This window comes from Actinomadura sp. HBU206391, from assembly GCF_014323665.1.
Taxonomy (GTDB): Bacteria; Actinomycetota; Actinomycetes; order Streptosporangiales; family Streptosporangiaceae; genus Actinomadura_C.
In genome coordinates, this window is the sequence record NZ_JABVEB010000001.1 from 337,428 (window position 1) to 394,110 (window position 56,683).

At 69.9% G+C, this 56,683-nt stretch carries 51 protein-coding genes and 2 pseudogenes (2 of these 53 only partly in view); 34 read left to right on the forward strand and 19 right to left on the reverse strand.

What is annotated here, in order from left to right:
* Both HKK72_RS01685 and HKK72_RS01690 read left to right on the forward strand, forming a co-directional pair.
* On the forward strand, positions 1 to 1,266 hold the 3' portion of the coding sequence (locus HKK72_RS01685) for a serine/threonine-protein kinase (RefSeq protein WP_187232386.1). Its footprint begins 261 nt before the window's first position; only the last 1,266 of its 1,527 coding nucleotides appear in the window; its start codon lies off the left edge, out of view; its stop codon occupies positions 1,264 to 1,266.
* Positions 1,263 to 2,864 (forward strand): protein kinase domain-containing protein, encoded by a 1,602-nt coding sequence (locus tag HKK72_RS01690; protein ID WP_187232387.1) that lies wholly within the window; start codon positions 1,263 to 1,265, stop codon positions 2,862 to 2,864. The genes HKK72_RS01685 and HKK72_RS01690 overlap by 4 nt, the downstream gene beginning before the upstream one ends.
* A gap of 110 nt (positions 2,865 to 2,974) precedes the next feature.
* Here HKK72_RS01690 and HKK72_RS01695 read toward each other — a convergent pair whose 3' ends face one another.
* Entirely contained in the window at positions 2,975 to 3,895 is a 921-nt protein-coding gene (locus HKK72_RS01695; RefSeq protein ID WP_187232388.1) for a LysR family transcriptional regulator, read from the reverse strand.
* 197 nt (positions 3,896 to 4,092) lie between these two features.
* Between HKK72_RS01695 and HKK72_RS01700 the strand changes: the two genes are divergently transcribed.
* The 10 genes and pseudogenes from HKK72_RS01700 to HKK72_RS01740 all read left to right on the forward strand — a co-directional run bounded on the left by HKK72_RS01700 (position 4,093) and on the right by HKK72_RS01740 (position 12,352).
* Entirely contained in the window at positions 4,093 to 4,989 is an 897-nt protein-coding gene (locus tag HKK72_RS01700) for an SDR family oxidoreductase (protein WP_187232389.1), read from the forward strand.
* Between the two features lie 82 nt (positions 4,990 to 5,071).
* Positions 5,072 to 5,440: a hypothetical protein gene (locus HKK72_RS01705; RefSeq protein WP_187232390.1), complete on the forward strand. Its 369-nt coding sequence runs from the start codon at positions 5,072 to 5,074 to the stop codon at positions 5,438 to 5,440.
* A gap of 65 nt (positions 5,441 to 5,505) precedes the next feature.
* Positions 5,506 to 5,646 (forward strand): annotated as a pseudogene (locus tag HKK72_RS40500) (hypothetical protein); the annotation flags it as partial.
* An 82-nt stretch (positions 5,647 to 5,728) separates the two neighbouring features.
* The gene (locus HKK72_RS01715) at positions 5,729 to 6,328 is read left to right on the forward strand and encodes a tetratricopeptide repeat protein (protein ID WP_261986471.1); all 600 of its coding nucleotides are present in this window, start codon (positions 5,729 to 5,731) and stop codon (positions 6,326 to 6,328) included.
* A gap of 212 nt (positions 6,329 to 6,540) precedes the next feature.
* A complete protein-coding gene (gene dnaK, locus HKK72_RS01720) occupies positions 6,541 to 8,409 on the forward strand; it encodes a molecular chaperone DnaK (RefSeq protein ID WP_187232393.1) in 1,869 nt (622 codons plus the stop codon).
* A gap of 149 nt (positions 8,410 to 8,558) precedes the next feature.
* Positions 8,559 to 9,035, forward strand: a complete 477-nt coding sequence (grpE, locus tag HKK72_RS01725; RefSeq protein WP_315987012.1) for a nucleotide exchange factor GrpE — start codon at positions 8,559 to 8,561, stop codon at positions 9,033 to 9,035.
* 22 nt (positions 9,036 to 9,057) lie between these two features.
* Positions 9,058 to 9,894, forward strand: coding sequence for an alpha/beta fold hydrolase (locus HKK72_RS01730; RefSeq protein ID WP_222720178.1), 837 nt, complete (start codon positions 9,058 to 9,060; stop codon positions 9,892 to 9,894).
* Between the two features lie 103 nt (positions 9,895 to 9,997).
* On the forward strand, positions 9,998 to 10,126 hold the full coding sequence (locus HKK72_RS40505; protein WP_261986420.1) for a hypothetical protein: 129 nt from the start codon (positions 9,998 to 10,000) through the stop codon (positions 10,124 to 10,126).
* A 367-nt stretch (positions 10,127 to 10,493) separates the two neighbouring features.
* A complete protein-coding gene (locus HKK72_RS01735; RefSeq protein ID WP_187232396.1) occupies positions 10,494 to 11,087 on the forward strand; it encodes a hypothetical protein in 594 nt (197 codons plus the stop codon).
* Positions 11,048 to 12,352 carry an amidase gene (locus HKK72_RS01740; RefSeq protein WP_315987013.1) on the forward strand — a complete coding sequence of 435 codons (1,305 nt, stop codon included), beginning with the start codon at positions 11,048 to 11,050 and terminating at the stop codon, positions 12,350 to 12,352. Before HKK72_RS01735 ends, HKK72_RS01740 begins: the two co-directional genes overlap by 40 nt.
* 140 nt (positions 12,353 to 12,492) lie before the next feature.
* Here HKK72_RS01740 and HKK72_RS01745 read toward each other — a convergent pair whose 3' ends face one another.
* Positions 12,493 to 13,908: an MFS transporter gene (locus HKK72_RS01745; RefSeq protein WP_187232398.1), complete on the reverse strand. Its 1,416-nt coding sequence runs from the start codon at positions 13,906 to 13,908 to the stop codon at positions 12,493 to 12,495.
* Between the two features lie 134 nt (positions 13,909 to 14,042).
* On the opposite strand from HKK72_RS01745, the gene HKK72_RS01750 reads away from it, so the two are divergent.
* From HKK72_RS01750 to HKK72_RS01760, 3 genes and pseudogenes are all read left to right on the forward strand, one after another.
* Positions 14,043 to 14,924 (forward strand): LysR family transcriptional regulator, encoded by an 882-nt coding sequence (locus tag HKK72_RS01750; protein WP_187232399.1) that lies wholly within the window; start codon positions 14,043 to 14,045, stop codon positions 14,922 to 14,924.
* Between the two features lie 45 nt (positions 14,925 to 14,969).
* Positions 14,970 to 15,248 (forward strand): annotated as a pseudogene (locus HKK72_RS01755) (nucleotidyltransferase domain-containing protein); the annotation flags it as partial.
* Positions 15,249 to 15,386: 138 nt separating this feature from the next.
* Positions 15,387 to 16,580 (forward strand): serine hydrolase domain-containing protein, encoded by a 1,194-nt coding sequence (locus HKK72_RS01760; protein WP_222720181.1) that lies wholly within the window; start codon positions 15,387 to 15,389, stop codon positions 16,578 to 16,580.
* A gap of 192 nt (positions 16,581 to 16,772) precedes the next feature.
* Here HKK72_RS01760 and HKK72_RS01765 read toward each other — a convergent pair whose 3' ends face one another.
* Positions 16,773 to 17,480, reverse strand: coding sequence for a hypothetical protein (locus HKK72_RS01765; protein ID WP_187232400.1), 708 nt, complete (start codon positions 17,478 to 17,480; stop codon positions 16,773 to 16,775).
* A gap of 422 nt (positions 17,481 to 17,902) precedes the next feature.
* Between HKK72_RS01765 and HKK72_RS01770 the strand changes: the two genes are divergently transcribed.
* The gene (locus HKK72_RS01770) at positions 17,903 to 19,042 is read left to right on the forward strand and encodes a serine hydrolase domain-containing protein (protein WP_315987014.1); all 1,140 of its coding nucleotides are present in this window, start codon (positions 17,903 to 17,905) and stop codon (positions 19,040 to 19,042) included.
* A 186-nt stretch (positions 19,043 to 19,228) separates the two neighbouring features.
* Here the strand turns inward: HKK72_RS01770 and HKK72_RS01775 are convergent, their stop codons facing one another.
* From HKK72_RS01775 to HKK72_RS01795, 5 genes are all read right to left on the reverse strand, one after another.
* Positions 19,229 to 20,068, reverse strand: coding sequence for an alpha/beta fold hydrolase (locus HKK72_RS01775; protein WP_187232402.1), 840 nt, complete (start codon positions 20,066 to 20,068; stop codon positions 19,229 to 19,231).
* 5 nt (positions 20,069 to 20,073) lie between these two features.
* The gene (locus HKK72_RS01780) at positions 20,074 to 20,616 is read right to left on the reverse strand and encodes a TetR/AcrR family transcriptional regulator (RefSeq protein ID WP_187232403.1); all 543 of its coding nucleotides are present in this window, start codon (positions 20,614 to 20,616) and stop codon (positions 20,074 to 20,076) included.
* Positions 20,617 to 20,729: 113 nt separating this feature from the next.
* A complete protein-coding gene (locus HKK72_RS01785) occupies positions 20,730 to 23,255 on the reverse strand; it encodes an FtsX-like permease family protein (RefSeq protein ID WP_187232404.1) in 2,526 nt (841 codons plus the stop codon).
* Positions 23,256 to 23,257: 2 nt separating this feature from the next.
* Positions 23,258 to 24,016: an ABC transporter ATP-binding protein gene (locus HKK72_RS01790; RefSeq protein ID WP_187232405.1), complete on the reverse strand. Its 759-nt coding sequence runs from the start codon at positions 24,014 to 24,016 to the stop codon at positions 23,258 to 23,260.
* Positions 24,013 to 24,252 (reverse strand): hypothetical protein, encoded by a 240-nt coding sequence (locus HKK72_RS01795; protein ID WP_187232406.1) that lies wholly within the window; start codon positions 24,250 to 24,252, stop codon positions 24,013 to 24,015. The genes HKK72_RS01790 and HKK72_RS01795 overlap by 4 nt, the downstream gene beginning before the upstream one ends.
* Before the next feature lie 219 nt (positions 24,253 to 24,471).
* Here HKK72_RS01795 and HKK72_RS01800 point away from each other — a divergent pair, with 219 nt between their 5' ends.
* The 5 genes from HKK72_RS01800 (at position 24,472) to dxs (ending at position 29,869) form a co-directional block, all read left to right on the forward strand.
* Positions 24,472 to 25,743 carry a sensor histidine kinase gene (locus HKK72_RS01800; protein WP_187232407.1) on the forward strand — a complete coding sequence of 424 codons (1,272 nt, stop codon included), beginning with the start codon at positions 24,472 to 24,474 and terminating at the stop codon, positions 25,741 to 25,743.
* On the forward strand, positions 25,731 to 26,390 hold the full coding sequence (locus tag HKK72_RS01805) for a response regulator transcription factor (protein WP_187232408.1): 660 nt from the start codon (positions 25,731 to 25,733) through the stop codon (positions 26,388 to 26,390). The genes HKK72_RS01800 and HKK72_RS01805 overlap by 13 nt, the downstream gene beginning before the upstream one ends.
* A 237-nt stretch (positions 26,391 to 26,627) precedes the next feature.
* The gene (locus tag HKK72_RS01810; protein ID WP_187232409.1) at positions 26,628 to 27,164 is read left to right on the forward strand and encodes a hypothetical protein; all 537 of its coding nucleotides are present in this window, start codon (positions 26,628 to 26,630) and stop codon (positions 27,162 to 27,164) included.
* A 123-nt stretch (positions 27,165 to 27,287) separates the two neighbouring features.
* Entirely contained in the window at positions 27,288 to 27,947 is a 660-nt protein-coding gene (locus HKK72_RS01815) for a GntR family transcriptional regulator (protein WP_187232410.1), read from the forward strand.
* A gap of 32 nt (positions 27,948 to 27,979) precedes the next feature.
* On the forward strand, positions 27,980 to 29,869 hold the full coding sequence (gene dxs / locus HKK72_RS01820) for a 1-deoxy-D-xylulose-5-phosphate synthase (RefSeq protein ID WP_187232411.1): 1,890 nt from the start codon (positions 27,980 to 27,982) through the stop codon (positions 29,867 to 29,869).
* An 82-nt stretch (positions 29,870 to 29,951) separates the two neighbouring features.
* Here dxs and HKK72_RS01825 read toward each other — a convergent pair whose 3' ends face one another.
* Positions 29,952 to 30,644, reverse strand: a complete 693-nt coding sequence (locus HKK72_RS01825) for a response regulator (RefSeq protein ID WP_187232412.1) — start codon at positions 30,642 to 30,644, stop codon at positions 29,952 to 29,954.
* Entirely contained in the window at positions 30,641 to 31,876 is a 1,236-nt protein-coding gene (locus tag HKK72_RS01830; RefSeq protein WP_187232413.1) for a sensor histidine kinase, read from the reverse strand. The genes HKK72_RS01825 and HKK72_RS01830 overlap by 4 nt, the downstream gene beginning before the upstream one ends.
* Before the next feature lie 202 nt (positions 31,877 to 32,078).
* Here HKK72_RS01830 and HKK72_RS01835 point away from each other — a divergent pair, with 202 nt between their 5' ends.
* From HKK72_RS01835 to HKK72_RS01860, 6 genes are all read left to right on the forward strand, one after another.
* Positions 32,079 to 32,627, forward strand: coding sequence for a hypothetical protein (locus HKK72_RS01835; RefSeq protein WP_187232414.1), 549 nt, complete (start codon positions 32,079 to 32,081; stop codon positions 32,625 to 32,627).
* 128 nt (positions 32,628 to 32,755) lie between these two features.
* Positions 32,756 to 33,349 carry a hypothetical protein gene (locus HKK72_RS01840; protein WP_187232415.1) on the forward strand — a complete coding sequence of 198 codons (594 nt, stop codon included), beginning with the start codon at positions 32,756 to 32,758 and terminating at the stop codon, positions 33,347 to 33,349.
* A gap of 136 nt (positions 33,350 to 33,485) precedes the next feature.
* On the forward strand, positions 33,486 to 33,917 hold the full coding sequence (locus HKK72_RS01845; RefSeq protein WP_187232416.1) for a PPOX class F420-dependent oxidoreductase: 432 nt from the start codon (positions 33,486 to 33,488) through the stop codon (positions 33,915 to 33,917).
* The gene (locus tag HKK72_RS01850) at positions 33,917 to 34,906 is read left to right on the forward strand and encodes an aldo/keto reductase (RefSeq protein ID WP_187232499.1); all 990 of its coding nucleotides are present in this window, start codon (positions 33,917 to 33,919) and stop codon (positions 34,904 to 34,906) included. The genes HKK72_RS01845 and HKK72_RS01850 overlap by 1 nt, the downstream gene beginning before the upstream one ends.
* A 135-nt stretch (positions 34,907 to 35,041) precedes the next feature.
* Positions 35,042 to 35,773, forward strand: coding sequence for a hypothetical protein (locus tag HKK72_RS01855; protein ID WP_187232417.1), 732 nt, complete (start codon positions 35,042 to 35,044; stop codon positions 35,771 to 35,773).
* Positions 35,770 to 36,354 (forward strand): hypothetical protein, encoded by a 585-nt coding sequence (locus HKK72_RS01860; RefSeq protein ID WP_187232418.1) that lies wholly within the window; start codon positions 35,770 to 35,772, stop codon positions 36,352 to 36,354. The genes HKK72_RS01855 and HKK72_RS01860 overlap by 4 nt, the downstream gene beginning before the upstream one ends.
* A 24-nt stretch (positions 36,355 to 36,378) precedes the next feature.
* On the opposite strand, the gene HKK72_RS01865 is transcribed toward HKK72_RS01860, so the two are convergent.
* From HKK72_RS01865 to HKK72_RS41970, 3 genes are all read right to left on the reverse strand, one after another.
* Entirely contained in the window at positions 36,379 to 36,726 is a 348-nt protein-coding gene (locus HKK72_RS01865) for a type II toxin-antitoxin system PemK/MazF family toxin (RefSeq protein ID WP_187232419.1), read from the reverse strand.
* A complete protein-coding gene (locus HKK72_RS01870; protein ID WP_187232420.1) occupies positions 36,713 to 36,943 on the reverse strand; it encodes a ribbon-helix-helix domain-containing protein in 231 nt (76 codons plus the stop codon). Before HKK72_RS01870 ends, HKK72_RS01865 begins: the two co-directional genes overlap by 14 nt.
* 72 nt (positions 36,944 to 37,015) lie before the next feature.
* Positions 37,016 to 38,458, reverse strand: coding sequence for a TerD family protein (locus HKK72_RS41970; RefSeq protein ID WP_222720183.1), 1,443 nt, complete (start codon positions 38,456 to 38,458; stop codon positions 37,016 to 37,018).
* A gap of 420 nt (positions 38,459 to 38,878) precedes the next feature.
* Here HKK72_RS41970 and HKK72_RS01880 point away from each other — a divergent pair, with 420 nt between their 5' ends.
* Positions 38,879 to 42,205, forward strand: coding sequence for a hypothetical protein (locus HKK72_RS01880; protein WP_187232421.1), 3,327 nt, complete (start codon positions 38,879 to 38,881; stop codon positions 42,203 to 42,205).
* Between the two features lie 469 nt (positions 42,206 to 42,674).
* On the opposite strand, the gene HKK72_RS01885 is transcribed toward HKK72_RS01880, so the two are convergent.
* The gene (locus HKK72_RS01885) at positions 42,675 to 43,967 is read right to left on the reverse strand and encodes an amidohydrolase family protein (protein ID WP_187232422.1); all 1,293 of its coding nucleotides are present in this window, start codon (positions 43,965 to 43,967) and stop codon (positions 42,675 to 42,677) included.
* 59 nt (positions 43,968 to 44,026) lie between these two features.
* Here HKK72_RS01885 and HKK72_RS01890 point away from each other — a divergent pair, with 59 nt between their 5' ends.
* Complete coding sequence (locus HKK72_RS01890) at positions 44,027 to 44,578, forward strand: MarR family winged helix-turn-helix transcriptional regulator (protein ID WP_222720184.1); 552 nt, start codon at positions 44,027 to 44,029, stop codon at positions 44,576 to 44,578.
* 9 nt (positions 44,579 to 44,587) lie between these two features.
* Here HKK72_RS01890 and HKK72_RS01895 read toward each other — a convergent pair whose 3' ends face one another.
* The gene (locus HKK72_RS01895; RefSeq protein WP_187232423.1) at positions 44,588 to 45,274 is read right to left on the reverse strand and encodes a hypothetical protein; all 687 of its coding nucleotides are present in this window, start codon (positions 45,272 to 45,274) and stop codon (positions 44,588 to 44,590) included.
* A gap of 63 nt (positions 45,275 to 45,337) precedes the next feature.
* Between HKK72_RS01895 and HKK72_RS01900 the strand changes: the two genes are divergently transcribed.
* Complete coding sequence (locus tag HKK72_RS01900; protein WP_222720185.1) at positions 45,338 to 47,143, forward strand: alkaline phosphatase D family protein; 1,806 nt, start codon at positions 45,338 to 45,340, stop codon at positions 47,141 to 47,143.
* Here the strand turns inward: HKK72_RS01900 and HKK72_RS01905 are convergent.
* Both HKK72_RS01905 and HKK72_RS01910 read right to left on the reverse strand, forming a co-directional pair.
* Positions 47,133 to 48,383 (reverse strand): sugar efflux transporter, encoded by a 1,251-nt coding sequence (locus HKK72_RS01905; protein WP_187232424.1) that lies wholly within the window; start codon positions 48,381 to 48,383, stop codon positions 47,133 to 47,135. The two genes, HKK72_RS01900 and HKK72_RS01905, sit on opposite strands and share 11 nt — an antisense overlap.
* Before the next feature lie 20 nt (positions 48,384 to 48,403).
* On the reverse strand, positions 48,404 to 48,841 hold the full coding sequence (locus tag HKK72_RS01910; protein WP_187232425.1) for a nuclear transport factor 2 family protein: 438 nt from the start codon (positions 48,839 to 48,841) through the stop codon (positions 48,404 to 48,406).
* Positions 48,842 to 48,979: 138 nt separating this feature from the next.
* On the opposite strand from HKK72_RS01910, the gene HKK72_RS01915 reads away from it, so the two are divergent.
* Positions 48,980 to 50,215, forward strand: coding sequence for a HEAT repeat domain-containing protein (locus HKK72_RS01915; RefSeq protein ID WP_187232426.1), 1,236 nt, complete (start codon positions 48,980 to 48,982; stop codon positions 50,213 to 50,215).
* A gap of 129 nt (positions 50,216 to 50,344) precedes the next feature.
* Here HKK72_RS01915 and HKK72_RS01920 read toward each other — a convergent pair whose 3' ends face one another.
* Positions 50,345 to 52,495: a DUF6351 family protein gene (locus tag HKK72_RS01920; RefSeq protein WP_315987015.1), complete on the reverse strand. Its 2,151-nt coding sequence runs from the start codon at positions 52,493 to 52,495 to the stop codon at positions 50,345 to 50,347.
* Between the two features lie 131 nt (positions 52,496 to 52,626).
* Here HKK72_RS01920 and HKK72_RS01925 point away from each other — a divergent pair, with 131 nt between their 5' ends.
* Positions 52,627 to 53,139 (forward strand): hypothetical protein, encoded by a 513-nt coding sequence (locus HKK72_RS01925; RefSeq protein ID WP_222720186.1) that lies wholly within the window; start codon positions 52,627 to 52,629, stop codon positions 53,137 to 53,139.
* Positions 53,140 to 53,155: 16 nt separating this feature from the next.
* On the opposite strand, the gene HKK72_RS01930 is transcribed toward HKK72_RS01925, so the two are convergent.
* A complete protein-coding gene (locus HKK72_RS01930) occupies positions 53,156 to 53,668 on the reverse strand; it encodes a DUF6879 family protein (protein WP_187232428.1) in 513 nt (170 codons plus the stop codon).
* Between the two features lie 315 nt (positions 53,669 to 53,983).
* Here HKK72_RS01930 and HKK72_RS01935 point away from each other — a divergent pair, with 315 nt between their 5' ends.
* Together HKK72_RS01935 and HKK72_RS01940 are read left to right on the forward strand one after the other, a co-directional pair.
* Positions 53,984 to 56,077, forward strand: coding sequence for an ATP-binding protein (locus HKK72_RS01935; protein WP_187232429.1), 2,094 nt, complete (start codon positions 53,984 to 53,986; stop codon positions 56,075 to 56,077).
* A gap of 55 nt (positions 56,078 to 56,132) precedes the next feature.
* Positions 56,133 to 56,683, forward strand: partial view of a hypothetical protein gene (locus tag HKK72_RS01940; RefSeq protein ID WP_187232430.1) — the 5' portion only. Its footprint extends 376 nt past the window's final position; 551 of the gene's 927 nt are visible here — the first part of the coding sequence; its start codon is at positions 56,133 to 56,135; the stop codon falls past the right edge of the window.

Consider the following 56,683-nt stretch of genomic DNA (forward strand, 5'->3'; position numbering starts at 1 on the left):
TGGATCGTCATGGAGTTGGTCGAAGGCCGGTCGCTCCACCAGGCGATCGAGGCGGAGGGGCCGCTGGCACCCGAGCGCGTGGCGCGGATCGGCCTGCACCTGCTGAACGCGCTGGCCGTCGCGCATGGCCGGGGGTTGTTGCACCGGGACGTCACGCCCGCGAACGTGTTGCTGGCGGCGAACGGCCGGGTGGTCCTCACGGATTTCGGAATCGCGGCGATCGCAGGCGATCCGGCGCTCACTCGCACAGGGACGCTGCTCGGCACGCCGGGCTTCGTCGCACCTGAGCGGCTGCGCGATATGCCGTACGGGCCGGCGTCGGATCTGTGGTCGCTCGGCGCGACGCTGTACACGGCGGCAGAAGGACGGGCGCCGTTCGCGCGGGACGCTCCGCTGGCCGCGCTCGGCGCGGTACTCGCCGAGGACCCACCGGAACCCCGCCGGTCCGGGCCGCTGGCGCCCGTGCTGGAACATCTGCTCGCCAAGGATCCGGCCGTACGGATCACGGCGGAGCAGGCGCGGGCCGCGCTGCGCCGCGTCACGGAGGGCGAGGACGCAGGACTCCCGCGCCTGTCGCGGCCGCGCCGTACAGCCCGCATGCCTCGGCGGCGCGTGGTGTGGATCGTGACGGCGGTGGTCGTCGCGGCGGCCGTGGCCACCACGATCGTCGGCGTTGGCGGTTGGCCGCGCGGCGACGAGCCCGGATCGCATGAAACGCCCGGAGCGCCCGCGTCGCCGCGACCGATCAGGGCGGGCGAGGTGCGGCCCTGTTCCATCCTGACCGACGAGCAAGTGCGCGGGATCATCTCCGACGCCGTACGCCATGTCACGGACACCGGCGGATGCGACTGGTGGGACGCCAATGGCACCGGGTTCCTGAGCGCCCTCACCATTGAGGTTCTGGCGTCACCGACGGAGGCTCACGACCGGATGGCGATCCATTGGAACAACACGGGGTCGGTACCAGGGCTCGCGCGGAAGGGGGCCGCCACGGAATGGTCCGGCCCGAAGCCCCTCGGTGAGGTGAAGGGGACCGTGGTGCCGCCTGCGATGGTGTCCGGCGTCGGCGATGAGGCGTACTCCTACGGGATGCACGGCTCTTCCGCACCTGTGGACTGCATGACTTTGCTCGTCCGTGCGGGGAACGTCATCGCCGGCGTCCGCTACTGCGGTCGGCGGGACGCCCGGTTTCCGGCGCCGGAGGCCGCGCGGCGTGGCGCCGCGGCGATGGTGGAGACGCTCGTCCGGCTCCAGGGGCGCGGGTGAGCGGGCGCGGCGAGGTTCTCGCCGGGCGGTATCGGCTGGAGGAGGAGCTCGGCCGGGGCGGCATGGGCACGGTGTGGCGTGCGTACGACACGGAGTTGCGCCGCGATGTCGCGGTCAAGGAGCTGACGCTGCCGCGCGATTCGAGTCCAGGGCGGCGGGTGGCCGCGGTGCGGCGGGCCATGCGGGAGGCGCGTGCCGCGGCGAGGCTGGATCATCCCGGCATCGTCACCGTGCATGACGTCGTGGAGTCCGCGGGGCATCCGTGGATCGTGATGGAGATGCTGACCGGCCGTTCACTGGACAAGGTCGTCACGCGCGAGGGTCCGCTGGAGCCGCGGCGGGCCGCTGCGATCGGGGTAGAGGTGCTGGACGCGTTGCGGCACGCGTACACGCGGGGCGTTCTGCACCGGGACGTGAAGCCGGCGAACATCTTCCTGCGCGACGACGGCCGGGCCGTGCTGACCGACTTCGGCATCGCCGCGCTCGCCGGTGACGCCCCGCTCACCCGGCCCGGCGCACTGATCGGCTCCCCTTCCTACATGGCGCCCGAACGCGTGCGCGGCGAGCCGGCCGGGCCCGAATCAGACCTGTGGTCGCTCGGGGTGACGCTCTACGTACTGGTGGAGCAGTACCTGCCGTTCGCAGGTGAGACGCCCATGGGCGTGCTCGGCGCCGTGCTCGCAGACGAGCCCGCCCCATTCCGGCGTGCCGGACCTCTTGCCCCCGTACTCCTCGCGCTGCTCACCAAGGATCCCGCCGCGCGCCCGGACGCCGAGTCGACGCAACGGTTCCTGCAGCGCGTCGCGGACGGCGAGCAGGCCCCGACGCCGCCGTCCGGCGAGCAGGCCCCGACGCCGCCGTCCGGCGGCTTCGCAGGGCCAGGGCGAGGCATCGCCGGACCGTGGCCGACGCGGCACCGGCTTGCGGCGGCTCTCGCGGTCGCCGTCGCGGTCGTGCTGCTCATCGCCATAGGGGTGATCGTGCTCGACTTCCCGCGCGACGGGCGCCCGGCGCCCGGGGCGCGCCCATCAACGCGGGCGGCCGGGGGACCGACACCGATCAACGAGCTCCCCGGCAGCTGCGGGTTGATCAGCCGCGAGCAGTTGGAACCGTACGTTCCGGTCGCCGCGTCCCAGACCTACACCGGCGACGCGATGGGTCCGTTCGGCGACTATTTCTCCCCGACCGAGGGCTGCGAATGGCAGGAGAACAGCGGCTCGCCCCACTATCTGGTGCGCATCATTTCCCGCGTCGTTCGGGACCGGCCGCCTCTGGACGTGATCGCGACGGCGCACGAGGACTTCGCCACGCTACGGCGCGACATCGAAGCAGGTGCCCATGCGAGCGCCAGGGCCGTACGAGCCGTCCCCGGAGCCGGCGATGAGGCATTCGCCTACGACACCGGCGACACCGGCGACGTCTTCTACACCGACCTGGTCGCCCGCAGCTCCAACCTGCTGGTCAAGGTTCAGTACATGCGAACCGGCCCGGGTCGTACGACCGACGCGGACCGCCGGCGCGTGCGTGAGGGCACGGCACGGATCGCCCAGCTGATGATCGACTCCTACCGTGCCGGCCGTCCCCTCTCCACATCGTGACTCAGCCTCCGCCGCGCGGCACCGGCGACGCCCGGTGGGGACGTTCAGCCCGGGATGCTGCCGTCGTCCATTGACGCCCAGGTTCGGCCTGCGGAACGAGGTGTCGGTCTTCAGCGCTCTCGATCCGTGGGCACTGGACCGCTACCGCTGAGGTGGGCCTGGGCGGCCTTGCGGAAGGCCGCCACGAGGCGGCTGCGGTCGTCGGCGCGGGTCGCCAGGACGACATGGCTCGGCTCGACGCCCTCCAAGGGCACCGTGGTGAGGTCGGGACGCAGCCCCTTGCCGTGAATGTCGGCCGAGATGGCCACGGCGTGGCCGGCGGCGATGGCTTCGAACTTGTCCTCGAGGGCGTCCACGGTCGGGCCGTCGGGTGCCGGCCGACCGCCCGGTCGCGGTTCGAGGCGCCAGAAGGCGCTCCAAGCCGCGTCGGATCCCGGTATCCGGGGCATCGGTTCGTCGGCGATGTCGTCGAGTGTGACGGACTCCTTGCCGGCTAGGCGGTGGTCGAGGGGCACTATGACCACTCGGGGCTCGTCGTACAGGACCGTCACGTGCAGTCGGTCGGTCGGGAACGGCAGCCGGGTCACGACCGCGTCCACTCGGTGATCGAGCAGGGCGGCGCGTGGTTCGTTCCAGTCCAGATGCAGGGCCTGTACGTCGGCGTCCGGATGCCGGCGCCGAAGTTCGCGCACTGCGGGGGTGACGATGATGCCCCTCGTGTAGCCGACGGTGATGTGATTGGGCTGTGCGGCGGCACGGGTGGCGGCCGCGGCCTGGGCGGCTGACCGCAGCATCGCCTTGGCCCGAGGCATGAAGACCTCCCCGGCCTCGGTCAGCCGGGTGCCCTGCGGGGTGCGGTCGAGCAGGCGCGCGCCGAGCTGTTGCTCGAGGCGGCGGATCTGACGGCTCAGGGACGGCTGGGTGATGTGGAGCGCCTCGGCGGCGCGGCCGAAATGCCGGTGCTCGGCGACGATCGTGAAGTACCGCACCAGCCGCAGATCGAGGTCCGGTACGGAAGCTGAGTCCGTCATGCCTGGAGTGTAATCCGTACGACTACCTGTCCTGCTGTCGAAAGATATCTGAGCTGCGGTGATGCCTGAATCGCATTGCCCTATACGGAAGAGGCTTTGGACACGGACCGCTTCCCGCTCCGACGATGGGACCACCGCTCCCGGCGCTTCGAGACCGCGCCGGGCCGGACCACCTCATCTCACCGAAGGAGTGCAGCATGCGCGTTTTCGTCACCGGAGCGACCGGATTCATCGGTTCCGCGGTCGTAGGAGAACTCCTCGACAACGGGCATCAGGTCGTCGGCCTCGCCCGTTCTGACCCGGCCGCCGCATCGCTGGCCGCCGCCGGGGCCGAGGTGCACAGGGGCACTCTCGAGGACCTCGACAGCCTGCGGAGCGGAGCGGCCGGGTCGGACGGCGTCATCCACACCGCGTTCATCCACGACTTCTCCGACTTCGCGGCCGCCGCCCGGACGGATCGGCGCGCCATCGAGGCGATCGGTGAGGCGCTCGCGGGATCCGATCGGCCGTTCGTCATCAGCTCCGGGACCGCCCTTCTGGCTCCGGGCCGCGTCGTGACGGAAGAGGACGTGCCTGATCCCGGGGTGCCCACTGCGCTTCGGATCGCCTCCGAGGAGGCGGCGCTGTCGCTGGCCACGCGCGGCGTACGGGTCTCGGTGGTGCGGCTGCCGCCCTCTGTGCATGGCGAGGGTGATCACGGCTTCGTCCCGATGCTCATCGGCATCGCCCGCGCGAAGGGCGTCTCTGCCTACGTGGGCGAGGGGACCAATCGCTGGTGCGCCGTGCACCGGCTCGACGCCGCGCGGTTGTTCCGGCTGGCCGTGGAAGCGGCGCCTGCGGGCGCCTGCCTGCACGGGGTCGGCGAGGAGGGTGTGCCGGTACGGGACATCGCCGAGGTCATCGGCCGGCATCTGGACGTGCCGGTGACCTCCATCCCCCGCGAGGAGGCGGACGGCCATTTCGGCTTCCTCGGCGCATTCTTCTCGCTGGACGTCCCGGCCTCGAGCACCCTGACCCAGAAGCGGCTGGGATGGCACCCCGGGCGGACCGAGCTGATCCCCGACCTGGCGGCAGGCCATTACTTCAAGGACTAACGCGACTACTTCAAGGACTAACGCGACGGGCGCTGAAGAGATTGGTTGTTCCCGATTGGGCCGACCCCTACGATCCCGTGTCATGCACGGCGTGGTCCGGAAGGTGTGGGTCGACTCGGGCGAGCAGGTGATCGTGACGTTCTCCGGCAACGGGTACGTCGTCGAGCCGGCGAAGACGAGAGCGAGGCTCGCGGCGCTCGTCCCACGAGCGCTGGAAGGGCGGGCGCCGGCCGAATCGCGGCCAGGATGGATTTCGGCCGACGCTGTCCACGAGGCCTGGATCCGTACCGGGCCGAATCGATCGGTGACGGTGACCGTGCGGCTCGATACCGACGGTCGACACCGTCGGTATCGAGCGCGCGGATGGACTCAGGGCCGCAGCCTGGGTGAGGGCTTCCGCGCGCTGCTCGGCTCGAAGGCCAACACTGGATCACCCGTCCCCGAGATCTGATCCGGTCGACCTGGCACCGGACGGGCGGCCGGATGGGTCATGGCCCGTTCGTCGATGCCCGGCAAATGGCCAAAGTCCTGCGTGGGGCGGGATATGGCAGCCGTCCCGTGGGAGACCTCAGCGGCGTGTCAGTAGGGTCACGGATCGCCCCGCTCGTGATCGCCGCGTCGCCGGACGAGCCGCAGTACGAGGCCCGCAGCGACAAGTCCGGGAAGAGGGCCGTGCACAAGCCCGGGGCGCTGAAGTGGCGGTCGAGATCGGTTCCGACGGTGCGGCATGATGCTCGCCATGGCGGCACTGTGGCGGCGTTCCAAAGGCGAGGACGGGGCCGAGTTGAGGCACCTACGGGCCCTGGCCGAGGCCGGGGATCCGTCCGCGATGGTACGGCTTGCGGAGTCGCTGGACGCTCAGGGGCGGCCTGACGACGCGGTTCGGTGGCTGCGACGGGCGGCCGAGGGCGGTGATGTCGGGGCGATGGTCGACTACGCCGCCCACCTGCTGCTACGCCGATCCGATGCCGCGGCGGCCGAGGCCTGGTGGCGCCGCGCGGCGGAGGCCGGGCACACCAGTGGGATGGTGGGTCTCGGGGCCGTACTTCTGGAGCGTGGTGACCTAACGGGGGCCGTGATGTGGACGCGCCGGGCGGCCGAGGCCGGCTTCGCGGTGGGGATGTACAACCTCGGCGTGCTCTTGGCAGAGGATGATGATCGCGCCGAGGCGGAGTGTTGGTGGTTGCGTGCCGCCGAGGCCGGGCTGGTCCCAGCGATGGAGCGCCTGATCGGCCTGCTGCGCGACCGCGGCGACGAGGCGGCCGCGCGAAGCTGGGAGATCCGGGCGGTGCAGTACGGAGGGGACCCGCACGCGCCCGGGGACGTGAAGAAGGCGTAGGGGAAGAGCAGGGTTCGAGAGCCGCGGCGCGGCCGACCGCCCGCTCGCAAACGGCGGATCTTGACAAGTGTTCGTCGAGTTTTTATACCGGTCATAGGGGAAGTTTCTTCCATACCTGCAGGTCACAGCCGCATCGATTCGACGAAGGATCTTTGCAGGAGGTGAGTGGGGTGGCGGCGCGACGGGAGTGAGGACCCGAGGGAGGCGCTGAGATGGCACGAGCGGTCGGTATCGACTTGGGCACGACGAACTCGGTGGTCTGCGTCCTGGAAGGAGGCGAGCCGACCGTCGTCGCCAACACTGAGGGATCACGCACGACTCCGTCGGTGGTGGCCTTCGCGAAGAGCGGTGAGGTGCTGGTCGGCGAGGTCGCGAAGCGCCAGGCGGTGACCAACGTGGAACGGACAGCGCGGTCGGTGAAGCGCCACATGGGCGAAACGGACTGGCGCTTCCCAGAGTCCGGCAGCGTGGACGGCAAGCGGTACACAGCGCAGGAGATCGCCGCGCGCGTGCTGCAGAAGCTGAAGCGCGATGCCGCGGCCTACCTCGGGGAGGACGTCACCGACGCCGTCATCACGGTGCCCGCCTACTTCGATGACGCGCAACGCACGGCGACCAAGGAGGCGGGGGAGATCGCCGGTCTGAAGGTACTGCGGATCATCAATGAGCCGACGGCGGCGGCGCTGGCCTACGGCCTGGACAAGGAGAACGACCAGCGCATCCTGGTCTTCGACCTGGGCGGCGGCACGTTCGACGTGTCGCTGCTGGACATCGGCGAGGGCGTGGTCGAGGTGAAGGCCACCGCCGGGGACACCCATTTGGGCGGGGACGACTGGGATCAGCGGGTCGTCGACCACCTGGTCAAGCAGTTCAAGAACGGCTACGGGGTGGATCTGTCGAAGGACAAGATGGCGGTGCAGCGGCTGCGCGAGGCGGCCGAGCGGGCCAAGATCGAGTTGTCGACCGCCACGGAGACCACGATCAACCTTCCCTACATCACCGCCTCCGCCGAGGGCCCGCTGCACCTGGACGAGAAGCTGTCGCGTGCGCAGTTCGAGCAACTGACCCACGAGCTGCTGGGCCGCTGTAAGGGCCCGTTCCAGCAGGCCGTGAAGGATGCCGGGATCAACGTGTCCGACATCGACCATGTCCTCCTGGTCGGGGGCGCCACCCGGATGCCCGCCGTGATCGACCTGGTCCGCGGGCTCACCGGCGGCCAGGAGCCGCACAAGGGCGTCAACCCCGACGAGGTCGTCGCGGTCGGCGCGTCCCTGCAGGCCGGGGTGCTCAAGGGCGAGGTCAAGGACGTCCTGCTGCTGGATGTCACCCCGCTGTCGCTCGGCATCGAGACCAAGGGCGGCATCATGACCCGGCTCATCGAGCGCAACACGACGATCCCGACCAAGCGCTCGGAGGTCTTCACCACGGCCGATGACAACCAGTCGTCGGTGAACATCCAGGTCTACCAGGGCGAGCGCGACATCGCGGCGTACAACAAGAAGCTCGGCATGTTCGACCTGACCGGTCTGCCGCCCGCCCCGCGCGGCGTCCCCCAGATCGACGTCGCCTTCGACATCGACGCGAACGGCATCATGCACGTCTCGGCCAAGGATCTCGGCACCGGCCGTGAGCAGTCGATCGCCATCACCGGTGGATCCGCGCTGCCGAAGGAGGACATTGACCAGATGGTGCGCGATGCGGAGCAGCACGCCGAGGAGGACCGCCGCAGGCGCGAGGCCGCCGAGACCCGCAACAGAGCCGAGACACTCGTCTACACCACAGAGAAGGTGCTGCGCGACAATCCCGACAAGGTGCCGGGCGATGTGCGGGCCGAGGTGGAGGCCGCCCTCGCCGATCTCAAGGAGGAGCTCAAGGGCGAGGACGTCACGGCCATCCGCCACGCCACCGACAAGGCGGCCGCCGCCGCCCAGAAGGTGGGCCAGGCGATGTACGCACAGGCACAGGGCGGCGCCGCGGGCGCGGATGCGGGAACGGCCGGGACACGGCGAGGGGCCGATGAGGACGAGGTCGTGGACGCGGAGATCGTCGATGAGGACGAGCGGCAAGGAGACACCGGATGAGCCGCCCGCCTGATCTCCGGCGAACAGGGCGACCGCGAACCGGTCTTCCACCGCTCCCGGCCGGGGCGCGGCGTGACAAGGTGCCGGCCCTGACCGGCGCACCGCCACCTGCCCGCTCAGGATCCGCTCCGAAGGTGGCCAGGCCTCGCGTGCCGTCACGGATCGAACGGCTGGAGGCCCTGCTCGCCGAGCGCACCGCGGACCTGCAGCGGGTCAAGGCGGAGTACGACAACTACCGCAAGCGGGTCCGGCGCGATCGCCTGGCCGTCGGCGAGGCCGCTGTGGCGAACGTGCTCCGCGGTCTGCTGCCCGTGCTGGACGGTGTCGCCCGGGCCCGCGAACTGGGTGAGGTGCACGGCGGCTTCCAGCAGGTCGCCCAGGCGCTGGAAACCGAACTGGCCGCCCTCGGCCTCCATGCCTTCGGTGAACCCGGTGAGCTCTTCGACCCCGCATGCCACGAGGCGCTCTTCCACGTACGTTCCACCGAGGTCGACCACGCGACCTGCAGCACGATCCTGGCCGCCGGCTACCGCGTCGGTGACCACCTCCTGCGGCCCGCCCAGGTAACGGTCACCGAGCCACTCGCCCTCACGTCCGACCACGTGAAGAAAGATCATTTTTCGTGACCGGGCTGGGTCCGATGCGAGGATGACGGGCATGGTCAGTTTCGCTTCATACGACGGAACCGTGCTCGTCTGCCATGAGCGGGGAGGAGGGCCGGCGCTGGTCTGCTTGCCGGGCGGGCCGGGGCGGTCCTCGGGATATTTGGGGGATCTCGGCGGCCTGGCGGCTCAGCGTCGGCTCTTCTTGCTGGACAATCGAGGGACAGGCGAATCCGCGGCGCCAGTTGATCCAGACACGTATGCGATGGACCGGATGGTCGCGGATGTCGAGGCACTGCGTGTCTATCTGGGGTTCGAGCGGATGGACTTGCTCGGGCATTCGGCGGCTGGAGGGCTGGCGTTGCTGTATGCGGCCCGGTATCCCGAGCGAATAGGTCACCTGGTGTTGGTCACGCCGAGCGTGCGTCCGGTGGGGATCGAGATAACCGATGAGCAGTGGTACGCCCAGATCGAGCGCCGAGCTGATGAGAGCTGGTATGAGAGCAGGCTGCCAGACCTCAAGGCGTGGGACGCGGGCGATGAGAGCCGGCGCCTGCAGGCGCAGCCGTTCTTCTACAGTCCTTGGAACGAAACCGCCGAAGCACACGCCACACGGTTTGCCGAACGCTCGGTCGAGGCGGCGAAGCGTTTCCACACCGACCTGCCCGCGGCCGAGAAGACCCGAGCGAGCCTTGCGAAGGTCACAGCGCCGGTCTTGGTGATCGCGGGAGAGCAGGACCCGGGACCATTGCCCGCGCACGCGGCCGAGCTGGCCGGGATCTTCCCGCGCGGGACCAGCATCGTGCTGCCCGGAGCCCACTACCCCTGGGTCACCGCTCCGAACAGCTTCGCCGAGGCGGTCGGGACGTTCCTGGAGAGCTAGCCGGCCGGCAGCACACCTGAAAGCGTCGTACCTGGGCGGCACGATGCATCATGTGTGACAATCACCAACCGTTCCGCCCTATCCCATCCCGGCCGGATGGGTCATGCCCCACCGCGGCTCCAACCGGCGGCGCAACCTGTGGGTGGTGTCCCTGCTCGACGTGCAGCCCGCCGACCGGGTGCTCGAGCAGCTTCAATCCGGGCTTCTGCCTTGGAACGGATATTCCTGGTAATTGCTCGGCCCAGGCTCCGATTACGGGTGTCACAGTGATCTCGATGCCGCTGGGAGAGCGTGCGCCCATCGGTGGCCTGCGACCGGGGAGCGGCCTTCGGGACAGAGGACGTGTCAGCACGTTGGACACGGAGGAGCACCCATGAAGAGGCACACCGGCCCATGGCCACGGTGAGTGTGGTGAGTCGACCTACGGAGGCGCTCGACGATTCGAGAATCGTCGCCGCATCTCTGGAGGACCCTGAGGCGTTCGGCGAGCTGTTCCGCCGGCATTCGCCACGGCTCCACGCCTACATCAACTGGAGAAGACCCTGCTGGATCTCAAGGGCGACTGGGAGGCGTACGCCCCGAAGGCCACGAACCGGCCGATGCGCGCCCTTAGGGGCGACAAGCGCGTCCGGGCGCTGAGTGACGTGGCCGGCACCCTGCCGGCCGGCGCGCCCGCCCTTCCCGACCTGCGGGCGGCCGCGTTCCGGATGCTCGCCGGCCTGCCCGGCGTCAAGACCGAGGGCAGGGCGACCGACCCCCTGGGCCGCGCCGGAACGGTGGTGTCGCTACCGGTGGAGACGACCGTTCCCCTCGGTCTCTACACCGCGCCCAAGCAGCTCGGCACCCGGCGGCAGTGGATCATCGACCCTGACAGAGGTCGCGGAGTGGACCGGCTCGTTGCCGAACTGACCTCTCCGGGGCGTCGGCCCGGGCTCCACCCCACCGTCCTGGCGTTCGGCGGTACGATCCAGTCCGTCGTCGCCGGAGCCGTGCTCGGCGCACTTCCACTCCTCCATCGGGAACGTGGTGTCCATGGCGGTCTGCACCGCAGTCATCGTGTCGGCACTGGGCGTACTGCCCTGGTTCAATGGATAGCGCGCCCATTCGGCCTACTGAGCCGAGCCGTACCGGCGGCTACTTCACCGGTCACAGCGTGGCGGATCTCGGACGCGCCCTGCGTACGGGCACGGTGACGGCGGTCGGGCTCGTCAAGGGAGCGCTGGCGTCGATCTCAGACCTCGACGCCGACCTCGGCGCGTTCGTCACCGTCGCCGCGGAGCGGGCCCTGGCGGCCGCGCTGCAGGCGGACGCCGAACTCGCCGCCGGCGTCGACCGAGGTCCGCTGCATGGCATCCCGATGGGGATCAAGGACATCATCGAGGTCGAGGGGCTCCGGGCGACGATGGGTTCGGCCCACTACGCCGACCACGTGTCCACGGTCGACGCCGAGTGCGTCCGCCGGCTCCGGGCCGGGGGCGCGGTCATCGTCGGTAAGACCACGACGCACGAGTTCGCGTACGGGCCGACCGGTGATCGCTCGGCCAATGGCCCCTCGCGCAACCCGTACGACCCCACCCGGATGTCCGGTGGCTCCAGCGGCGGCAGCGCCGTGGCCGTCGCGGCCGGGATGGTGCCGGTCGCGCTCGGTACCGACACAGGGGGGTCGGTTCGCATTCCGGCGGCGCTGTGCGGTGTCGCGGGGTTCAAGCCGGCGCACGGTGTCATCCCGGCCGATGGGGTGTTCCCGCTCGCCCCGACGCTGGACGACGTCGGTGTGCTCGCCCGCACCGCCGACGGCTGCCGGGTCGCCTACCGCGTTCTGGCCGATCTGCCGGCCGGCCCCGGTGGCCCCGGCGTGGACGTGCGGCGCATCGGTTGGGTACGACCCGGCGCGTTGTTCGAGACCGACCACGACATCGAACGGCTGACGCGGGCGGCGCTCTCGCCCGTCGGTGCCGAGGTCGAGGAGGTCGAGCTCCCCGGGGCCGCCGGGATGAGCGAGACGTACTCCGCGATCCAGGGCAGTGAGGCGTACGAGGTGCACGCCGACCGCGTGGCAGCCGATGCCGCGCTGTTCGATCCCGAGGTGCTGGAGCGTCTCAGACTGGCGGCCGAGACCGCGGGGTGGCGATACGTGCGGGCGCTCCGCGACCGCGGCCGTCTCCAGAATGAGATGTCGGCGCTGCTGTCCCGCTACGACGTACTGGCACTGCCGACCACACCCCTGGTCGCGCCGCCCCTCGGAGCGCGGACCACTGAGATCAACGGCACGGCCGTCGGCGTCCGGCCGGCGATGCTGTCGATGACCAGCCCGTGGAACGTGTGCGGCCTACCGGCGCTCAGCGTGCCGGCCGGCATGGTCGGCTCGTTGCCGACCGGGCTGCAGCTCATCACCGGCCCAGGCCGGGAGGACCTCCTGTTCGGCGTCGCCGAAAAGGTCGGTGCAGGCGGTCACTGACCCACCTCTGTCAGACGTACGAGTGCGGTCTCCCGCTTGGTCCGGCAAAGGGCGCAGAGGGAATCCGGGTCGCGATCCGGTCGCGAGCGTGCTCGCACCAGGTGAAGGGGATCGGGCAGGCGAGCGCGTGCTCGATCAGCTCATTGATCCGTCTTCACCGACAGGTCGTGATTCCGTCTCGCGTTATCGCGCGCCGAAGCGAACACCGGCCAGGCAATGGCGCAGACTGCGGCCGACAGCAGTAGGGCCCATCCGGTGCCTGCGGCGACGGCGGCGCCCATGACGGCGACGCCGAGGGTGGCGCCGACCTGACGCACGGCGTTGAGCAGGCCGCCCACCGCACCGGCCGTTCCCGTCGGGGCGAGGCTGACAATGGCGATGACCAGGGCCGGCAGGGCAAAAGAGACACCGAAACCGGTCATCAACAGCCCCACTGCCAGCCACAGGTAGCCGGCGTCGGCGAAGACCGCGCCGCCCAGCACCACACCTCCCGCGGCCAGCAGTCCCAGCCCGGCCAGGATCGGACGGCGCGGACCCACTCGTGCCACGATCTTGCCGGTGACCGGCGGGGCGGCGGCGAAGGGAACCGTCAGCGGCAGGAACGCCAGCCCGGTCTGCAGCGGGTCCAGGTGCCGCTGCTGCTGCAACAGCAGCGGCAGCACGAACAGCCCTCCGGTCAAGGCGAAGTTCACCGCCGCAGCGGCCAACAGCCCGGCCCGCACCCGACCTGCCCGCAGCAAGGCCTGGTTCACCACCGGTGCCTGACTGCGCTGCTCCAGGCCCCAGAACGCCAGCCCCGAGGCCGCCAACCCCACCAACGAGCACACGGTGTGTGCCCATGCCTGCGCACCGGCAGCGATCAGGGCGTCGGTGAACAGGGCGAGCACCGCCGCGGCCGCCAGCTGGGCGGGCCAGTCGATCCGGCGGTCACTGCGCGGGCAGGCCACCGCCTGGCCCAGCGTCAGCGCCAGCACCCCCAGGCCCAGAGGCACGTTGATCAGGAACACCGACCGCCATCCGGCGAGGTTGACCAGGGCGCCACCGGCGATCGGACCCACCGCCACCGCCGCGCCGCTGATCGCGGCCCATGCCGAGACCGCACGCGCCCGCGCGGTGGGCTCGGAGTAGAGCTGGGTGATCATCGCCATTGAGGCGGGCACACACGCCGCCGCGCCCATCCCCAAGATCGCGCGCAGCAGCACCAGCACCCACGGCGCCGGAGCGAACGCACTGAGCAACGACGCCAGCGTGAAGACGACGATGCCGCCCCGGAACAGCCGCTCGGCCCCAAAGCGGTCCGCCGCCGCCCCCGCCGACAGCAGCAGCGCGGCGAACGTCACGGTGTAGCCGGTCGTCACCCACTGCAGCCCGGCCATCGACGCGTGCAGAGACGACGCCAGATCCGGCTCGGCGACCGACAGCACCGTCATGTCCAACAGCACCATGAAATAGCCCAGCGAGATACCCGCCAGCACGCGGGCGCGCCCCCGCACGGGGCCGGGACGCCCCGCCGTCGACGCGGCTGACTTCGCCGCGGATGGCTTCACAAGGGTCATGTCCAAGACAGCTCCCAAAGACAGAGAACGGGAATGACATGACCCACTGTGCGTTTGCGCAGGCCAGCGGCTCCACCGCCACCGCCGCACGGTCCGTTCGGAATTTCCGAACGCTCCGCATGGTTTGTGGTCGGGTGGAAGTGCGCCAACTCAGGACCTTCGAGGCCGTCATCCGGCACCGGACCGTGACCGACGCCGCCGTCGCCCTCGACCTGGCTCCCTCATCGGTCTCCCAGCAGATCCGAACCCTCGAAGGCACACTCGGCGTGGCCCTGTTCATGCGTGGCCCCAAGGGAATGGAGCTCACCCCCGCCGGACAGCGGCTACGGGGATGGGCACGCACCCTGCTCGACCAGACCGAGCAGGCCATCCGTGACGTGAGAGGCCAACAGCAGCTGCTGCGGCTCGGCGCGCTGGAAACCCTGGCCGGCTCCTACGTGCCTCAGGTCCTGGCCCGGTTCGCCGAACGCCAGCCCGGCATCGACGTCGAGATCCACTCCGAACGCGCCCGCGACGGTCTCCTCGCTGATGTGATCGAGGGACGACTAGAGGCCGCACTGCTACTGGACTCCGGTGACGACGTCGGCGGGCTCGGCTTCCCACCCCCCGCTCAACCGCTCACCTTCCTCGACCTCGACCCCGTCCCCCTCGCGCTGGTCTGCGCACCAACCCACCCGTTCGCCACCAGAACCGCGCTGACTCCCGGTGACCTCGAACACGAGCGGCTACTGGTCAACGTCCCTGAATGCTCGTTCTGGATGGCCGGGAACAAGATCCTCGGCTCCGGTCCCAAACGGATCAAGGTCGGAGGCATCCCGGTCATGCGCGCATGGGCCGAACACGGACTCGGAATCACACTGCTACCCCGGTTCGCGGTCGCCGACAATCTCCGTTCCGGAACCCTGGTCGAACTCGACCTTCCGCTCCCGGATCTCAGCCTGCGACTGGTCTGGCGAGAAGACCAGGAATCGCGGCCCGGGATGCGCGACATCCTCTACGCCGCAGCTCGTCCCTGACCACCACAGACCCGCCACCCCACTGGGGCGAACCGCTGGAGAGCGGTACGGTTCGTGGCCTCGCATCCGGCCGGCCAGGAAATCGATCTTCATCCTCTGGTCTTCGCACCGGACGGATCCGCCCTGCAGGCCTCTCTGGATCCCGAGCGTCCTTTCGCCTACCCGGCCCGCTGCTTCGTCGCGGGAACGATCGAGGGCGTGACCGTGCCCTGCCTGTCGGCCGAACAGCAGGTCTACTTCCATCAGGGCTATGAGCCGGCCGACCACGATCGTCGCGATATGGCCCAGCTTCGTCGGGCATTCGGAATCACCACGCACTTCTGAATTCGCCGCCGCCCCACAGGCGTACAGCCAGCTGTACCAAAGCACTCCAGTGCGTGGGATCGATCATGAGACCGCTCATCGACAGGCTAGGTGACGTAACAAAGCGAACTCCCAGCCACCCAGCATGGAGTGTTTCCCATGTCACGCACCCCCACCCAGCCCACTTCCCCTCGGCGTCCCCGGCGTGTGCGGGGGCGGATCCTGGCGGCGGCGGCACTGACGGCATTGACCGGAATCGTCGCGGCCGGCATGCCGGCCGCCGCCGCCAGTGCCGCGACCGGTCCCGGCCGCACCTCCGACGTAGTCAAGAAGAGTCTGGAGCGCCTGGTCACCGGCGATCACTTTCCCGCCGCGCTGGCCGCGGTGCAGGACGCCAAGGGCCGGACCCGCCACTACACCGCCGGTGTGGCGGACCTGAAGACCAGGGCGAAGGTGCCCGTTGACGGGCAGGTGCGGATCGCCAGCAACACCAAGATGTTCACCGCCGTGGTCGTGTTGCAGCTGGTCGGCGAAGGCAAGATCGACCTGGACGCGCCGATCGAGACGTACCTGCCGGGCCTGGTCCGCGGTGAGGGCATCGACGGCCGGAAGATCACGGTCCGGCAGCTCCTGAAGCACACCAGCGGCCTGCCGGACTACACCAGGTACATGCCTGACGGCTTCGAGATCCAGCACACCTACAGCACTCCGCGGGAACAGCTGGACATGGCCCTGGCGCACGAGGCGTCGTTCGCTCCGGGTGCGAGGTGGGAGTACAGCAACACCAACTATGTGCTGGCCGGTCTCATCGTGCAGAAGGTCACCGGCCGTCCCATCAGCGAGGAGATCACCAAGCGGATCATCGACCGCATCGGGCTGCGCCACACCTACTGGCCCGGTGAGGGGGATCAGACCATCCGTGAGCGCCACCCCAACGGGTATGCGGCCAAGGAGCCCGGCGGGCCGCTGCTGGACGTCACGAATCGGGACCCCTCCTGGGGAGGGGCGGCCGGACAGCTCATCGCCACTCCCAGCGACGTCAACCGCTTCATGACCGCACTGCTGGACGGCAAGCTGCTCAAGCCGCAGCAGCTCGAGCAGATGCGCGAGACGGGCAAGTCCCCGGGACTCCCGGCCGGCTGGGAGTACGGCCTCGGCCTGGTCAAGATGTCGCTGAGCTGCGGTGGTGTCGCATGGGGCCACGGCGGCGACATGGACGGTTACGAGACCCGCAGCGCCGCCACCGACGACGGCCGGGCGGTCACCCTCGCCGTGACGACTCTGCCCACCAACCAGGCCGCCCTCGAGAACGTCATCGCCGCCGCCGACGCCGCTCTGTGCGCAGCCCGGTAACACATAGGTAGACGCGGTCGAGCGCACCAGAACAAGTAGTACCCACGAGGTCGAGGACGGTCTTCCCAAGACCGTCCTCGACCTCGTTCGGGATCGCCGCTCTGGCGGGGGACTGGGCGGGCGCCGGGCTTTCGGACGGGACGGGTTCGCCGACCCGTTGATGGCCGCCGCGAACCTGTAGAGCGATCACCGTCAGGACGTGACGGGGATGAACGCGTACACGGGCAGTTCCTTGATACCGCTGATGTTGTCGCGCTTGGTGGAGTCCAGCCAGACCACGGCGATGTCACCACGTTGAAAAGCGTCCTTGTCGTACTGCAGCATGCGGGAATCCAGGATGACCCGGAACTTCTGCCCGGCCGGGACCGTGCCCGAGGCGCTCTCGATCTCGCTGGTGTTCTGGTCGAACAGCATGACGCGTGTCGCCTGGTATGTGCCTTCGCCCAGGGGGTCCGAGGCCATCAGTGAAATTCCGTACGCCGCGCTCGAGCCGATGCAGTAGTCCGGGTGGCCCTGTACCGAGATCGCGCAGTCGGAGGCGCTTGCCCTGACCCTGCCGGCGCTCACCGCGGCATGGTTATAAACCAGGAACCAGCCGTTGTTCAGACCCCCCGTGTACTGGCGGTTGCCCCAGTCGGGGCCGGTCGTGCCGGTGACGATGATCGCCCTTGAACGCAGGACGGTTTCCAGGATGCTGTCATCGATCGCGATGGGGCGGTTGCAATACCACTCGGCGACGGTGAACGTGGGCGGCTGGGAGGTGGGGGTGGTCGGAGTGGGCGTAGGCGGCGCCGCCGGCGCGGACTGGATGGCGAGAGTGCTGCGGTCAGGAGCAGTTGACGCCTTGTCGTCGGCGCCGCACGCGGTGACGGCCAGTACAGCGCAAATGGTGGGGAGCATGAGCGCTCTGGAAGGGGAAATCATGTCAGCCGTTTTGTGTCGCCCTGGGACCCTATCGGTCCCAGATTCGGGTAAAGGTTAGCGGCGCTATCCTTACGCTGAGCGTCAGCACGCCGGGCAAACGGGGAGCCACCGTCACGCGACCCGATGACATGGCGATTCGTTCACTGACATCGGCTTTGATGCGCAGGCGGACATGGATTCCGGCTTCGGCCAGCGAATCGTCGATGTATTCGCACAGTTTCTCGCGCTCAGACGTATAGCCAGCTGTACCAAAGCACTCCAGTGCGTGGGATCGATCATGCGGCCGCTCATCGACAGGCTAGGTGACGTAGCAAAGCGGACTCCCATCCACACAACATGGAGTGTTTCTCATGTCACGCACCCCCACCCAGTCCACTTCCCCTCGGCGTCCCCAGCGTGTGCGGGGGCGGATCCTGGCGGCGGCGGCACTGACGGCACTGACGGGGATCGTGGCGGCCGGCATTCCGGCCGCCGCCGCGAGTGGCCCCGGCCGCACCGCCGACGTGGTTCAGGGCACTCTGGACAGTCTGGTGAAAAACGATAAGTATCCGGGTGCGCTGGCGGCGGTTCGTGGGCCTGATGGGCGGACCCGCGATTACACCGCTGGTGTGGCGAATGTGAAGACGGGGGCGAAGGTGCCCGTTAACGGGCAGGTGCGGATCGCCAGCAACACCAAGATGTTCGTCGCGACGGTGGTGTTGCAGCTGGTGGGCGAGGGCAAGATCGGCTTGGATGAGCCGATCGAGACGTACCTGCCGGGCCTGGTCCGCGGGGAGGGCATTGATGGCCGGAAGATCACGGTCCGGCAGGTTCTGCAACACACCAGCGGTCTGGCCGATTACGACGTCGAGCTTGTCGGGGAGGACTACAGCAAGGTCCAGCACCGCTACTTCGAGGCGCGGGAGCTGCTGGACGTGGTGCTGGCCCAGAAGTCTCTGTTCGCTCCGGGCACCGGCTGGAGTTACAGCAATGGCAACTATGTGCTGGCGGGTCTGATCATTCAGAAGGTCACCGGTCGTCCCGTGGGTGAGGAGATCACCAAGCGGATCATCGACCGGATCGGGCTGCGTCACACCTACTGGCCCGCGATCGGTGACCAGAGCATCCGTGAAGCCCACCCGCAGGGGTACTTCCCGAGTGCTGATGGGTCGCTGGCTGATGTCACTCAGCTGGACCCGTCCATGGCAGGGGCGGCCGGGCAGCTCATCGGCACGCCACGCGACCTCAACCGTTTCATGACCGCACTGCTGGGCGGTGAGCTGCTCAAGCCGCAGCAGCTCAAGCAGATGAAGACCACCGTTGCGGCCGATGACTTCTCCGCCACCGGCGGCGCCCGCTACGGACTCGGTCTGGCCGCGTTCAAGCTGAGCTGCGGCGGCTGGGCCTGGACACACGGCGGCGACTCCCCCGGCTATGTCACCCGCAACGCCGTGACCAGTAAGGGACGAGCGGCCACCATCGCCGTCAACTCCAACGTCACCTCCCTCGTCGCCGCCCAGAACTTCGAGGCCGCCCTCGACACCGCACTCTGCAAGTAGACAGACGCGGTCAGGCCCTGACCACCAGGGCCGGTCACAGTACTCACGAGGGTCGAGGACAGGTTTCCCAAACCGTCCTCGACCCTCGTCGGCGTTCCCGCCGACCGGGAAACGTCTACTCGACCGGGGCGACTTTCCGGCGGCCGGAGCGATGGCTTCGGTACCTGCTCACGTGCGGTGTGGCGGTCAGCGGGATGAGGCGCCAGGGGTGTGCGGCTCGGGGCGGTCGAGGAAGGGTCGGACCGCGGCGAGGAAGGCCTGCGGATCCTCGGCGAACGGGGCGTGGCCGGTCGGCAGGGGGTGCCAGGTCGCGTGCGGTATCGACCGGCGCGCGGATCGGCCGTCCTGGCCGAGCAGCGGGTCGCGGGTGCCCCAGAGCAGCAGCGTCGGCGCGGTGATCTGAGCCGCGCGCGAACGAAGGTCATGTTCAGCGTTGGTGAAACTGCGCCAGATCGCTGCCTCCACGGCGATACCGACCCGGTCACCGCGCCGGGCCTGGTCGCGGGCGAGCATCTCCTGGACGACCGGAGTGCGTTCGCGCAGATAGAGCCGGGGCAGCCGTCCGACCAGCGCACGCGTCATGGTCTCGGTGCCCTTGAGGCGGGCGACCGCGCGGGTGAGCGGGTTGTGGCGGGTGAAGCCGCCGCTGTTGACCAGGATCAGGGCCGTTACCGCCTCGGGATGGGTGATCGCCAGCCGCGCGGCGGCGTACCCGCCGACGCTGTTGCCGATGAGCGCGGTCCGCCGTAGACCCAGGCCGGCCACGACAGCGGGCAGGATGCCGGCGTAGGCCATCGCAGTGGTGGTCCCCGGCTGTGGCGGGGCGGGCGAGTTCCCGTAACCCGGCCAGTCCACCGTGTAGGTGGTGTGCCGTTCCGCCAGTGCCGGCACGACGGCGGCGTAGTCGCGCCCGTCTCCCGGGTTGGCGTGCAGGAGGAGCACCGGTGTTCCCGCGCCTCGTACGGTCACCACGACCGGCCCCAGGGCGGTCCCGACCGTCGAGGTCGTACCGGCGGTGTCGGTCATCGTCGTCACCCGCTCACGTAGTCGGTGAGCGCGGCCCGCAGCTCCGGGAGCGGTGTTCCCGCCGCGGACTCGGCGACGGCGACCTCGGCGGCCATCACCACCCATAGCCGCGCCGCCTGTACCGGCCGGCTCCACCCCATCGCCGAGAAGTCCGGGGCCGCGAGGTCGGTGAACTGTTCGTTGCGACGCGCGACCTCGGCGGGCAGGGCCGGCTCGGCGCGCGCCTCGACCAGCAACGCCCGGGTGCCCCTGTCCTGCCGGCACCCGTCAAGGTAGGCCCGTGTTCCCGCGAGCAGGTGGTCGCGGCCCGGCGGCAGATTCTCGGTCGCCGCCGTGACGAGCGCGGCCAGCCGGTCATGGAAGCAGCGGTGGAGTTCCAGAAGGAAGGCCGCCCGGTCCTTGAAATGGTGGAAGAAGCTGCCCTTGGCGACGCCGGCCGCGGCCACGACCTGGTTGACGCTCACCCGGGTCAGCCCGGACTCATCCGCGAGCGCCAACCCCGCTTCGGTCAGCGCCTTCCGCTTCGCATCCGGATCTCTCACACGCATGGCACGGACAATACTAACGACCGACCGGTCGGTCAATAGCGAGAACAAAATAAATGATCTTGTGGAGCGGTGCCGGTACGAGGACCAGGCCCCGTACCGGCACCGCACCGTCGTCAGCCGCGGGTGAGGGCCTGGGCGGGCGGGGTGCGCAGCGCCCGGCGGGTGGGGATCTCCATGGTGAGGAAGGCGATTCCGGCCACCACGACCGCGACGGTGGGCGCGAGCCAGACCGGTCCGGCCGGCCAGGGGCGATGCAGGAAGCTGAGGCCGAGGAGCGCGAGGGGCACGACGGACAGCAGGAGGCCGGTGCTGAGCGCGACGGTGCAGATCAACGCCGCCTCCCGCCGCATCATCGATCGGATCTGGCGTGGCGTGGCACCGATCAGCTGAAGCGCGGCGAGTTCGTGGCGGCGCCCGGCGGTGGTGGCGATGAGCTTGTTGGCGATGCCGAGGAGGAGATACCCGAGCAGCACCGTGAGGATCGCGACGTTGATCCACAGCTCGGGCGGTATCGTGCTCTGGCCGCCTGGGGTGCGCGTGGCGTCGCCGAGGGCCAGGCCGGGGCGGGACGCGGCGAACGCGGCGAGGCCCCGCCGAGCGGTGTCCGTGCCGTCGGTACGGATGAGGATGCTCTGGTCGAGTCCCGTCGTGGTGTGCCCGGCGGCGAGGTCGCTGGAGAGCGCCACGGGACCGAAGCCGAGGCCGCGGGCGTAGGTCGCGACGACCCGGGCGTCGACGCGGGCACCGTCGCCGAGGATCAGGTGCACCGTGCTGCCCACCGACGCCTTCCGTGTTCTGGCGACGCCGGCGTCGACGGCGACGGTGTTGCCGGTGAGCTTCGCCAGGCTGCCGGCCCGTACATCGAGGTCGAGGACGCCCGGTGCGGCAGGGGTCAGGACCCGTGCGGACTGGGCGTCGACCTCGACGTCGCCCGCCATCTCATGCGGCCACATGACCGTGGTGGTGGTGACCGGGGCCGCGGCCTGCACTCCGGGCGTGGCCCGTACCGCGGCGGCCAGGTCGTCGGGTACCCCTCCGAGCCCGGGTGCGCTCATGCTGAACTGCGCCCGCGTACCGGCGCTGACGTCGTCGGACGTCGCCTTCAGCACGGTGGTCTGGGTCAGGGCGTAGGTGAGCGTGAACACCACGGCCATGGCGAGGGTGGTGATGGCACCCGCGACGCGCATCGCGTACCCGTGGCTGTTGGCCACGGCCAGCCAGGTCGGTGCCGACGCACGCGAGGACACCTTCCGCAGCGCGCGCCCGATCCGGCTGACCAGAACCGGGCCGGCCAGGCCGAGGCCGATCGCCGCGAGGATGCCTGCGAGGGCCGTCACCGCCGCCCCGGCCTGTGATCGCGCCAGCAAGGGCGCGACCGAGACGACGTTCGCCGCGATGAGCACCAGCACGCCGGCGAAAGCCCGGCCCTTCGAGGGGGTACGGGGTTCGCTGTGCGACTCGGCGACGGCCTCGGTGGCCGGCATCCGGGACGTACGCCATGACGCGCACCAGGCCGACACCTGGACGACCACGACCAGCAGGAGCGCCGCCGCCACCGCGGGGAGCGGACCGAAGGTCAGCGGCAGCGAGGACGGCAGCATCCCGGCCGATACCAGCAGCAGCCGGAGCCGTTCCGCCAGCAGGTAGCCGAGGGGGATGCCGGGCAGCAGCGTGGCCACCGTGAGGATGACGGCCTGCGCGGAGGCGAGCCGGCGGACCTGCCGTGGAGTCGCCCCGACGGCACGCATGAGGGCGAGGTCGCGTCGCTGGGCTCCGATCGACACGGCCAGTGCGCCGCCGACGATGAACCCGACGACCAGCAGGGTGACCCCGGCGAGTGAGCCGGCGAGCATCGGCAGGAGGCCCCGGGCGGCCATCACCTCGGGGGCCTGCACGTCACCTCGGGCCGATCCGGTGGACACGACCAGTCCGCCGCCTCGCGCGAGGTCGCGGGCCTTCGCGGCGACCGACGCGCCGGCGCCCGGGGCGGTGCGCAACGCGACCAGGTCGACGGTGCCGGCCTTGGAACCCTGGCCGGCCAACCGCATCGCCGTGGAGTCGGCGAAGAAGATCCCGGCATCGGCGGTGGTGACCACCGCCGAGACACGGTACGTGGCCCGGTGACCGGCAGCGATCACCTGCAGCCGGCCGCCCGGCGCCACGCCCGCGGCGGCCGCGGTGTCGTCGTCCACGGCGACCTCGAGCGGACCGGCCGGTGCCGTACCGGCCACGTGCGGACGGTCCAGCAACGCGGTCGAGGACCAGCCGTGCCCGGCGGCTCGCGGATCCCCGCCCGGTACGGCACCGCCCCGCTGGTCGACGGCGGCGGCGGGAAAGCTCAGGTCGCCGATCGCCGCGGTGACGCCGGGCAGCCGCGCCAGCCGTCCGACCAGCTCACCCGGCACCCTCGCGCGTTCCGGCAGCGCGATCGGGAGATCCCCGTCCGGCGTGAACGTCTGGTCGGCCGAGACGACGATGTCGGCCCGGGCCAGCCGGTCGACCGGTGCGTGTGACCGCAACCCCGACTCGGCCAGCACGCCGATGCCGGTGAGGAACGCGGCGCCACCCAGCGTGGCGCACGCTATGGCCAGGAGCGCGGCGATCCGATGGCGCGCCATGCGCGATGCCAGGTACAGCATCTCTACTCCATTTCCAGGGTGGTGATGCGGTGTGCCAGCTCGGTCGCGGTGGGCTTCTCCAGCGCGTCCACGACCCGTCCGTCGGCCATGACCAGTGCCAGGTCCGCTCGCGCGGCGGCGGCCGGATCGTGGGTGACCATCACCACGGTCTGGCCGAGGGCGTCGACCAGGTCGCGCAGCAGGTCGAGCACCTCACGGGCGGTACGCAGATCCAGCGCGCCGGTCGGCTCGTCACCGAACACCACCGCCGGTTTGGTCACCAGCGCCCTGGCGATCGCGGCCCGTTGCTGCTGGCCACCGGACAACTCGGCCGGGCGGCGGGCCAGCCGGCCGGCCAACCCGACCCGCTCGACCAGTGTCTGCACCCAGTCCCGGTCCGGCGCCTTGCCCGCCAGCCGCAGCGGCAACGTGATGTTGTCCGCGATGCTGAGCGACGGCACCAGGTTGTAGGACTGGAACACGAATCCGACACGTTCGCGGCGCAGCTCGCTGCGACGGGTCTCGTTCAACCTGCCGATCTCGGTGCCGCCGATCGAGACATTTCCGCTGGTAGGCGTGTCCAGACCGGCGGCACAGTGCATCAGCGTGCTCTTGCCCGACCCCGACGGTCCCATCACGGCGAGGAACGTGCCGGGCTCCACGGTGAGCGACACCTCGTCGAGCGCCCGGACGCCGCCGGGATAGGTCTTGGAGACCTGCTCGAGCGCCACGGCGGGCACCTGCCGCGTCTGGGGGTGGCCGTGTTCGGCGGCGGTTCTCATCGGCGTCGGTGCTTGTAGTGGTGGACGACCAGCGCGGTGGCGCAGGCCAGAACGACCAGCCCGAACCCGGCCCCGACGAACATGTTCGCGCCGGTGCTCGAGATCACCGCGTTGGCGGCGGCGCTGATCACAAGCAACACCCACAGCAGCGGACGTACGATCCCGCCTGCGGGACTCGCCGGCGGTAGGGAATCGGACGCCTCAGGCGCCTCGGAGATTTGGTAGAGATCCTGCACGGCGTGCTCCTGGGTCTCGATGGGCCGGTGGTCGATGGCCGGTGGCTGATGAGCCCGGTGGTTGACGAGCTCAGTTGACGAGCCACAACGCTACGAGCGGTGATCGCCGTGGACGATCCAGCCAGCGAGCCGCTCTTGGTACAGCAGGCTGTACTCCTTGGCCGGCCGCCTGACAGAGATCAGGACGGCGTCCTAGGGTCTCGGTCCGAGGAGGTACGGATGCCCGAGCACGGATCCAAGCCGACCGGCCTGAGGCGGGCCGTCCGACGGAATGTCATGGCCCGCGGCCGTGTCACCCTGGACGCGCTCGAACATCTCGTCGGCGGTCTCGGCACCGCGGTCCTGGCGTTCGTCGCGCTGTTCTGGATGGCCCTCGTCGCGCTGGCGTGCGTCGTCGGCGTGGGCCTGGTCCTGGCGCCCACCGTGCCGCGCCTCGTACGCGCCGTCGCCGACCGCGAACGCGCCCGGCTCTCTCGATGGGGTCCGGAGATCATCGGTCCGGAGCCGGCACCGGCCCGGGTACGGGCGGCCTTCGCCGACCCGGCCGTGCGGCGGGACCTGTGCTGGGTGCTCGTCCACGGCACGTTCGGCCTGTTCATCGGCGCGGCCTGTGCGACGATGCCGCCCCAAGCCGTACAGGACGTCACGTACCCGCTTTGGTGGCGGCTGGTGAAGCCGGAGGCGAGCAGCCCGAACCTGGTGTTCTGGCCCGTGGACGACATGCTCAGCGCTTTCGCGGTCGTGCCCGTGGGCCTGGGGTGGATCGCCGTCCTCATCGGCCTCGGGCCGCGCATGGCCCGGCTGCAGGCGTGGCCGGGCCGGCGGCTCCTGACCCCGCCTCACGACACCGACCTGTCCCTGCGGGTCGCGCAACTCTCCGCCACCCGCGCCGCCGCGCTGGACGCCCACGCCACGGAGCTGCGGCGCATCGAACGGTCACTGCATGACGGCACGCAGAACCGGCTCGTCGCCGTCACCGTGATGCTCGGCGCGACCCGCCGCGCACTGGCGCGGGACCCCTCCAGTGCCGATGCCATGCTCGAACGCGCGCAGGACGCCGCCGAGCAGGCACTGGCCGAGCTCCGGACGGTCGTCCGCGGCATCCTGCCGCCCGTCCTGGCCGACCGGGGGCTCGCCGGTGCGCTCTCCGGGCTCGCGGCGGGCTGCGGAGTTCCCTGCCGGATCGACGTCGACGTGCCCGGCCGGTGCGCCGCCTCCACCGAGGCCACCACCTACTTCGTGGTGGCCGAGGCGCTCACCAACGTCTCCCGGCACAGCCGGGCCCAGAACGCCACCGTCACCGTACGCCGCCAGGACGACCGGCTGTTCCTGCGCGTCGACGACGACGGCCGCGGCGGCGCGGACCAAGGCCACGGCTCCGGCATCGACGGCATCCGCCGCCGGGTCGAGGCGCACGACGGTCGCCTGACCATGACGAGCCCACCCGGTGGGCCGACGACACTCGAGGTGGAGCTGCCATGCGGATCGTGATCGCCGAGGACGACCCGCTGCTGCGCGAAGGACTCGCGATGCTGCTGCGCGCGGAGTCCCTCGACGTGGTGGCGACCACCGACGGCCCGGACGCCTTCCTCGCCGCCGTCGAAGCCCACGATCCCGATGTCGCCATCGTCGACGTACGGATGCCGCCGACCCACACCGATGAGGGGATCAAAGCGGCCGTCGAGGCCAGGCGCCGTCGGCCCGGCCTGGCCGTACTCGTGTTGTCCGCCTACGTCGAGCAGGCGTTCGCCACCGACCTGCTCGCCGGTGGCGCGGGCCGGCTCGGATATCTGCTCAAGGAGCGGGTCGGCCGCGTCGAGCAGTTCCTCGACGCACTGCACCGCGTGGCCGGCGGGGGAACCGCCATCGATCCTGATGTCGTCGCGCAACTGCTCACCCGTACCCGCCCCGACACCGAACTGGAACGGCTGAGCCCCCGGGAACGCGACGTGCTCTCCCTGATGGCCGAGGGGCTGGGCAACACCGCCATCGCCGAGCGGCTCTTCGTCACCGAGGGCGCGGTTCACAAGCACATCCGCAGCATCTTCGCCAAGCTGGGCCTGGCACCGACCGATCGGGCGGACCGGCGCGTCACCGCCGTACTTCGCTATCTCGAAGACACCCAGCGCCGAGGCTGAGACCCACGTGGCGCCCTCGAGGGCCGGTGTCCCAGTGGGCCGTACGACGATATGGCGCAATACCTGACGAACGGCTTGCCGTTCACGAGGTTCGGTGGGAGCGTCTGACCACCGGGGAAGATCGTCGGTGTCGGTGCGTACTGGGGAGGTCATATGTGGCCTGGGGCGAACTCGCCGGGAATGCCCGCAGGTCCGCCGCGGACGAAGGCGCCCATCCGGCCCAGGGCAGGCTGGTATGTGCTCCCCGCCGTCCTGTTCCTGGTCGCAGTGGCCGAGCTCGTGGTCTTCGTCGCCCTCAACTACAGCGGCCTCCGGGTCGCCGACGACCCGAACGGGACAGGTCCCGCAGCGGCGGGGGCCCAGATCTATCTGGTCGAGGGCCATCACTACTTCGTCTATGTCGAGAACACCGCCTCCGCGCCCACGGCCTGCGCGGTCGCCGCGATCGACGGGTCTGGGCCGGTCGCCCTCACGAAGAAGAATTCCTGGAGCGCGACCACGACCCAGTCCGAGGCCGGCCGGACCTACCGATACACCGCGTCGTTCAGGTCACAGGTGACCGGCACGGCCATCGTGAACTGCCAGGGCGTCAACGGCGGGCTGATGGTGAAGCCCGACGACACCGTGTTCGGCTACTTCGCCGTCGCCTTCATGGTCGCCGGTGGCGTGGCGCTGCTCGCGTCCATCGCCTTCGTGATCATCATTCTGCGGCGCAGCGGCGCCAAGCGAGCGGCACTCGCCGCATCACATCCGTTCCAGGGGCAGTACGGCTGAGGACCGCCGGATTGAGGTACTCAGGCCCCCTACGGCATCGGCTCTGACGCCGCCCTCCGCTACACCACTGCCCTGCACGCACCCTATTGCATATTGGTGGTTACCGGTAATATGTTACAGATTATGTTCGGTTCGGGGAGTACGGTCCGGCGGGTCAGCTTGCGGGATCAGGCGCTCGCTGTGATCCGGAAGGCGTTGGTCACGGGTGAGATCACATCTGGGCGGGTGTATTCGGCGGCGGGATTGGCGGCCGAGCTCGGGGTGTCCAACAGCCCGGTGCGGGAGGCGATGCTGTCGTTGGTGGACGACGGCTTGATGGAAGTGGTGCCGAACAAAGGGTTTCGTGCCGTCTCGCTGTCCGAGCAGGATCTTGCCGAGATCTTCGAGATGCGGATGATGCTGGAGGTGCCCGCGACCGGCCGCGCCGCCGAGCTCGGTCTCGGCGACCGCCTGCCAGAGCTGGAAGAACTGGTCGACAGGATCGAGCGAACCGCCGCCGACGGTGACCTGACCGGAAATCTGGAAGCCGACCGCGCGTTTCACCTCGGCCTGCTGGAGGCGACCGGAAATCGTCGTCTGGTCGCGACGGTGACACGGCTCCGGGACCAGACACGATTGCACAATCTGGGGACGCTGGCCGTGACCGGTGACCTGGTCGCGTCGGCGGCCGAGCATCGCCCGATGCTGACGGCCGTCGTCGACGGCGATCGGGCGGGTGCCGAGGCGCTGATGCGCCGTCACCTGGCGCATATCCGCACCGATTGGTCGGGCGAGGTTCCGTGAGCGGCACCAGGTCGAATAAGGAGGAACGGTCAGTGAGTGTCTTGGCAACGATTCGCGGACCACAGGACGTCAAGGCACTCGATCCCGAAACGCTGCCAGGGCTGGCGGCGGAAATTCGGGCGTTCCTGATCGAGGCGGTAGCGCGTACCGGCGGGCACCTGGGGCCCAACCTGGGTGTGGTGGAGCTGACCATCGCGCTGCACCGGGCGTTCGACTCCCCACGTGACCGGATCGTCTTCGACGTCGGCCACCAGGCGTATGTGCACAAGTTGCTGACCGGACGGCAGGACTTCTCCGGGCTGCGGCAGGCCGGTGGCCTGTCCGGCTACCCCAGCCGGGCCGAGTCCGAACATGATCTGGTGGAGAACCAGCACGCCTCGGCCGCGTTGTCGTGGGCCGACGGGCTTGCCGCCGCTCAGCGGCTGACGGGTCGCGATGGGCACGTGGTCGCCGTGGTCGGAGACGGCGCGCTGACCGGCGGGATGGCCTGGGAGGCGCTGAACAACATCGCCGCCGCAGCGGACCGGCCGCTGGTGATCGTGGTCAACGACAACCAGCATTCCTATTCGGCCACCATCGGCGGGCTCGCCGATCACCTGGCCACCCTGCGCACGGCCGACGGCTACGAGCAGATCCTGCGCTTGGGACGGTCGGTTCTGGAGCACACGCCGGCCGTGGGACGTCCGCTGCTGGCCGCCCTGCATGGCGCCAAGAAGGGCTTGAAGGACGCGATCGCTCCACAGTGCCTGTTCGAGGATCTGGGGCTGAAGTACCTGGGCCCGATCGACGGGCACGACGCAGCCGCGGTCGAGTCCGCACTGCGGCACGCGAAGGATTTCGCCGGGCCCGTGATCGTCCACTGCATCACCGAGAAGGGCCGGGGCTACGCCCTCGCCGAGCAGGCCGACGAGCGCTTCCACCAGGTCAAGGTCATCGATCCGGACACCGGCCACCCGATGTCGGCCGCCGGGCGCGACTGGACGTCGGTATTCGGCCAGGAGATGGTCCGGCTCGGAGCCGAACGCGATGACATAGTCGCCATCACCGCCGCCATGAAACGCTCCACCGGACTGGAGGCCTTCGCCCGCCGCTACCCAGACCGCTTCTTCGACGTCGGCATCGCCGAGCAGCACGCCGCGGCGTCCGCCGCCGCGATGGCCACCGCAGGGCTGCACCCTGTCGTCGCCGTCTACGCGACATTCCTCAACCGCTGCTTCGACCAGATCCTCATGGACGTAGCCCTGCACCGATGCGGCGTCACGTTCGCCCTCGACCGCGCAGGGATCACCGGCGACGACGGCGCCTCCCACAACGGCATGTGGGACCTGGCCATCCTGCAGGCCGTCCCCGGCCTGCGCATCGCCGCGCCCCGCGACGCCGACCAGCTACGAACACAACTACGCGAAGCCGTCGCCGTCGACGATGCCCCCACCGTCGTCCGCTACTCCAAAGGCGCAATCGGCCCGGCCATACCCGCAACCGGCCGCGTCGGCGGAATGGACGTCCTGCGCGGTCACGCGGAGGACCCGGCAGACGTGCTCATCGTCGCCATCGGCGCGCTCGCCCCGATGTGCCTCGACGTTGCCGAGCGGCTCACCCAGCACGCAATCACCGCCACCGTCATCGACCCACGCTGGATCAAGCCGCTGGACGAACAGCTATCGGTGCTCGCCGCCCGGCACCGACTGGTCATCACGGTCGAAGACGGCATTCGCACCCCCGGCATCGGCACCACGATCGCCCAGGCCCTCCGTGACACCGACACCGACGTCGCGATCCGCGAATTCGGCGTCCCGACCAGGTTCCTCGATCACGCCACCCGCGACGACGTTCTTGCCCAGGCCGGCCTCACCGCCGCCGAAATCACCCGCCAGACCACCGCCGCGCTCCGCCCGACCATGAACGGAAGCCGATCGACGTGACGACAGCGGCCCGCGGCCGTTCGGCTGAGGATCGCCGGATTCAGGTGCTCAGGCTCCCCTACGGCGTCGGTGTTGCGGCCGCTCAGCCGGTACGGGTGTCGCCGGAGCCACCGGCGGGACTGACGATGCCCGACTCGTAGGCGAGGACGACCAGCTGGATCCGGTCGCGGGCGCCGAGCTTGGAGAGCAGGTTGCTGACGTGGGTCTTGGCCGTGGCCCGGCTGATGTGGAGGCTCTCGGCAAGCTCGGCGTTCGACCGGCCGGCGGCAACGTGAACCAGCACCTCGCGTTCCCGCTCCGTCAGGGTCGCCAGGGCGGCCGGTACGGGGCGGTGGGCGGGGGCGGTGCGGCTCACGAACTCAGTGATCAGCCGGCGCGTGATCGTCGGTGTGAGGAGGGCCTCGCCTGCGGCCACCACTCTGATCGCCTCGATGAGGCGCTCTGGCGGGGTGTCCTTCAGCACGAAACCGCTGGCACCGGCTCGCAGCGCTTCGAACACGTACTCGTCATGGTCGAAGGTCGTCACCATGAGAACCCGTGTCGGCGTGGCGGAACCGGTCGCCATGATGCGGCGGGTGGCCTCCAGGCCGTCCATGACCGGCATGCGCACGTCGAGGAGCACCACGTCGGGTCGCAGGGTCCGCACCGACTGCACCGCCTGGGCGCCGTTGGCGGCTTCGCCGACAACGGTCAGGCCGGGAACCGCGTTCACCAGTGCTCGGAAACCTGCACGGATGAGTTCCTCATCGTCGACCACGAACACGCTGACGCTCATCGGTCCTCTCCGTTGTCGGCCGCCCCGATCGCCGGGAACCGTACGGATACCCGGAACCCGCCCTCGGCCCGGGGCCCGGCCTCTACCGTGCCACCGAAGATCGCGGCCCGTTCGCGGATGCCGACAATGCCCCACCCGCCGCCCCCGGTGGCCCGGCCGGGGAGCCCATCCCTGCTCCCATCGTCGGTCACCTCGACGTGCAGTCCCTCGTCGCCGTACTCGACGATCACTTGGGTGCGCGTGCGCCCCGCGTGTTTGACGACATTGGTCAACGCCTCCTGCACGATCCGATAGGCCGACAGCTCCAGCGTGGGAGGGAGCTCCGCCGGTACGCCGCGCCGTTCAAGCGTCACCTCGGCACCGGAGGCGGTCACCTGCTCCACCAGCCGGGGCAGGTCGTCGAGCCGCGGCGCGGGAGTCGTCGCCTTGTGCTCACGGACGGCGCCGAGCAGCCGGCGCAGTTCGCCGAGCGCACTGCGGCTCACCGCCTCGACCTCGGCCAGAGCGGTACGCGCCTCGTCCGGCTCGGTGTCGAACAGCATGCGGCCCACACCGGAGCGTACGGCGATGACGCTGAGGTTATGGGAGATCACGTCGTGGACCTCGCGTGAGATCTGCAGGCGCTCCTCGGCGACGGCACGCCGGGTGCGCTCCTCATCCTCCCGGCGCTGCCGGTCCGCAAGCTCGGCCCGGTAGCAGCGATGGGCCCGCACCGCGTCGCCCGCGAACCAGCCGGCCATCGCCGCGACGACGTGCACGGCATTCTCGTCGGGCGAGTACAGCCAGGTCGCGATCCACGCCGCGGTGAAGGTGGTCGCCAGGACCCCGGCGAGGGCCGCGAGCGAGACTCGCCGAGGAAACCGCTCGGCCACGGTGTACATGGCCAGAGCGACGCCGGGCCCGGCGTTGCTTCCGAACGGGGTGAACCGCACCGAAAGCGCGGTGGCCGCCACCGTACAGGCCACCACGATGACCAGAACCGCCATCGGCCGGTGTCGGCGTACGGCCAGGGGGAGGGAAGCTCCGGCACCGAACGCGAGGATCGCCAGAGGCTGATCGCCCTTCGGCGGGCCGCCGAACAGCACCGGCATGGTCGACCCCACCAGCAGCGCCACCGCCACCACGGCGTCGACCCGGCGCCAGGCGAGCGGACTCAGCCCGCTGACCAGCGATCCGACCCGCCTACTCAGCGGTGCCCGCGCCGCCGCACCTCGGTGATCTCCTTCGCTCATGCCGTGACGGTACCGACGCGAGTCCTCCCGATCATCGGTCGCCGGACTCGATGAGGTCTCCGTCGCCAGGCCTACCGGCTCCGTGGCATCGGCCGCGCGGCCGAGCCCGATCGCGTCCCCGTGGCCGATGACCTACCGGTCCGGGCGATCCGACCATGGGTACCGCGAACACCACCGAGGAGAACCCCCCGAGGAGAGCCGCATGAGTAAGTCCAGCACCACCTCCACCCCGACCTCCACCACGGCCCTGCCGTCGATGCCGCACCGCCGATCGCCGACGGGCGGGCGTGCCTGGCCCAAGGCGATGCTCTGCCACAACATTCATGCCCTCGTGGCGCTGCCGGTGGGTCTGGCCGGCCTCATCGCCGCGCTGTTCGGCCGGCCCGCGCCGGTAGGCCGTACTCAGCGGGTGCTCGCCCGCCGCCTGCTCGGCGTACCAGTGGCCGAAGCCGCGATGTCGTCTCGCGGGCAGACCCGCCGGGTCCTCCGGTACAGCCTGGTGTGCCTGCCCGCCGACCTGTTGTCGTTCGCGCTGCTCGGATCGGCATGGGCGGTGTTCATCGCCAGGGGCGTGCTGTACCCCGTGTTCGGGGCCGATCATCTGGAGCGATCGTGGGGTGGTCCGAGTCTGGCCGGCGCCTGGGCGGCCCATTTCATCCAGGGACCACCTCTCCTGTTCGTCGTCACTCTGGTCCTGTGGCCAGTCAGTCGATACCAGGCCAGGCTCGCCCGCCGGCACTTCGGAGCCTGACGCCGCTTGCTGGAGGGCCCGTCGAGGGGCCTCTTGTCGCCGGCTGCTCGTAGCCGGATCCGGCCGGGTTCCCGCCTGTGGCATACTGCGACGCTCTCCGGCCGCGCTGCCCAGAAACGGAAGCCCCCATGTCTGACGACGAGGACGAGGTCACGAGCTACGTCGCCGCGTGTCCCATAACCCCTGAACTGGTCCAGCAGATCGTCGGGCTGACGGAACTGTCATGGGACGACCCGAAGGGCACCGGCCTCGCGATGCGCGGCCTCGGCTGGCGCAGTGACGAAGTGCCGCTGGACCCGGGGCGATTCGTCACCGGCGAGGGCCACATCGTCTACGGCGACGGCTGCTTCGCCATGCCGTTCTCCTATAGCTACTGGGTGGACGGTGAGATGATGCAAGACGACTTCTGGGGCTTGCTGCGCGGCTGGTCCAGCCTGGAGGATCCCGGCCCCCAGGTGTTCGACGCGCACGTCAACGCGGCCATCGACCGGTTCGCCGAGCGACTCGGCCGGCCGGAGCACGACGTCAGCACCGAGGCCAGGGGCCGGTACTCATGGCGGTACGCCGCCTGGCGCCGTGGCGGGAACGTCCTCGTGGTCGGCCAGACCCTCGACGGCTTCTCCTACCACCAGCACGAACAGGCTCTGGTCTACATCGGCGCCCTCGCCGAGGACGCGCCCTTCCCGACAGCGGCCGAGTTCGCCGGGTTCCTCAGCTGGTGACGCATGGGTGCCCGTGACGATCGCAGCCGGAAGACAGGGGCCGAGCGCACGGCCGGCGCCGCCACGATCGTCGCCCTGTCAGTGCCAGCCTTGCCACGGCCTTCCCGGCGCCCGCGCGACCCCACAGACTGAGCTCATGACCTTCACCCCCAACGAGATCGAATATCTGAACGGCCAGCTGCTCGGGCGTCTGGCCACGGTCGGCCCCGGTGGCCGGCCGCACATCACGCCGGTAGGGGTCTTCTACGACCCGCAGACCCAGACCATCGTGATCGGGGGCCACGCCGGCACCGACATGGCCGGGAGCAAGAAGTTCCGCGACGCAGAGCGCCACCCCGAGGTCGCGTTCGCCGTGGACGACCTGGCCTCCGTCGATCCCTGGACCCCGCGCGGCATCGAGATCCGGGGACATGCGGAGACGCACACCACCGGGGGCGAAGAGGTCGGCGAGCGCATCGGCGCCAACATGCCGTTCGACTCGGCGTGGATCCGCATCCGCCCGCGGCGGATCCTGGCGCGCGGGATCGACACCGACTCCTTCGAGCTGTCCGCAAGGGACGTGGCGTGATGCGTTATCGGCTGCTCGGACCGACCGGGCTGCGCGTCTCGGAGCTGTTCCTCGGTGCGATGACCTTCGCCGGGCCGGACGAGGCCCGCAGGATGATCGACCTGTACGCCGACGCGGGCGGCAACGTCATCGACACCGCCTCCGCGTACGGCGACAGCGAAGAGGTCCTCGGCGGCCTGCTCCAGCACCGGCGGGACCGGTTCGTGCTGGCCACCAAGTACACGTTGTCCCGGGACGGCACGGACCCGAACGCCGGCGGCAGCCACCGCAAGAACCTCGCCCTGTCCCTGGAGGCGAGCCTGCGGCGGCTGCGCACCGACTACATCGATCTGTTGTGGGTGCACACCTGGGACGAGCACACGCCGATCGAGGAGACCATGCGGGCGCTGGACGACGTCGTCCGCGCCGGGAAGGTCCTGTACGTGGGCGCGTCCAACCTTCCCGCGTGGCTCGTCTCCCGGGGGAACACCCTGGCCGAGTGGCGCGACTGGACTTCGTTCGCCGGCCTGCAGGTGCCCTACAGCCTGCTCAAGCGCGACATCGAGCGGGAACTACTGCCCATGGCCGAGGCGTACGGAATGAGCGTGGCAACGTACGGGGGGCTCGCCGGCGGTGTGCTCTCGGGCAAGTACTCCCGCCCCGGCGACGCCCCGACCGGCACCCGGGTCGACCCCGCCTCGCTGACTCCGCGCGACCATCAGGCGGCGCAGGCCGTACAGGAGGTCGCCGAGGAACTCGGGGTGACCGCGTCGCAGGTCGCGATCGCCTGGACCCGCACGAGGTCCCGCGCGGTACATCCGATCATCGGCTCGCGCAACGCCGAGCAGCTCGCGGACAACCTGGCCGCCATCGACGTCACCCTGCCGGCCGAAGCGGTGGATCGCCTGGAGTCGGCGGTGACGTTCGACCTGGGCTACCCGACCGACATGAACACCGGGCCCCGCCCATGGCTGCACGGCGACGGGAAGGCCAGGCTGGAGGGCCGCTGAAGTGTCGTGCCACGCGACGGACAACGCACAATGGTGGATGATCCAGCAGGGCATTCTGTAACGGGTGAGGGGGACGAAACGCTCCCTGTAGAAGAACGCGTGCGACCGAACCGAAGAACGAGGATTCACTCTCGAATGAGCTTTTCCGACCCGCTGGGCGCGGCGACCGTCGCCCGGTTCGGGCTCTGCCGGCCGAACGAGCAGTTGCTCTGGGCCACCTATCGGAAGGTCCTCCATTACGACATCGAAGGGCTGGAGGCCTCCGGCCGACGCCGGAAGGGCCCTCTGCGCCGGGGAGGGTACGACGTGGTCGCCTCGGCCGTCAGCGGAGTGCACGAGATCCTTGGGGGTGACGGCATTTTGGGCGCGGGCCCTCCGGCGCCTGACCTGCTCGTGTTCGGACCGGCGCCGGGTTGCCATGCCCACCAGGCCGGAGCCGGGATCGCGGCTCCCGGCCGTCCGCAGAAGCGCCTGTGGGTGCTGACCTCGACCCGGCTGGCCGTGTTCAAGGTCGGTGGTCCGCAATCGGGAGAGCCGGAGGACGGGTCGCTCGTGGACAAGGCGGCCAGGTTCGGCAAGGGACTCGTGGACGCGGGCAAGGGCATCGCCGAGCTCGCCACCGACACCAGGGAGAGATACGGCGACAACATCGAGGGTGAGCCGATCACCGCGCCCGAGTGGTCGACTGTCACCGAATTCCGGCGCGAACACATCGCCGGTGTGGCGGTGGTCGAGCGAGGCGACGAACGTAACAGGCCCTGCATTCGGGTGTCGCTCATGGACGGTTCCGGGTTCGACTTCCTGCTCCCCGAGGGCGATCCGGCGATGCTCGAGTACATCGCCGTCCTGACGAGCGGTACGCGATGAACGCGGCCGTCGAGAAGGACGACAAGACCCTCGAGAAAGAGCTGACCAGGCACTGGCTGCGGCCGGGCGAGCGACTCCTGTTCGGCTGCGCCCCGATCCACGGGTACGTCCTCGCGCAGATCGCAGCCGAGACGCGGCACCCGCACGAACCACTCCGCCAGATGCCGACGCTGAAGCCGGCCCCGTGTCTGTGGCCGCTTCCCGCGAAGAGCGTGCTCGACCACTGGACCGACGATCCGACTGTGGGCTTCTTCGTGCAGGCACAGCATCAGGACCAGCACGCCGTCCACTTCGGCGATCATTTGGCGCACAGCAAGGGCGAGGCCCGCCTGGTGCTGAGCAGCCAACGCATCTCGATCGTCTACCCGACGAACCTCCTGCACGCCCCCGCTCCCGGAGCACCGCGGTTCACGACGTTCTGTGAGCTCCCCGTGGGGCAGGTGCGAGGTCTCTCCGCGCCCTTCGCCGGCCGAAGCGTTCCTCCGGTCCAGGTGATCGGGGTCGATTTCGTCGACGGCTCGACCCTGCATCTGCGCGACCCCCTGGCCGGCCTCCTCGTACACCGCGCCCAGAGCCGATAGGCGATCAGCCCGCGGGGGCGCGGGTCAGAGGCTCAGATGGAGACGGAGGGCGTCGTCCAGCAGTCGGAGCGTTGATCCGGGTACGACGCCGATGCGTCGTTGCAGCCTGTCGCGTGCGACTGAGCGGACCTGCTCCGCCTGCGCTTTCGAGTCCGCCTTGAGCCCGCATTCCGATGCGCTGAGTGCCACCTGGAAGGGAAAGACTTTCTCGACGTTGGAAGTCACGGGCACAACCGTGATCACGCCGCGTCCAGTCCGGTCCGCGATGCGGTTCGCGGCGTCATTGCTGACGATCACTGCGGGCCGGAGCTTGTTCGCTTCACATCCGCGTGCCGGGTCCAGATCAACCAGGTAGACGTCACCTCGCCGCATCGGCGATCCCATCCGCCGAGGTCGCGTCCCAGATGGCGGTGTCCTCCCCGCCGTCCCACTCCTGCCATGCCGCTGCGTAGGCGTCTTCGAGATCTACCGAACGAAGCAGCGCGACGGCCTGGTGCAGTACGGCCGACCTGGACTTGGCTCCGGTCCGAGCCGCGTAGTCATCGATGAAGGCGACATCTTCGTCAGGGATGCTCACACCGACTTTCATACCATCGATGCTACTGACGTACTGACCATTCGGCCAGTTCGGTGGGAAGGTCAGTTGGTAAGGACGTCTTCGTCACTCGACGTTGACGCCGTGCGCGCGGGCCAGTTCGTTCAAGCCGCCGGCCCATCCCTGGCCGACGGCGCGAAGCTTCCATACCGGGTGGCCGTTGACGGTGTGCCGGTAGAGCTCTGTCGTGATCATTGCGCTGATGCTCGGGTCGGTAGGGGGTTCGAACTGCCACGTCTCGCCGGTGGCGCACTTGATCTGGAGGGACGCGTGCGTGAGGGCTCCGCAGGTGAGTTCGGTATCCACGTCCATGTTGATGGAGACCACGACCCGCTGGACATGGGTCGGCAGTGCGGACAGGTGGATGGTGGCTCGTTCGACGCTGCCCGGTCCCTCGGTCTTCTTGCCCACCAGGCGTGCCGCGCCGTGGGCGGCGGTGGGCTGATGGTAGAAGACGAAGTCCTCATCGCCGGTGACGCGCCCGTCCGCACCGGTCAGCAGCAGCGTCAGGTCCGCGTCCGCCCCTGCGGAGGTGAAGGCCACGACCAGGCCCTGGTACGCGTCTTCGGGCAGGACCAGTGTCTGACCCGGAGCCAGGAGCACGGGCGGCTCATGGCGCGGAGCCGGGTGAGCACTCCCTTGAGCCGGCCGAGCCGGCCGAGGAGACTGAGGAGGCGGCGGAGCCGGGGCGGTCTCCTGCTTCCAGTGAGCGAAAGGCCGCACCTGGTAGGGGTCCCCCTGCATGCGGGTCCGTACGGGTACGGCCACCGCGGGTCCGGCCTCCACCTCGTTCACAGATGGCTCCTCGGTGCCGGGCACGTCCTGGGCGTTGTCCAGTAGAGCCCGCAGCCCCGGCTGCCGATCGATGTCCAGGGGCTTGACCGAGGTGGACAGGTCGACCGATGAGGTCGTGGAGACCGAGCAGGCCACGTCCTGTCCGACGTCCAGGAAACGCAAGGCGTCCTGTGGCTCTTGCCACCGGGCGGACTCGATCGCGTCGCGAGTCCACCGACCGTACGCGACGATGCCGAGGCGCTGCGTGTCGGGCATACGAGTCAAGACCGCCAGGTCGATGGCCCTGATGCCCGGTGCGGTCGCGAACGCCTCCTTGAGCGTCGCGATCACATTGGAGCCCATCATGGTGAGCCACCACAGCACGCGGTCGTGTCCGGACAGCTTCTTCAGCGTGGGCTGCCCGCCGGGTGTCAGGCCCGGGGTCTGGTGGGGCAGCGTGTCGAGGTCGTACTGGCGCATCAATACCGACAAGACCGTGCCCTCGACCCCGACCGCGCAACCTGCCACCGGGTTGTCGGAGAAGGCGGCGTTCACCACTTCGCAGACGGTGTCCTGGTCGTTACCGATGAGCTCTTGCCACCACTCATCGGCATCGGCCGTCAGCTGCTGATGCATCTGGTGCAGCCGTGCCTGTTCGGCGGCCAGATAGGCGGCCGCGTCCTGCTCTGCTCTCTGCCTCGCCGCTGCCCGGTCGGCCCGCGCGAACCTGCCCACACCCTGCAGATGAGCTGGGCAGGCGACGGCGTGATGGAACGAGTTCGCGCGGACCGGCGCGTGGCCGTGCTCGTCCGGTTCCCGTCCGCGGATGTCGAGGCGTAGAACGGCCCCATCCCGGTGTAGACCCGCGTACCGCCGGGCCCAATGCCGACCCGCGCTGCCCGAGGCCTCACGGACGTCCGTACACCTCGCTTCGACACACGCACCCTCAAGCCGGGAATACCGACACGAAAGCCGAACCCCATACAGCCTCCCTGCTGCGATCTTCCACCACACGGCAGGCGTTGCGCACCTCAGAAAGGGTTGCCGACAGGCGCGAAGCCGTCCGGAGCCCCGGCGCACCCAGCCCGTCCGCGCCGACCAGCAAGAAGACTGAAAAAACGCACCTTGTCCGTTGTCTCTGCCACGATGCCACCCATGCCACGCATGCCAACGACACGGCAGGGAGAGCGGCGGATGTGGGTTCCGGCGGGAGACGGGTACGAGCTGAGTCTCGACGGGGCGGAGCTGTCGTGCCGTGACGATCAGGGCCAGGTCTGTGAGCCGATCCCCCGGCGGGTGCTGGAGACCAGCGCCTACCCCGCCTGGGCGCTGATCCACGATCCGGGCAATGCCGAAGCCGGCCTCGAGGTCGTCGCCGGTCTGGAGCGGGCGGCCCGCAGCAAGTCCAGCGACGCGGCGTCCACCTATGTGTGGCTGGCCCGCTCGCTGCCGGCTCCGCACCTCCCCGTCTTCTGGGAGCATGCCGGCCGAGCTCTGATCAGGGCGGGTGACGCCAAGCGCGCCGCCGTCGCGTTCGGCCGGGCGCGCGAGGCGGAGGACACGCACGCGCTGCACGTCGACGAGACCGTGTGGTCGGCGTCGCATCTGGAGTTCGCCGCGGCCGGGGCACTGAGCGCCAAGTCGACCGACGCCTTCGCGGCCGGGCTGCGCGACCGGCTCGAACCGGTGCGCGCCCTCGAAGCGCTGACCGAACTGGCCGTGGTGCGCACGCGGAGCGGGTCACCGCCATGGCCGGGGCTGGCCCGTCAGGTCACCGCGCTCGCCCGGGCCGCCGGGCGCGACGCGATCGCCGAGCAGCAGCGGCTGATCGAACGGCTCCTGCCGCTGCCCGCGATCCGCCAGACCCCGTTCGCCCTGTGGAAGGCCTGGCGGCCCGCGCTCGTCCCGCCGGCCAAGGCCACACCCGGGGTACGCGCCCTGCTGCTCGACCTGTTCCCGGTCGCCGACGACATCGACGGCTGGTGGCTCGACCTCCTCGACGAGTGCGCGGCGCTGGCCGCCCTGACCGGCGACGACCCCTCCGGACCAGAGCCTCTCGACGGCGCGGCCGGCTGGCTCACCCGCGCCGTCCTACACCCCCAGCGGGTCCGCCGCGACCGGACCCGCCGGCCCCTGCCACGACAGCTCGCCGCACTCATCCCCAGGATGAGCGCGCGGCTCGCCGCCGACGCGACCCCCGTCCGGCTGGGCGAGTCCGACCGCTGGGACGGCCCGCACGGGTGGGATCGCTTTCTCCGCGTCATCGATGTACGGGTCCTGGAGGCATGCCTCGCACACGACGTGCCCGTGGCGCCTCCCGCCGAAGACACCTCACTCGGTCTCGACTACTGGATGTCCGACCGGGATCCGGGCGAGGACATCCCCGCGCTGGCCGCCGACCCCGACTTCGCCCCTCTGCTGCACAAGGCGATGGACCGCTACCGCGACCGCGGCGATCTCGAACGAGTTCCCGCGCTGCGTCCCCTGCTCCAGGCCGCGGTCGGCGGGCGGCCGACGGGTTCAGAGGCGATCCCACGGCATCCGCTGGACGATGCCAAGGTCGCCCGCGCGCTCTATGGGCTGTCCGAGCGTTGGGTCTCCTCGAACGACAGCGGAATGCTTCGCGGCATCCAGCTCGCCGGCCGTCTCCTGGACGGCTCGCTGGCCCCGGACGCGCTGGAGCCGGATGGGTTCAGGGCGATGAACAGCTACTTGTGGTTGCCGTTCATCGGCCGGATCGGGGCGGTCGCGCTGCGCGCCGTGGCCGCGTCGACCCGCGTCGAACGCCGGGAGCGGCTGCTGGCCCTGCTGGAGGTCTGGGCCGAGACCCCGTTCGCCGACACCGGCGCCAGGCTGCGCACCGGTATCGCCGAGACCGAGCGGTCGGCCGTACGCGGTGAGCACGGCACGGCCGTCGCCGTCGGCTGGGCGGGCGAAGGGCGGCGCCGCTTCATCGACGTGCGCGACGGTGCGGGCGAACCGCCGTCGCTGGGACCCGTCACCGACGTCAACGATGTCCTCAAGGGGTGGGGCGGGGCCGACCGGCTGCGCCGCCTCGTCTCCCTCGTACGGGACCGCGGCCCCGTGCCGTGGGACCAGGAAGCAGTGGGCCTTCTCGCCCGGCGCACCGGGCTGAGCCGCCCCGCGGCGGCCCTCACCCTCGCCGGCGTTCCCGGCAGCGGGAGCTACAACCCACCGTTCCTGGACGCCAACGAGCGCAAGATCTTGCGGCTCAAGGCGGCGGAGGCCGACGACGCCAGAGCGGAGCTCGGCAGGCTCACCGTCGAACAGCGGCTCGATCTGCTGGCGTCCGTACTGCCCGACGACCCCGCCGACCTGTGGGAGCCGGGCGGGCTCCACGCGGTGGCCGAGCGGGTGGCCGAGACGTGGACCGCGCAGTTCGGTCGCAGGGTCGGCGTGCCCGAGGCGACCGTGGCGGCGGCGGCGGCGCTCGGCTCCCGCCTGCCCGCCGCCGAGATGTGCGCGGCGCTCGCCGATCCCCGCGCCGTCCCCGTCCTCACCACCGACGTGGACTCCTGGCTCGAGAAGGGCAAGTACGGAATCACGATCACCAGCCTTGACCTGGCGGCCTGGAGGTTCGAGGAGCTCCTCAGCACTCTCACCCTGGGTGTCTGCTGGGCCTATGCCGAGCTGCCCGCCGGTGACCCGGTCAGGACCGGCGCTCCCGAGGCGGTGGAACTGCTGCGCGAGCGGCTGGCCCACTCGGGGCTGCTGCTGAAGGCGGGCAGCCCCGGCTTCCGTCACAAGACGATCGAGGACCTGCGCGCCCGATTCGGTGACGAGCCGTACCAGGGCCCGCAGCCGCTCGACGTGGACAGCGTCGACGATGGTCTGACCGTCGGCATCATGGGCTCTTACTCACCCGACCTGTTCTTCCGGCCCGCGCTCCTGGGCGAGGACGCGCGAACCCAGGCACTGCTCACCACGGCCTCGTACGGGAACTGGACGCTCACCGACGTCCGGTGGCTGCTCGGCGAGGCTTGCGACCGCATGATGGCGCGGATCCGATCCGGGGCACTTCCCGAGGGCGCCTACGAGGCGGACCCGCTGGCCGCCGTCCCCGACCTGGTGACGGAGGTCGCCGAGCGGTTCGGGCTGGAGCCCGACCCGGCCGCCCTCTACCTTCAGCTGCTGACGCTGCTGAGACCCACCGACCGGAACGTCCGTACCTGGAACGGCTGGAAACCGCCTCGGCACAAGGCCGCGGTGGCGGCACTGACCGGACGCGGCCTGGTGATCGAGGCCAAGCGGGCCCGGGCCGGACGCGAGGTGTTCCTGCCGGGCGGATGGGTCAACGCCGACAAGCCGCACCTTCCACTCGAATCATGGAAGGCGAAGCTGTACGGGCTGTCAGTCTCCGCCGACGGAAAGACCGGCGGCCTGTCCAGGCCGTGGCGGCCGCTGCCCGAGCTGTACGCCGCGGCCTGGCAGCGCGTCCTGGACGGTGATCAACCGGGCTGAGTCGATGACGCAGGGTCGCGGACGGCGCGTTACTCCGTACCGCTCGGTGTCACGTTCGATGTGGCGTCGGGAATATGCAATGCCGGCCGGGGCGTGGGGACTGGGTGGGGGCCGGGCTTGCGGTCGAGACGGGCTGAGGTACCGCCATCGCTACAGAGGGGCGTTTCGTGGTCCCCGTGCCGGAGCGGCTGAAGACCGCCACGGAGAGCCGGCGCGGCCGGGGCCCGCGCTGGACCGCTTCGTCGACGCGCACGCCCAGGCCCGCGGCGGCCGTGACACCCCTCCTGGCTGAGCGCCGCCCTGGAACAGTACGTCGATGGCTCTCGGGTTTGACCTTGGGGCCTGCTCGCCGCGCTGCCCTACTGGCGACTTCTCGGGCTCCGCGCCCCACTGCGGCCGGGTTTCCTCGAACGGGTGGCCGACACCATCCATCGAGTCCCGGCCGCGACCCCCGCCGCCGGCGATCCGGTCACGGCACAGCGGTGAGGTGGGCGGCCGATTCCTCGAGGCCGGACAGCACGGCGGCGATGTCGTGGTGGAGCAGCCGGCCGTCGCGCTTGACCACCCGCCCGGCGACGAGGACGGTGTCGACGCAGCCGGTGTCGGCCGACAACGCGATGGCTCCGATCGGGTCGTGTGCGGGCGCCATGGCCAGGGTGTCGGTGCGCAGGAGCACCAGGTCGGCCTGCTTGCCCGGTCGCAGCGACCCGGTGACGTCGCCGAGGCCCGCCACCTCGGCTCCCTCGATCGTGGCCATCCGCAGTGCGTCGCGGGTGGTGAAACCCATCCCGGCGCCGTCCGGGCGGGCACGCTCCAGGGCGTAGGCCGCGCGCATCAGGCTGAACATGTCCCCCGGGCCGCTCGTCACGGCGTCGGCGCTCAGGGCGATGGGCAGCCCCGCCGCACGTGCCCGGCCCGTCGCCGGGTAGCCGATGCCGAGTTCCGCCTCGACGATCGGTGAGATCGACGCGGTGCCGCCGCTGTCGGCGAGTTCTTTGAGGGCGTCGCCGGTGTAGTGGTTGGGGTGGATGTAGGTCGTCCGGGGGATGAGCAGCCCGTTCTCCCGGAGGAACGCCAGGCCCCGCTCGGCGCTCTGCACGCCATTACCGCCCATGTGCACGGTGACGGACAGGTCGAGGTCGCGGGCGAGCCGCCATTCGTGCAGGGCCGCCTCTTCCCCGGCGATCTCCGGGCCCAGCGCGCCGATCGCCATCGAGAGCAGTGGGTCGGCCGCGCCGAAGTGCCGCTTGTGCACACGGTGCCCCTCGGCCGCCAGTTCCTCCGGTCCGCCGCCCCCTCCGTAGCAGTAGCCGAGCACCGCCCGGATGCCGGCCCGCCTCAGCGCTTCGACGGTCGCCTCGGTATGGGCGGGCGTGAGCTGGATGTGCGACCAGTCCACCAGCGTCGTGATCCCGGCGTCGAGGCATTCGAGTGCTCCGGCGAGGTTGCCCGCGTACACGTCCTGCGGCCGGTAGCGCGGAGCGACCTCGCCGATGATACGGCCGAGGTATCCGGCGAAGGAGATGTCGGGGGTGAGCGAGCGGATGCCCGCCTGCCAGGTGTGCCGGTGCGTGTCGACGAAGCCGGGCAGGACGATCCGGTCGGTCGCGTCGATCAGCTCGGCGTCGCCCGGGGCGTGCAGGCCGGTTCCGACCGCGGCGATCCGGCCGTCCTCGATGAGGACGTCGGTGTGGCCGGTGACGGCGGGCATCGGGTCGGTGTCGATGACGATGCCGTTGCGGATGAGCAGTCTGGAGGTCATGGCGGTAACTTAGAAGAAAGCTTTTCAAAAAGCAATATGGATTGAAGTAGCCTGGTCGGGTGCTGGACGGTGACGCTGCGACGCGAGGCGATGGGGCGCGAGACGAAGAGACGCGGGACGAGGTCGACGCGCTCGTGCCGGGGTGGGCGGCCGAACTTCCCCCGTCCCTGGTCGCGACCCTGGAGCTGAGCAAGCGCATCTCCCGGATCGGCGGGCTCTTCGAGGAGGCGGTCCGGGCCGAGATGAGCGCACTGGGCCTGACCTACGCCGAGTTCGACGTCCTCGCGGCCCTGCACCGGGCGGGCGAGCCGTACCGGCTCAAGCCCAGCGAACTCTCCCGGTCGCTGTTACTGACCTCCGGCGGCATCAGCAACGTGCTGCAGCGACTGGCGGCGGTCGGTTACGTCGAGCGCCAGGCCGACGCGGGCGACAGGCGCAGCCGCTGGGTGCGGCTCACCGATGCGGGCCTGCGGATCACGGGGACGGCGTTGGCGGCGTCGGCCCGGGCGCACACCGAGGTCATGGCCGGTGTTCCGGACGACGCGGTACGGCGGGCGGCGGATGCTCTGCGCGAGGTGCTGTCGGTCGTCGGACGTCGGCGCGTACGCTGACCGGGCTTTTCAGCCGGCCGGGCGAAGATGCCTGCGCAGTTTCCGCACCGCGAGAATGACGACGTTCTCGAAGCGGCGTTCGTCCACGTTCTCAGGCCGGACGCCGGTGAGGACCACCCGGATCGAAGGCGTACCGATCTCGGTGCGGAGCGCCTCGTCGACTGCGGCCGCATAGGAGCGATTCGGCTCGCCGGTGAGATCGACGAACTCGTACGCGTCGGCCGGCTCGAAGTCGACGGTGATCTCCGAGGAGAAGGAGTCGCCGCGGACGTACGTGCCGGAGTCGCGGACGCGGACGCCGCGCACCGGCTCGGTCAGGGTCGGCGGCACCCGGCGGTGCAGTTCCCGCACCGCCCTGCGAGCCGCCGCGGCGAAGCCGCGTTCACTGCTGTCGATCGGGTGATGGACGAACCGGGTCAGCACCACCCGGATGGCCACCTGGTCGAGCTCCGTACGCATCGCGTCGGCGAAGACGGCCTTGTAGGAACGCAGCTCCTCGGCGTACGAGCGCGCGATGTCCGCCCATTTCCCGTCGTCGGTCGCCCACGCGGGCCTCGTGCGGACCGGCTCGCCGGTGAGGTCGATGAACTCGTACGCTTCGGCGGGCTCGAAGTCGACGGTGACGATCGCGAACGTGCTGCCACAGCCCTGCCTCCTGTCGCCGGCGTCGACCCCGGCCACCGGCTCCGTCAGCATGGGTCCGAGCGTGGCAAGCCCGGGCCGTACTGTCAAAGGCATGTGACGTTGGAGGATGGCGCCATGGCATCGGGCGCGTGGGCGACCGGTGGATGCGCTGAGGACGCCTCGGATGACGGGCGCAGCGGTCCGCTACGGCGCCTCGCCGACGACCATGCGATGCCCGCGCGCCGTGTCCGCGTACTCCGCCCCGGCCCGCCGGTCCGAGCCTTCAGCGAGGCGTCATGTCACCGCCATACCGGGGACGCCCACCGGTCGGTCGCGGCCGATGATGTGACGGCCATGACCGTGAACTCCCCTGCTCAGTCCGCCCTGAACCGCCGCCGCTTCCTCGGCGGCATCGGCGCCGTCGCCGGGCTGGCCGCCGTCAGCCAGGTGCCGCTCGAGGGCGATGCCCTCGCGGCGCCGCGCCTGCGCGGCGGCGAGTACCCGTTCAAGCTCGGCATCGCCTCGGGCGACCCGACGCCCGACGGTGTGGTGCTGTGGACCCGTCTCGTGCCCGAGCTGTTCAGCCCCGACGGCGGCATGCCGAGCCGCCGGGTGCCGGTCGACTGGCAGGTCGCCCTGGACGAGCGCATGCGGCGGGTCGTCAAGCACGGCACGGTGTCGGCCCTGCCCGAGCTGGCGCACTCGGTGCACGTCGAGGTCGAGGGGCTCGAGCCCGGACGGGAGTACTACTACCGCTTCCGCTACCGCGGTGACGTCTCCGAGGTGGGCCGCACCCGTACAGCGCCGCGCGAGCACGGCCCGCTCGGTTCGCTCAGCTTCGCGTTCGCCTCATGCCAGGACTGGACGCACGGCTTCTACTCGGCCTACCGCAGCATGGCCGAGGAGGACCTCGACCTCGTGGTCCACCTCGGCGACTACGTGTACGAGTACGGCGTGCCGGCCGACGGGGGCATGCGCAAGACGGCGACGCCCGACGTGCTGCGCGAGGGCCCGAAGGATCTCGATCGCTGGCGAATGCAGTACGCGCTGTACAAGTCCGACCCGCACCTGCAGCGTACGCACGCCCGCTTCCCGTGGCTGGTCACGTGGGACGACCACGAGGTCGAGAACGACTACGTCGGGGACTACGACGGCACCATCAGCGCGAACCGGGCCGCGGCGTACAAGGCGTGGTACGAGCACCAGCCCGTGGGCCGCCGGTCGCTGCCGCGCAAGGACGGCTCGCTCCGGCTCTACCGCCGATCCGCCTGGGGCGGCCTGGCGCAGCTCGATGTGCTCGACACGCGGCAGTACCGCACCGCGCCGCCGTGCGGCTGGGGCGAGGCGCCGGCGTGCGAAGCCGGCAACGACCCCACCAAGGGCTCGATGCTCGGCGCCACGCAGGAGAAGTGGCTGCTCGACGGGCTGCGCGACTCCAAGGCCCGCTGGAACGTCATCGCGACGAGCGTGATGATGGCGCGCCTGGACCACGACGGCCCGACCGGCGACATCATCTGGCACGACGCCTGGGACGGCTTCCCGGCCTCGCGCAAGGCCATCACCGACACGTTCGTCTCGGCGAAGGTGCGCAACCCCGTCATGGTCGCCGGGGACTGGCACTCGACGTTCGTCAACGACATCAAGAGCGACTTCGACCGGCCCGAGTCCCGTGTCGTGGCGACCGAGTTCGTCGGCACCTCCATCAGCACCAACGGCGACGACGAGGTCTACGGGCCGTACTACGGGCCGATGATGAAGTGGAACCCGCACATCAAGTTCTTCGACGGTGACCGCCGCGGCTACGTCACCTGCAGGCTGAACTCCCGCGAGTGGCGTACGGACCTGCGGATGGTGCCCACGGTCAGCCGGGCCGACGCCGCCGCGACGACATTCGCCTCCTTCAAGATCGAGGACCGCAGGCCGGGGGCCGTCAGGGTCTGAAGCGCGAAGCACGTGCCCGGAGTCCCGAACGGGGACTCCGGGAACGGCTTCCGGGCCGGGTCGTCAGCAGCATCAGCAGGCCGGTCGCGCACAGGCCCGTCCCCATGCCGTACGCGAGCCGGTAGCCGAAGTGCTGGGCCAGACCGAGCAGCGGACCGGCCAGGATCGCACCGATCGTGTAGGAGTTCGTGAACAGCGTCGTGGCCCGGCCGGGCTGCCGCGGCAGCATGTCCTGCATGTAGGAGATGCCCAGACTGGTCACCGCCGCGATGAAGGCCGCGTTGACGATCTGCGCGACGGCGAGCGTCCAGACCTCCGACGCCACCGTGGCCAGCACGTTGTACGCGACGCCGCAGCCCGCGCCGGCGAGCACCAGGGTGCGCAGCCGGATCCGGGTCGTCAGCGCGCCGAGGCCGAGCATCAACGGAATCTCCAGCGCGGCGCAGAGCCCCAGAATTAGGCCTGCGTCGCCTGCGTCGCCGCCCAGGTCGGTGCTGATGAACAGCGGGAGCGCCTGTAGGCCCAGGGTCAGCGGACACTGCAGGAGCGTGAACGCGGCCGTGGTCAGCAGTAGCGTCCAGCGCGATGCCTCGTGCGCTTCGCGCGCGTCGGGGGCGTCGGGGTCGGACTCGTCGCATGAGGCGGCCGGCGCCGCAGGCGCTTCGATCTCGCTGAGCCAGAAGATCGCCACCAGCCCGGCGACCGCGTACATCGCGGCGGCCATCCCGTAGACGTACGCGAAGCCGCCGGCGTCCAGCAGGAACGCGGCCAGCGGCGGCCCGGCCACCCAGGCCAGCGAGAAGACGGTCCGCAGGGTGGTGATGCCCATGGCGGCCCGGTCGGAGCCGTCGCGGGCCAGGACCTGACGGGCGTATGCGAACGTCTGCGGAAACAACGCCCCGGCCAGCGCCGTCGCGGTCACCGTCAACGCGAGGAGGATCCAGTAGTCGCGCACGAACGCGGTCAGGGCCATGCCGACCAGGCCCGCGACGGACGTACCGACCAACAGGGCCCGGCGGATCGGCCGCCGGTCGGACAGCCGCCCGATCAGCGTCGATGCGACGACCCCGGCGAGCGGCGCGACGATCAGGAACACGGTGACCCGCACCGGGCCGGCGTGCACGGCCGTGCTCAGGAACAGCGAGAGGAACGGCACGACCACGGCCGTGGAGATGCCGACGGCGAGGGAGACCAGGCCGAGGGGAAGCAGCGCACGGCCGAGGCGCCGGCGAGTACCCACCGCAGGAGGGTACCGATCGATCAGCGGTGTGTCCCCGCCTCGGCCAGCGCCTCCGCGACCGTCAGGCTGTCCTCGTAGACGTCGTAGTGCGTGATCAGGCCTTCGTCGACGGTGAGGTGCAGGGCGAACGGGGACGCGTACTCCCTGCCGGTGGCTCTGACCGTCTGGCGGATCTCCCCCAGCACGACCGCGTCCGCCCCATCGACCAGGATGTGCGTCACCGACGTGGCGTTCTTCTCCGGAACGTGGAAGGCGTCGAGAGCACGGAAGTGATCGGCGACGTCGGCACGGCTCGAGCGCGGCCGGATCCACGGCACCGCCGGATGGCCCTCCGCCGGCCAGCTCAACTGCCAGCGGACCGCTTCGGCGAACAACTCGGCCAGGCGGTCGTGGTCGCCCGCGCCGATGCGGTTCAGGAATTCTTCCACGGTGCGGCGCGTGATCGGGTCTGTGCTCATGGGTCACCTCTCGAAGCCTTGGCCTTGTCGACCGAAAGTCTCGCGGGGTGGAGGTAGGGGCGTCGATTACCTCCGACGTCATGGGCCGCGCCCCCTGATCACCGGCCGATGTCGGCCGTGGCTGCCACACTGCTCGCCATGATCGATGGCGATGTGCTCGAAGGGCTCGACGCGGTCCGCTGGGCGGAGCTGCGGCACGCCTACGGTTTCGCTGAGGACGTTCCCGGATTGCTGCGTGCGCTGCGCTCGGACTCGTCCGACGAACGCGAACGCGCGTTGGGCGAGTTGTACGGCAACATCTTCCACCAGGGCAACCGGTACGAGGCGGCGGCCTACGCGGTGCCGTTCCTGGCCCGGCTGGCCCTCGACCCCGCGACGCCGGAACGGGCCGAAGTGGTCTACCTGCTCGCCGCGCTGGCGATCGGATACGACGAGAGCCACCTGCCGGCCGGGGTCGACGTCACCGGCTGGCGGGCCCAGCTCGAGCGGGTCCGCTCCATGGAGCCCGAGGACCAGCGCCGCGAGCTCGACAGGTGGATGGTGCCGGACGTCGACGAGGAGGAACGGCGGGATCGGATCGCGCGTTGGGCGATGTACGACCCGGCCGAGGTGCTGCGGTCCATGCACGCTCAGCTCGACGTCTACGACGCCGTCCGCGCCGAGGTACCCGAGCTGCGCGGGCTCGTCGCCCACGGCGCCCCGGAGATCCGGGCGGCCGCGGTGTACCTGCTGGCCTGGTTCCCGGAGGAGGCTGCGGCTTCGACCGTCGCGCTGCGCGAACTGCTCCAAGGCGAGACGGTCACCGGCATCACCGCCGGCGCGATCGTGTCGGCCGCGCTGCTGTCGGACCAGGAGCTCGTTCCACGGCTGCGCGAGCACCTCGCCGGATCCGAGCCGCTGCTGCGCTGGGCCGCGGCGGTCGCTCTCGCGCGGCTCGACGTCCTCGACTCCGCCGTGATCGAGGCGCTGGCGGCGGCCAGCGCCGATCCGCCGGAGCCGGGTCCTGGACCCCAGGTGGGCTTCCTGCAGGGCGACCTGCGCGCCTACGCCACGCAGACCTTGGCCGCGCTGGCCGGCCGGGTGCCTCAGGCGGCGGTCGACGCCGTGCTGACGGGCCTGTCACGCAGCTCGGAGGTCGCGGCGTTCGCGATGGCCGAGGCGGCTCTCCGGCTGACGTTCCCGGCGGGCGCGCTGAGTCCGCTGCCGCCGTTCGAGGAGCTCACCGAGCCGCAGCGGCGGGTCGTACGGGTCCTGGCCGAGCTCGGACCGGAGACCTGGCGCTGGGTCAACTTCACGTCGATCATGCGGGACTGGAATCTGCCGGCCGAACAGCCGGAGTGCCGGGCCTACGCGGGCCTCGACGCGCCGAACTGACGCGGCCGGCGTGATCGGTTCGGTCCGGGTGGTCGCCCGGCTCGTGTCTTCACCGGCCGAGGCGATCAGCGGCCGAGACGGTCAGCGGCCGGGGCGGTCAGCGGCCGGGGCGCTCAGTGGCCGGGGCGCTCAGTGGCCGAACGACAGCCACGTGCCGGCGAGGCCCTGCTGTTCGATCCCCGGCGCCGACCAGTCGCACACGCCGCCGGGGAAGGCCGCCCGCAGCCGCCCGGCCTGTTCGGTCGTCAGGGGCACCCCGTACTCCGCCGGGTCGACCGGGCGGAGCCGGCACTTGACGATGTCGCCGGCCATCGGACCGCCGGCCACCAGCCGCGGTGAGGCCCACACCGGGTACAGCGTGTTGCACGTCGTCGCGGCGTTGCCCGCGACCTGCGGCTCCGCCACCTTCCGCGGTCGCGCCTCGCGCGTCCAGCACGCGTCGGTGAGGTCGCCCGGCTTGGCGCGCACGATCCGGTCGATCGGGCTGCCCGGCCGTCCGTCGGAGGCGAGTGCGGTGAGCCACTGGTCCATCTGCGTCAGCGCGTGCGCGAGCACCGGGCTGGCCGAGGAGAACCCGCCGTACCGGTCGTCCTCGACCAGCATGACCTGGTTGGCGTACGTGCCGTTCGCCTTCTCCAGCCGCTCGCGGGTCGCGAACGACTGGAACCGCATGTGGATGTCGCCCTGCGGCTGGTCCTCGGTGTACGCGCGATAGTCGATCATCGGCATGCGCGCGAGGCCGGCGCCGCCGTTGAGCAGCCGCCCGCTCCGGTACGCCGCCCGGGTGGCCGCCAGGTCGGCAGTCGTGCGCTTCCCGACATGGTTCGCGTCGGCGTCGAAACCGCCGATCCGCTCGTTGAGGTCGAGGAACTGGTCGACGCTGATCGCCTTGTCGCGCAGGGCCCGCAGGCCGTACTGGATGCCGGTGTTGTCGAGCGGCCGCAGAGCGAATCCGGTCCGTGGATCACGGCCGTACACGTTCGCGGTCTGGTCGTACACGTCGCACCGGGCGCCGGTCGGGTTCGCGACGGGATCGTAGCGAAGCTCCGCCGGCAACCGGGCGGGGCAGAAGATCCGCGGGTCGATCCGGCCGCCTCGTTCCGCCATGTCGGCGATGCTCTCCCATCTCCCGAAGCCGGAGACGGCCCGTTGCTGCTCCTTGCCGAGAGCACCGGGCGCCACCTCGCGGAAGTAGTGGTCGAGCAGGCGCGCGTCGCTGATCGTGTTCACCGTGCTGAACCCGACGTCCGGAAAGCTGCATCCCGAGACGATGCCGTCGAGCAGGCCCGGATAGTTGTCGCCGATCTGGTGCGTCTGGTACGAACCGCCGGAGCAACCCCAGCCGATGGTGAACGCGGGTGGCCCGTACGCCTCGACGAAGCGCTCCTTCACCATGCTCATGGTCTCGGCCGCCAGCAGGTCGTCGCAGTTGTTGCCGAACACGTTGAGCGACGACGACGCCACGGCATACCCCTGGCGGAGCATCACGTCGTCCATCACACCGCCGGTGGCCCGGCCCTGGACGTACCATCCGCCGGGGCAGCCGCCGCCGAAGGTGTAGATCAGCCGGCCGTTCCATCCGGCGGAGCGCCGCCACGGATCCGGCGCCGGGGTGCCGGGCTCGTGCAGCATCGACATCTCGTAGACGGCCCGGTTGATTGTCCCGGTCTCGACCCGCACGATGTACGGAACCCGGCGCCCGGCGCTCGTCGTGGTCCAGGCGAGATCGGGCGGACGGCGCTCGCCGTCGCGGAGCGGCGCGAACCGCCCCGCAGTGGTGCGGTAGACGTGGTCGACGCGGGTGGCGACCGAGCACTCGGCGTCGACCGGTGCGCCCAGCCTGCTCCCGGTCACCGTCGTGAACGCCGCCGTGTCGCAGATGAACGGTCGCTCGTGCGGCCCGGCGAACACCGGTCCCGTCACGGGATGATTGTCGAGTACGAGCCTCGCGGGCGGCACGCCGCGCGTCGTCGCGGTGAGGACATTGCGCCCGAGTCGCATGCCCTCGACGACGCCCTCCAGGGCACGACCGCCGTCGACGCTCCGGAAGCTCTTGGTCACCTCTGTTCCGTCGCGCATCACCCGTACGTCGCCGGCGGAGACGCGGTCGGGGATCCGGACGCGGACCAGTGCGTCACCTGCGGAGACGACCTCCGGACGCGACGACAGCACGGACAGCGCCAGGCGATCGGCCCGTCCCGCGATGTGCGCGGTCACGGGACCCCAGGCGAGGACCGCCGTGGTGACCAGGACGACCGCAGGCAGTGGGGCGTATCGCACCGCGTATCTCATGTCTTGCTCTGCATCTCCGGAGGATCAGCGCACCAGGGTCGCTTGTGTGCGAAATGGTGTCACACGTGGCTCGGCCGAACGGTGTGATGTCGAGCCGGTACACCTGGCAGGGTGGGGGGATGTCCACCTCACATTGGCCCGAATGGGCCGACGCCCTGGCGGCCATGAACGAACGGGACCGCGCGGCAGCGGTCGCTCTGCGAGACCGCTTCGCCGAACTCGGGGAAACCGAGCCGGAGCATGCCGCCTACTCCGAGATCACCGAGAACATCCCGCAGCTGGCGCGTTTCCTGGCGCTTCGCCACATCTGGCCGCGACTGATCGACAACTGGACCGACCCCGGCGCGCTGGAGCGTGTTCCGGCGGCTCGTCGGCTGCTCGCCGCGGGAGCCGACCGCGACGACCTGGCCCGGGTCGCGCGATCGGCGGCATATGACACGGCGTTCGCGCTGCTCTACAGCCTCTCGGCCGACGGTCGTGACTACGAGGCGCCCGAAGACACCCCGGGCTGGGTCCTGATGGAGACGACGCCGGAAGACGAGCTCACCGGCCGAATGGTCCAGGCGCTGCACGAAGATCTGGTGACGATGGACCCCTCAGGCCGAGATGGTGCGGACTTCCTCTTCGAATGAACGGCGACGGGGCGGCTCAGACCGGATGATAATCCTTGTGATCGATCGCCCGTCCCCATACGGCTTCGAAGGCGGATACGCAGAGCTTGACGACGGCCGGATCGGTGACGATCTCGTCGTTCAGGTACCTACCGTCGCCGGCGAAGTAGCCGAAGCGAACCCGATCCTGATCGAACACCCAGAAATCGTTACCGGGCAGCGCCAGGTCAGAGGCACGGCGGCGAGGCAGCCAGCGCACGTGCTCACCACTTGCGATGTTGAGATCCTCGGTGAGCTCGTATTCATGTCGGATGAAGTCTGTGATCGGTTCGGAGACGACACGAGCCCGTCGCACCTCAACGCCACGAGAGGTCGTGGCGGTCATCAGGTCAAACCAATCTCGCCACCTTTCGGCAGCATCGACCTTGATCCCGGCTTTCCAGTCAAGATATACGGGATCACCCGGCGTGTACATGTCACGCATTTCCAGGTGCATAGCTGACTGCTTGCACCCGGCGAACATCTCATCGAAGGCCGGATTCTCCGTCACTGCATGCCTCCTGGATGATTGCTCGCATACGTGCCGGAAGTCGAACGACTTTCCGGAGCGGTAGCGTGCGGAGGATACGCGACAAGACTCGCTTGGCATTGTGGGTAGGTCAAGAGCCCCTGCGACCTATGTCTTTTTGCGCGCCATGGCCGGTGGTTTAGTCTAAGGCTACTGGCATCGCTGAAGGATAGAGGGTTCCATGACCAGGGCTATCGACACCGCTGGGTCCGAGCGCACAGCACGTATCAGCTGACAAGTATGCATATGGCTGAGCGATCGAGTAGCGCAAATACGTTTTCCGGACAGGCTAAAACTGTGGTGCAGGCCGGTGCTGTACACGGTGGCATCAACCTGCACGTTGCGACGCCTTCGCCGCGGGTTCCACACCAGCTACCGCTGATACCTTCCGGTTTCGTTAATCGTGAGAACAATCTCCGCCAACTCGACGCGCTGCTCACGGAAATCTTCACGGGTGCTGAGGATCACCTGTCCTCGGCGATCGTATCGGCGGTGGGCGGCGCTCCTGGAGTAGGTAAGACCGCACTCGCTGTGCGTTGGGCGCATCAGGTTCGTCACAAGTTCCCAGACGGGGAGCTCTACATCGACATGCACGGCTATGGGCCGGGGCTGCCTCTCCCGCCGGAACGAGCCTTGGATGCCTTCCTCAGAGCTCTGGATGCGCCCCCCGACTGGATTCCTGATGATGTGGAAGCCCGCGCGGCATTGTTCAGATCAATGCTCGATGGGAAACGTGTGCTCGTGCTGATCGACAATGCGTCCTCGTCCGCACAGGTCCGCCAGTTGCTTCCTGCGTCACGTCATTGCTGTGTCGTGGTCACGAGCCGGAGTACGCTCGCCGGTTTGGTCGCGAGGGAGGGAGTAGTGCGCGTGACACTGGACACTCTGTCGCCCGAGGAATCGGTCCGACTTCTGTCCGAGGTGATAGGGCGCGCCAGGATCGATGCTGAGTCGTCCAGCGCGCTGCGGGTTGCTGAACTGTGCGGTCATCTACCGCTTGCTCTAAGGGTGGTAGCCGAGCGTGCGGCCAGCCGGTCCGAACTTTCCATGGCGGAGCTGGCCGCAGAACTGGCGAGTGAACAGAGCCGCCTCGACGCGCTGAGTTTGAACGAAGACCAGCTCAGCGATGTGCGCGCGGTTTTCTCATGGTCTTATCAGGCCTTGATGCCGGAGCTGCAGCAGGCCTTTCGAAGGCTTGGTCTGCATGCGGGTGCTGAGATCGGAACCGAGGCCGCCGCAGCCCTGATCGGGATTGGTATACCCGTCGCGCGTCGGCGATTGAGGGCACTCGCCGACGCGCATCTGCTCCAGGAGACGAAACCTGACCGCTTCCGCCTGCACGACCTCCTGAGATCGTATTCATTGGAGCGGGCGCATGCGGACGAGACACAGGAAGAACGGACCCAAGCGGTGCGGCGAGTGCTGAGCTGGTATCTCCTCACCGCTGACGCTGCCAGACGGGCCGCATTGCCATACTCCCCCTCCGTGCCGTTGGTGCCGGCAGGTGGGATCCAGTTCACCGATGCGTTCCCCGACGGTCCAGCGGCGATGCGCTGGTTCGAGGCAGAACGGCCGAATGTGATGGCCGCGGTCAGGCAGGCGGCCGAGTTGGGACAGTACGACATCGCCTGGAAGCTTCCGATGGCATCGACCGGGCTCTTTGAGATCCATTCCTACTACGCTGACTGGGAGGAGAATCACCGCATCGGACTGAAGGCGGCGCTCACCGTCGGAGATCCGCTCGGTGAAGCGCTCAACCGGAACATGCTCGGTGACGCCGCTTGGCGGCTCGGCCGATGGGACGACGCCACAGAGGCGTACGAACGTGCCGCTCAACTTGCCCGTGATCTTTCCGTGGGTTGGCTTCAGGGGTTCGCGCTACGAGGACTGGGACTGATTCAGGAGGCGCAGGGCAACTTCGATAGGGCGGCCGAACTCTTCGACGCGGCGCTGTCGGTCTTCCGGGGGGCGGACTTCCGACGGGGCGAAGGGATGTCGTTGCTCAGCCTCGGGAAGTGCGCTCGTGCCCTTGATGACCTGCCCCGAGCGGTTACGTACGGCGCGGAGGCCGTGGCGATTTTCGAGGACATCCAGGACACCTGGACCGTCGCATTCGGCAGGCTCGCATTGGCCGAAAGCCTCGCCGGCCTTGGCCGTGGAGCAGAGGCGACCGCGCAGTTCCAGCAAGCGGCCGAGGTTTTCCGCGGCTTCGGAGATGGGCGCAGTGAGGTACTCGCACTTGTGCCACTCGGCGAGGTGTTCCACGAGATGGAGGAGCTTGGCGCGGCGCGCGAGTGCTGGCGCCGTGCCGCTGAGCTCCTGGAAGCTCAGCGCGACCCGAAGGCGGAGGAGATCTGGGCACGGCTCGCCAGCGTGGACTCGGATGGATAGCGTCGCACAGTGGCCCGAGGGTCTTCCGCGTGCAAACCTTTGCGATCATGAAGCCGTGAGCGACGACGCGTGGGACGTACGGCCCTTCGAAGGACTGGCCGGGGTGGTGCCCGGTGGGCTGCGGTTGGGGGAACGCCGTTCGGTGCTCGCCGCCCGGCTCGCCGATGAGCTGGGTGAGCGGCTCGGCGAGCGGCGGACGTTCCGGAAGGCGGCCTGGCAGACCGGTCTGTGCGACCACTACATCGAAGGCGGGTTGATCCTGTTCTTCGATGACCGCGACCGGCTCTGCTATGTCGAGCTCTGCGAGGACGCGCCGGTGACCTACGACGGGGTGTGGCTGCTCGGTCGCCCCTACGGCGAGGTCGTCGCCGATCTGCGATCCAGGGGGTGCCGGCTGGTCGAGGGCGACGTCGGGTGCGAGGCGCCCGACGCGGGGTTCAATCTCACCGCCGTCGATCCGCAGGATCCCGCACGACCGGTGGACTGTGTCGGGGTCTTCGTCAACAGCCCGGCCGACGGCGTTGTGGGCATGTCGGACGAGGAGCCGGTGGAGTCGGTCACCGAGCATCGTCTGGTGTCGATGGAGGGCACGGAGGCGGTACGGCT

Coding starts and splice junctions, on each gene's coding strand:
- HKK72_RS01780 (WP_187232403.1), bottom strand. CDS start 20,616: ATGCGTGTGAGAGATCCGGATGCGAAGCGGAAGGCGCTGACCGAAGCG.
- HKK72_RS01910 (WP_187232425.1), bottom strand. CDS start 48,841: ATGAGCACAGACCCGATCACGCGCCGCACCGTGGAAGAATTCCTGAAC.
- HKK72_RS01695 (WP_187232388.1), bottom strand. CDS start 3,895: ATGACGGACTCAGCTTCCGTACCGGACCTCGATCTGCGGCTGGTGCGG.
- HKK72_RS01765 (WP_187232400.1), bottom strand. CDS start 17,480: ATGCTCCCCACCATTTGCGCTGTACTGGCCGTCACCGCGTGCGGCGCC.
- dnaK (WP_187232393.1), top strand. CDS start 6,541: ATGGCACGAGCGGTCGGTATCGACTTGGGCACGACGAACTCGGTGGTC.
- HKK72_RS01880 (WP_187232421.1), top strand. CDS start 38,879: ATGCCACGCATGCCAACGACACGGCAGGGAGAGCGGCGGATGTGGGTT.
- HKK72_RS01830 (WP_187232413.1), bottom strand. CDS start 31,876: ATGAGCGAAGGAGATCACCGAGGTGCGGCGGCGCGGGCACCGCTGAGT.
- HKK72_RS01715 (WP_261986471.1), top strand. CDS start 5,729: ATGGCGGCACTGTGGCGGCGTTCCAAAGGCGAGGACGGGGCCGAGTTG.
- HKK72_RS01800 (WP_187232407.1), top strand. CDS start 24,472: ATGCCCGAGCACGGATCCAAGCCGACCGGCCTGAGGCGGGCCGTCCGA.
- HKK72_RS01870 (WP_187232420.1), bottom strand. CDS start 36,943: ATGAAAGTCGGTGTGAGCATCCCTGACGAAGATGTCGCCTTCATCGAT.
- HKK72_RS01855 (WP_187232417.1), top strand. CDS start 35,042: ATGAGCTTTTCCGACCCGCTGGGCGCGGCGACCGTCGCCCGGTTCGGG.
- HKK72_RS01915 (WP_187232426.1), top strand. CDS start 48,980: ATGATCGATGGCGATGTGCTCGAAGGGCTCGACGCGGTCCGCTGGGCG.
- HKK72_RS01885 (WP_187232422.1), bottom strand. CDS start 43,967: ATGACCTCCAGACTGCTCATCCGCAACGGCATCGTCATCGACACCGAC.
- HKK72_RS01730 (WP_222720178.1), top strand. CDS start 9,058: ATGACGGGCATGGTCAGTTTCGCTTCATACGACGGAACCGTGCTCGTC.
- HKK72_RS01895 (WP_187232423.1), bottom strand. CDS start 45,274: ATGCTGACGGAGCCGGTGGCCGGGGTCGACGCCGGCGACAGGAGGCAG.
- HKK72_RS01840 (WP_187232415.1), top strand. CDS start 32,756: ATGTCTGACGACGAGGACGAGGTCACGAGCTACGTCGCCGCGTGTCCC.
- HKK72_RS01815 (WP_187232410.1), top strand. CDS start 27,288: ATGTTCGGTTCGGGGAGTACGGTCCGGCGGGTCAGCTTGCGGGATCAG.
- HKK72_RS01735 (WP_187232396.1), top strand. CDS start 10,494: ATGCGCGCCCTTAGGGGCGACAAGCGCGTCCGGGCGCTGAGTGACGTG.
- HKK72_RS01705 (WP_187232390.1), top strand. CDS start 5,072: ATGCACGGCGTGGTCCGGAAGGTGTGGGTCGACTCGGGCGAGCAGGTG.
- HKK72_RS01925 (WP_222720186.1), top strand. CDS start 52,627: ATGTCCACCTCACATTGGCCCGAATGGGCCGACGCCCTGGCGGCCATG.
- HKK72_RS01865 (WP_187232419.1), bottom strand. CDS start 36,726: ATGCGGCGAGGTGACGTCTACCTGGTTGATCTGGACCCGGCACGCGGA.
- HKK72_RS40505 (WP_261986420.1), top strand. CDS start 9,998: ATGCCCCACCGCGGCTCCAACCGGCGGCGCAACCTGTGGGTGGTGTCC.
- HKK72_RS01850 (WP_187232499.1), top strand. CDS start 33,917: ATGCGTTATCGGCTGCTCGGACCGACCGGGCTGCGCGTCTCGGAGCTG.
- HKK72_RS01835 (WP_187232414.1), top strand. CDS start 32,079: ATGAGTAAGTCCAGCACCACCTCCACCCCGACCTCCACCACGGCCCTG.
- HKK72_RS01860 (WP_187232418.1), top strand. CDS start 35,770: ATGAACGCGGCCGTCGAGAAGGACGACAAGACCCTCGAGAAAGAGCTG.
- HKK72_RS01700 (WP_187232389.1), top strand. CDS start 4,093: ATGCGCGTTTTCGTCACCGGAGCGACCGGATTCATCGGTTCCGCGGTC.
- HKK72_RS01825 (WP_187232412.1), bottom strand. CDS start 30,644: ATGAGCGTCAGCGTGTTCGTGGTCGACGATGAGGAACTCATCCGTGCA.
- HKK72_RS01785 (WP_187232404.1), bottom strand. CDS start 23,255: ATGCTGTACCTGGCATCGCGCATGGCGCGCCATCGGATCGCCGCGCTC.
- HKK72_RS01845 (WP_187232416.1), top strand. CDS start 33,486: ATGACCTTCACCCCCAACGAGATCGAATATCTGAACGGCCAGCTGCTC.
- HKK72_RS01775 (WP_187232402.1), bottom strand. CDS start 20,068: ATGACCGACACCGCCGGTACGACCTCGACGGTCGGGACCGCCCTGGGG.
- HKK72_RS01760 (WP_222720181.1), top strand. CDS start 15,387: ATGTCACGCACCCCCACCCAGCCCACTTCCCCTCGGCGTCCCCGGCGT.
- HKK72_RS01805 (WP_187232408.1), top strand. CDS start 25,731: ATGCGGATCGTGATCGCCGAGGACGACCCGCTGCTGCGCGAAGGACTC.
- HKK72_RS01900 (WP_222720185.1), top strand. CDS start 45,338: ATGGCATCGGGCGCGTGGGCGACCGGTGGATGCGCTGAGGACGCCTCG.
- HKK72_RS01790 (WP_187232405.1), bottom strand. CDS start 24,016: ATGAGAACCGCCGCCGAACACGGCCACCCCCAGACGCGGCAGGTGCCC.
- HKK72_RS01745 (WP_187232398.1), bottom strand. CDS start 13,908: ATGACCCTTGTGAAGCCATCCGCGGCGAAGTCAGCCGCGTCGACGGCG.